Source organism: Mesobacillus persicus (genome assembly GCF_900109925.1).
GTDB lineage: Bacteria > Bacillota > Bacilli > Bacillales > Cytobacillaceae > Mesobacillus_B > Mesobacillus_B persicus.
Map to the genome: position 1 here is coordinate 1 of NZ_FOBW01000022.1, position 54,533 is coordinate 54,533.

General features: G+C 40.0%; 53 protein-coding genes, 2 tRNA genes and 2 rRNA genes. 54 read left to right on the plus strand and 3 right to left on the minus strand.

The window, feature by feature from the left end:
- Nucleotides 1–4 precede the first annotated feature (4 nt).
- The 11 genes from rrf (at nt 5) to rsmI (ending at nt 8,279) form a co-directional block, all read left to right on the plus strand.
- Nucleotides 5–120, plus strand: a 5S ribosomal RNA gene (gene rrf / locus BMX30_RS20820).
- A gap of 532 nt (nt 121–652) precedes the next feature.
- On the plus strand, nt 653–856 hold the full coding sequence (locus tag BMX30_RS20825) for a sigma factor G inhibitor Gin (protein WP_090749958.1): 204 nt from the start codon (nt 653–655) through the stop codon (nt 854–856).
- A gap of 165 nt (nt 857–1,021) precedes the next feature.
- A complete protein-coding gene (locus tag BMX30_RS20830) occupies nt 1,022–2,464 on the plus strand; it encodes an aminotransferase class I/II-fold pyridoxal phosphate-dependent enzyme (RefSeq protein WP_090749961.1) in 1,443 nt (480 codons plus the stop codon).
- Nucleotides 2,465–2,591: 127 nt separating this feature from the next.
- Nucleotides 2,592–3,233, plus strand: coding sequence for a dTMP kinase (gene tmk / locus BMX30_RS20835; RefSeq protein ID WP_090749963.1), 642 nt, complete (start codon nt 2,592–2,594; stop codon nt 3,231–3,233).
- Between the two features lie 249 nt (nt 3,234–3,482).
- Complete coding sequence (locus tag BMX30_RS20840; protein ID WP_090750062.1) at nt 3,483–3,812, plus strand: cyclic-di-AMP receptor; 330 nt, start codon at nt 3,483–3,485, stop codon at nt 3,810–3,812.
- A gap of 251 nt (nt 3,813–4,063) precedes the next feature.
- Complete coding sequence (gene holB / locus BMX30_RS20845) at nt 4,064–5,071, plus strand: DNA polymerase III subunit delta' (RefSeq protein ID WP_090749965.1); 1,008 nt, start codon at nt 4,064–4,066, stop codon at nt 5,069–5,071.
- Nucleotides 5,064–5,894: a PSP1 domain-containing protein gene (locus tag BMX30_RS20850; protein WP_090749967.1), complete on the plus strand. Its 831-nt coding sequence runs from the start codon at nt 5,064–5,066 to the stop codon at nt 5,892–5,894. The genes holB and BMX30_RS20850 overlap by 8 nt, the downstream gene beginning before the upstream one ends.
- Before the next feature lie 13 nt (nt 5,895–5,907).
- Nucleotides 5,908–6,261, plus strand: coding sequence for a DNA replication initiation control protein YabA (yabA, locus tag BMX30_RS20855; protein WP_090749969.1), 354 nt, complete (start codon nt 5,908–5,910; stop codon nt 6,259–6,261).
- Nucleotides 6,262–6,405: 144 nt separating this feature from the next.
- Nucleotides 6,406–7,149: a tRNA1(Val) (adenine(37)-N6)-methyltransferase gene (locus BMX30_RS20860; RefSeq protein WP_090749971.1), complete on the plus strand. Its 744-nt coding sequence runs from the start codon at nt 6,406–6,408 to the stop codon at nt 7,147–7,149.
- Nucleotides 7,136–7,423, plus strand: coding sequence for a GIY-YIG nuclease family protein (locus tag BMX30_RS20865; protein ID WP_090749973.1), 288 nt, complete (start codon nt 7,136–7,138; stop codon nt 7,421–7,423). Before BMX30_RS20860 ends, BMX30_RS20865 begins: the two co-directional genes overlap by 14 nt.
- Nucleotides 7,401–8,279: a 16S rRNA (cytidine(1402)-2'-O)-methyltransferase gene (rsmI, locus tag BMX30_RS20870; RefSeq protein ID WP_090749975.1), complete on the plus strand. Its 879-nt coding sequence runs from the start codon at nt 7,401–7,403 to the stop codon at nt 8,277–8,279. The genes BMX30_RS20865 and rsmI overlap by 23 nt, the downstream gene beginning before the upstream one ends.
- A gap of 222 nt (nt 8,280–8,501) precedes the next feature.
- Here the strand turns inward: rsmI and BMX30_RS20875 are convergent, their stop codons facing one another.
- Nucleotides 8,502–8,789: a transition state genes transcriptional regulator AbrB gene (locus BMX30_RS20875; protein ID WP_090749977.1), complete on the minus strand. Its 288-nt coding sequence runs from the start codon at nt 8,787–8,789 to the stop codon at nt 8,502–8,504.
- 361 nt (nt 8,790–9,150) lie between these two features.
- Here BMX30_RS20875 and metG point away from each other — a divergent pair, with 361 nt between their 5' ends.
- The 26 genes from metG to BMX30_RS21010 all read left to right on the plus strand — a co-directional run bounded on the left by metG (nt 9,151) and on the right by BMX30_RS21010 (nt 35,867).
- Entirely contained in the window at nt 9,151–11,094 is a 1,944-nt protein-coding gene (metG, locus tag BMX30_RS20880; RefSeq protein ID WP_090750064.1) for a methionine--tRNA ligase, read from the plus strand.
- Between the two features lie 255 nt (nt 11,095–11,349).
- Entirely contained in the window at nt 11,350–12,117 is a 768-nt protein-coding gene (locus BMX30_RS20885; protein ID WP_090749979.1) for a TatD family hydrolase, read from the plus strand.
- Between the two features lie 237 nt (nt 12,118–12,354).
- Nucleotides 12,355–13,539: a resuscitation-promoting factor gene (locus BMX30_RS20890; protein WP_090749981.1), complete on the plus strand. Its 1,185-nt coding sequence runs from the start codon at nt 12,355–12,357 to the stop codon at nt 13,537–13,539.
- 427 nt (nt 13,540–13,966) lie between these two features.
- Nucleotides 13,967–14,527, plus strand: a complete 561-nt coding sequence (rnmV, locus tag BMX30_RS20895; RefSeq protein WP_090749983.1) for a ribonuclease M5 — start codon at nt 13,967–13,969, stop codon at nt 14,525–14,527.
- Complete coding sequence (rsmA, locus tag BMX30_RS20900; protein ID WP_090749985.1) at nt 14,520–15,398, plus strand: 16S rRNA (adenine(1518)-N(6)/adenine(1519)-N(6))-dimethyltransferase RsmA; 879 nt, start codon at nt 14,520–14,522, stop codon at nt 15,396–15,398. Before rnmV ends, rsmA begins: the two co-directional genes overlap by 8 nt.
- A gap of 744 nt (nt 15,399–16,142) precedes the next feature.
- On the plus strand, nt 16,143–17,018 hold the full coding sequence (yabG, locus tag BMX30_RS20905) for a sporulation peptidase YabG (RefSeq protein WP_090749987.1): 876 nt from the start codon (nt 16,143–16,145) through the stop codon (nt 17,016–17,018).
- Between the two features lie 201 nt (nt 17,019–17,219).
- A complete protein-coding gene (gene veg, locus BMX30_RS20910) occupies nt 17,220–17,483 on the plus strand; it encodes a biofilm formation stimulator Veg (protein WP_090749989.1) in 264 nt (87 codons plus the stop codon).
- A 131-nt stretch (nt 17,484–17,614) separates the two neighbouring features.
- Nucleotides 17,615–17,803 carry a small, acid-soluble spore protein, alpha/beta type gene (locus BMX30_RS20915; RefSeq protein ID WP_090749991.1) on the plus strand — a complete coding sequence of 63 codons (189 nt, stop codon included), beginning with the start codon at nt 17,615–17,617 and terminating at the stop codon, nt 17,801–17,803.
- Nucleotides 17,804–18,064: 261 nt separating this feature from the next.
- Complete coding sequence (gene ispE / locus BMX30_RS20920; protein ID WP_090749993.1) at nt 18,065–18,934, plus strand: 4-(cytidine 5'-diphospho)-2-C-methyl-D-erythritol kinase; 870 nt, start codon at nt 18,065–18,067, stop codon at nt 18,932–18,934.
- Between the two features lie 125 nt (nt 18,935–19,059).
- Entirely contained in the window at nt 19,060–19,893 is an 834-nt protein-coding gene (gene purR, locus BMX30_RS20925; protein ID WP_090749995.1) for a pur operon repressor, read from the plus strand.
- A 6-nt stretch (nt 19,894–19,899) separates the two neighbouring features.
- Nucleotides 19,900–20,274, plus strand: a complete 375-nt coding sequence (ridA, locus tag BMX30_RS20930) for a 2-iminobutanoate/2-iminopropanoate deaminase (RefSeq protein WP_090749997.1) — start codon at nt 19,900–19,902, stop codon at nt 20,272–20,274.
- Nucleotides 20,275–20,588: 314 nt separating this feature from the next.
- Nucleotides 20,589–20,876 (plus strand): septation regulator SpoVG, encoded by a 288-nt coding sequence (gene spoVG, locus BMX30_RS20935; RefSeq protein ID WP_090750000.1) that lies wholly within the window; start codon nt 20,589–20,591, stop codon nt 20,874–20,876.
- Nucleotides 20,877–21,329: 453 nt separating this feature from the next.
- Nucleotides 21,330–22,703, plus strand: a complete 1,374-nt coding sequence (gene glmU, locus BMX30_RS20940; protein ID WP_090750002.1) for a bifunctional UDP-N-acetylglucosamine diphosphorylase/glucosamine-1-phosphate N-acetyltransferase GlmU — start codon at nt 21,330–21,332, stop codon at nt 22,701–22,703.
- A 15-nt stretch (nt 22,704–22,718) separates the two neighbouring features.
- Nucleotides 22,719–23,675: a ribose-phosphate diphosphokinase gene (locus BMX30_RS20945; RefSeq protein WP_090750003.1), complete on the plus strand. Its 957-nt coding sequence runs from the start codon at nt 22,719–22,721 to the stop codon at nt 23,673–23,675.
- Between the two features lie 330 nt (nt 23,676–24,005).
- The gene (locus BMX30_RS20955; protein WP_090750007.1) at nt 24,006–24,647 is read left to right on the plus strand and encodes a 50S ribosomal protein L25/general stress protein Ctc; all 642 of its coding nucleotides are present in this window, start codon (nt 24,006–24,008) and stop codon (nt 24,645–24,647) included.
- Nucleotides 24,648–24,760: 113 nt separating this feature from the next.
- Complete coding sequence (gene pth, locus BMX30_RS20960; RefSeq protein ID WP_090750009.1) at nt 24,761–25,321, plus strand: aminoacyl-tRNA hydrolase; 561 nt, start codon at nt 24,761–24,763, stop codon at nt 25,319–25,321.
- Nucleotides 25,322–25,418: 97 nt separating this feature from the next.
- The gene (gene fin, locus BMX30_RS20965) at nt 25,419–25,649 is read left to right on the plus strand and encodes an anti-sigma-F factor Fin (protein WP_090750011.1); all 231 of its coding nucleotides are present in this window, start codon (nt 25,419–25,421) and stop codon (nt 25,647–25,649) included.
- A 141-nt stretch (nt 25,650–25,790) separates the two neighbouring features.
- A complete protein-coding gene (gene mfd, locus BMX30_RS20970; protein ID WP_090750013.1) occupies nt 25,791–29,327 on the plus strand; it encodes a transcription-repair coupling factor in 3,537 nt (1,178 codons plus the stop codon).
- Between the two features lie 568 nt (nt 29,328–29,895).
- Complete coding sequence (gene spoVT, locus BMX30_RS20975) at nt 29,896–30,432, plus strand: stage V sporulation protein T (RefSeq protein WP_090750015.1); 537 nt, start codon at nt 29,896–29,898, stop codon at nt 30,430–30,432.
- Between the two features lie 169 nt (nt 30,433–30,601).
- Nucleotides 30,602–32,218 carry a putative polysaccharide biosynthesis protein gene (locus BMX30_RS20980; protein WP_090750017.1) on the plus strand — a complete coding sequence of 539 codons (1,617 nt, stop codon included), beginning with the start codon at nt 30,602–30,604 and terminating at the stop codon, nt 32,216–32,218.
- Nucleotides 32,215–33,672, plus strand: coding sequence for a bifunctional methyltransferase/pyrophosphohydrolase YabN (gene yabN / locus BMX30_RS20985; RefSeq protein ID WP_090750020.1), 1,458 nt, complete (start codon nt 32,215–32,217; stop codon nt 33,670–33,672). The genes BMX30_RS20980 and yabN overlap by 4 nt, the downstream gene beginning before the upstream one ends.
- Before the next feature lie 13 nt (nt 33,673–33,685).
- Nucleotides 33,686–33,952 (plus strand): RNA-binding S4 domain-containing protein, encoded by a 267-nt coding sequence (locus BMX30_RS20990; protein WP_090750022.1) that lies wholly within the window; start codon nt 33,686–33,688, stop codon nt 33,950–33,952.
- A 77-nt stretch (nt 33,953–34,029) separates the two neighbouring features.
- Nucleotides 34,030–34,332 (plus strand): sporulation protein YabP, encoded by a 303-nt coding sequence (gene yabP, locus BMX30_RS20995; RefSeq protein ID WP_090750025.1) that lies wholly within the window; start codon nt 34,030–34,032, stop codon nt 34,330–34,332.
- The gene (gene yabQ / locus BMX30_RS21000) at nt 34,329–34,961 is read left to right on the plus strand and encodes a spore cortex biosynthesis protein YabQ (protein WP_090750027.1); all 633 of its coding nucleotides are present in this window, start codon (nt 34,329–34,331) and stop codon (nt 34,959–34,961) included. The genes yabP and yabQ overlap by 4 nt, the downstream gene beginning before the upstream one ends.
- A gap of 15 nt (nt 34,962–34,976) precedes the next feature.
- Entirely contained in the window at nt 34,977–35,351 is a 375-nt protein-coding gene (locus BMX30_RS21005; RefSeq protein WP_090750029.1) for an FtsB family cell division protein, read from the plus strand.
- 90 nt (nt 35,352–35,441) lie between these two features.
- Entirely contained in the window at nt 35,442–35,867 is a 426-nt protein-coding gene (locus BMX30_RS21010; RefSeq protein ID WP_090750031.1) for a S1 domain-containing RNA-binding protein, read from the plus strand.
- 530 nt (nt 35,868–36,397) lie between these two features.
- Here the strand turns inward: BMX30_RS21010 and BMX30_RS21015 are convergent.
- Both BMX30_RS21015 and BMX30_RS21020 read right to left on the minus strand, forming a co-directional pair.
- A tRNA-Glu gene (locus BMX30_RS21015) sits at nt 36,398–36,469 on the minus strand.
- Nucleotides 36,470–36,629: 160 nt separating this feature from the next.
- A tRNA-Met gene (locus BMX30_RS21020) sits at nt 36,630–36,703 on the minus strand.
- Nucleotides 36,704–36,903: 200 nt separating this feature from the next.
- Here BMX30_RS21020 and spoIIE point away from each other — a divergent pair.
- The 17 genes from spoIIE to BMX30_RS21105 form a co-directional block, all read left to right on the plus strand.
- Nucleotides 36,904–39,375: a stage II sporulation protein E gene (gene spoIIE / locus BMX30_RS21025; protein ID WP_090750033.1), complete on the plus strand. Its 2,472-nt coding sequence runs from the start codon at nt 36,904–36,906 to the stop codon at nt 39,373–39,375.
- Between the two features lie 87 nt (nt 39,376–39,462).
- Nucleotides 39,463–40,203 carry a vWA domain-containing protein gene (locus BMX30_RS21030; RefSeq protein WP_090750035.1) on the plus strand — a complete coding sequence of 247 codons (741 nt, stop codon included), beginning with the start codon at nt 39,463–39,465 and terminating at the stop codon, nt 40,201–40,203.
- On the plus strand, nt 40,172–41,143 hold the full coding sequence (locus tag BMX30_RS21035; RefSeq protein WP_090750037.1) for a protein kinase domain-containing protein: 972 nt from the start codon (nt 40,172–40,174) through the stop codon (nt 41,141–41,143). The genes BMX30_RS21030 and BMX30_RS21035 overlap by 32 nt, the downstream gene beginning before the upstream one ends.
- Before the next feature lie 66 nt (nt 41,144–41,209).
- The gene (gene tilS / locus BMX30_RS21040) at nt 41,210–42,592 is read left to right on the plus strand and encodes a tRNA lysidine(34) synthetase TilS (RefSeq protein ID WP_090750040.1); all 1,383 of its coding nucleotides are present in this window, start codon (nt 41,210–41,212) and stop codon (nt 42,590–42,592) included.
- Between the two features lie 23 nt (nt 42,593–42,615).
- The gene (gene hpt, locus BMX30_RS21045) at nt 42,616–43,161 is read left to right on the plus strand and encodes a hypoxanthine phosphoribosyltransferase (RefSeq protein WP_211482091.1); all 546 of its coding nucleotides are present in this window, start codon (nt 42,616–42,618) and stop codon (nt 43,159–43,161) included.
- A gap of 104 nt (nt 43,162–43,265) precedes the next feature.
- On the plus strand, nt 43,266–45,236 hold the full coding sequence (gene ftsH / locus BMX30_RS21050) for an ATP-dependent zinc metalloprotease FtsH (protein WP_090750042.1): 1,971 nt from the start codon (nt 43,266–43,268) through the stop codon (nt 45,234–45,236).
- 115 nt (nt 45,237–45,351) lie between these two features.
- Nucleotides 45,352–46,131 (plus strand): type III pantothenate kinase, encoded by a 780-nt coding sequence (locus BMX30_RS21055; RefSeq protein ID WP_090750043.1) that lies wholly within the window; start codon nt 45,352–45,354, stop codon nt 46,129–46,131.
- Between the two features lie 29 nt (nt 46,132–46,160).
- On the plus strand, nt 46,161–47,039 hold the full coding sequence (gene hslO / locus BMX30_RS21060) for an Hsp33 family molecular chaperone HslO (RefSeq protein ID WP_090750045.1): 879 nt from the start codon (nt 46,161–46,163) through the stop codon (nt 47,037–47,039).
- Between the two features lie 27 nt (nt 47,040–47,066).
- Nucleotides 47,067–47,939, plus strand: a complete 873-nt coding sequence (locus BMX30_RS21065; protein ID WP_090750046.1) for a peptidyl-prolyl cis-trans isomerase — start codon at nt 47,067–47,069, stop codon at nt 47,937–47,939.
- 158 nt (nt 47,940–48,097) lie between these two features.
- Nucleotides 48,098–49,021, plus strand: a complete 924-nt coding sequence (gene cysK, locus BMX30_RS21070; RefSeq protein WP_090750048.1) for a cysteine synthase A — start codon at nt 48,098–48,100, stop codon at nt 49,019–49,021.
- A 243-nt stretch (nt 49,022–49,264) separates the two neighbouring features.
- Complete coding sequence (gene folP / locus BMX30_RS21075) at nt 49,265–50,107, plus strand: dihydropteroate synthase (RefSeq protein WP_090750050.1); 843 nt, start codon at nt 49,265–49,267, stop codon at nt 50,105–50,107.
- Nucleotides 50,100–50,459 carry a dihydroneopterin aldolase gene (gene folB / locus BMX30_RS21080; RefSeq protein ID WP_090750052.1) on the plus strand — a complete coding sequence of 120 codons (360 nt, stop codon included), beginning with the start codon at nt 50,100–50,102 and terminating at the stop codon, nt 50,457–50,459. The genes folP and folB overlap by 8 nt, the downstream gene beginning before the upstream one ends.
- A 1-nt stretch (nt 50,460) precedes the next feature.
- Nucleotides 50,461–50,973, plus strand: a complete 513-nt coding sequence (folK, locus tag BMX30_RS21085; protein WP_090750055.1) for a 2-amino-4-hydroxy-6-hydroxymethyldihydropteridine diphosphokinase — start codon at nt 50,461–50,463, stop codon at nt 50,971–50,973.
- Nucleotides 50,925–51,146, plus strand: coding sequence for a helix-turn-helix domain-containing protein (locus BMX30_RS21090; RefSeq protein ID WP_090750057.1), 222 nt, complete (start codon nt 50,925–50,927; stop codon nt 51,144–51,146). Before folK ends, BMX30_RS21090 begins: the two co-directional genes overlap by 49 nt.
- 25 nt (nt 51,147–51,171) lie before the next feature.
- Complete coding sequence (dusB, locus tag BMX30_RS21095; RefSeq protein ID WP_090750059.1) at nt 51,172–52,173, plus strand: tRNA dihydrouridine synthase DusB; 1,002 nt, start codon at nt 51,172–51,174, stop codon at nt 52,171–52,173.
- A 194-nt stretch (nt 52,174–52,367) separates the two neighbouring features.
- Nucleotides 52,368–53,852: a lysine--tRNA ligase gene (lysS, locus tag BMX30_RS21100; protein WP_090750060.1), complete on the plus strand. Its 1,485-nt coding sequence runs from the start codon at nt 52,368–52,370 to the stop codon at nt 53,850–53,852.
- A 444-nt stretch (nt 53,853–54,296) separates the two neighbouring features.
- Nucleotides 54,297–54,533 (plus strand): 16S ribosomal RNA (locus BMX30_RS21105); the annotation flags it as partial.

Genomic DNA, 54,533 nt, shown 5'->3' on the forward strand with positions numbered 1-54,533 from the left:
ATAGTCTGGTGGCGATAGCGAGAAGGTCACACCCGTTCCCATGCCGAACACGGAAGTTAAGCTTCTCAGCGCCGATGGTAGTTGGGGGTTTCCCCCTGTGAGAGTAGGACGTTGCCAGGCAAATGAAAGAACAGCTGCATAAAAGCTGTTCTTTTTTGTCTTTTTAGTAAAAATGTTTCAGTTTTATTCCCTTTAGGGGGAATAAACTTAATAAACCTGCTTGTTATATTCCCTCTACAGGGAATATAACAAGCAATTCATAGATGATTTTACTGTTTGGACGAATTTTATTCCCCCTAAATCCCTTTTTATTCCCTCTAAGAGAAGGTATATTCCCCCTAAGAGCAATAAACATACGATTACAGACACTGAAAGTCCAATATATTCCCACTACAGGGAATATAAACGCACTGGAGGAGCATAACACGCTAAGATACTTAGATATGCGATGCTTTAAATGCCATCATAGCGATTTTGCAATCATCATTATAGTCAAAATCCCAATATGAATAATAAATTTAAGGATAGACATACAAGGAAAGGTTGATTGTTACATACAATATAAATCAAGTAATCTTTGTAAATGATTATTCTAAAAATTGTATACAACAGGGAGTGCCGGGGCAGAATAGGTGTATGGAGGTGGAGAAACATGACCAAGATTTTAGCGAAAGAATATTTAGGGGAATCTTGTGTAATCTGCGAACAAAATAAACAATTAGGGATACATCTATACACTTCTTTTATCTGCACGGAGTGTGAAAAAATGATGATTCAAACAGATACGAGTGATCCAAATTATAAATTTTACGTTGATAAATTACGAAAAGTTACAAAACCAGAAATATTTTCTTAATCTGATAGAAAAGTAATGGCGCTCTGCATTTTGATTTTCCTAAAAAGCTCTAATATAGGGCTTATTTTTTTTGTAAGAAACTTGTTTTATAGTAAGAAAGGAGTAAATACTCAACGACTTTGGTAAAATAGATTGGTCAACTAAATTTTTATCCGTGGGGACTATATGGACCAATTACAAACACCGTTATTAGACCAACTTATTTTACATAATATGAAACAACCTATTTCCTTTCATGTACCAGGACATAAATATGGTGAAATATTTCCAGGGAAAGGCCGAGAGTATTTTACCTCGATACTAAAGTTGGATGCGACTGAATTAACTGGGCTAGATGATCTTCATTCACCCGAGGGTGTTATCCTTGAGGCAGAGAAGCTTTTGTCCGATTTATACAAAACAAAAAAAAGCTTTTTCCTTATTAACGGATCAACATCTGGAAACTTAGCAATGATTTTATCAGCTTTAGAGGAAAATGACCTTGTTCTAGTGCAGAGGAATTCACATAAGTCCATAATGAATGGAATTCGATTGGCAAAGGCGCAACCAGTTTTTTTAAGCCCAGAATATAACCAAGAGTCACAAGTGGCCTCAGGGCTCGGCGTGGCAACTGTTAGAGCAGCGATTGAAGCGAATCCCGAGGCAAAGGCGTTGATCCTTACTTACCCCAATTATTATGGAATGATATATAACCTTAAGGAAATTATTCAATTAGCACATGAGTATCATATTCCTGTTTTAGTGGATGAAGCTCATGGAGTTCATTTTATTGTGGGTGAGCCTTTCCCTCCTTCAGCTGTTAGTTTAGGAGCAGATATTGTTGTCCAGTCTGCACATAAAACACTTCCTGCGATGACTATGGGTGCATATTTGCATTATAATAGTGAGTTTATCTCATTAGATAAAGTGACCGATTATCTACAAATTTTGCAATCAAGTAGTCCATCCTATCCGATTATGGCATCATTGGATATTGCTCGGAGCTATCTTGGTACCTTTGAGAAAAAGGACAAGCAATGCCTGCTTAGAAGAATCGAATCTTTTAGAGAACTAATGGGTGGTATTGAAGGGCTAACTGTAGTGGAAAATGGCACTGGAGATCCGTTAAAGATGATGGTCCGCCACCAAAAGGGACTATTTAGCGGTTTTAAATTACAACAACTTTTTGAAGAACAAGGGATTTACGCAGAATTAGCCGACCCATTCAATGTTCTATTTGTCCTACCTTTAATGAAGGAAGACAGTGAATATCCTCTTGAAAAGGTAGTGGACAAATTGTCAGTTGCTATCGCTAGAGAAAAGGGTGGCTCCTATAAACTGGATGGTGCCAGGCACCATCCAGATAATTCCCATATTCCCTTTAGTGGGTTAGAGCTGTCTTATAAGGAAATGGCTAGTCGGGAGGAAGAGTTTGTTCCTCTCACTCATGCTGTTGGTCAGGTTTGTGCCGAGACGATTATTCCTTATCCTCCGGGAATCCCATTGCTGCTACCAGGGGAAAGGGTCCGCTTAGACCATACTGAAAGGTTGGCATACTTAATAGCACAAGGGGCTAAAATTCAAGGAGGAGCAAATCTCAATAATAGGATGATAAAAATATATAAATAAGGTAATCGCTGTCTGGTATAAAAATATGTTTACATGTTGTTAGCTATTTTAAGTAAACAAGCCGTAAAGCAACAATGGTTAAGGAAATGAGTCTAAAATAAATGAAAAAAGCTGTGGGGGAAGATAAATGAATCAAGGTTTGTTTATATCAATAGAAGGACCAGAGGGAGCTGGCAAGACGACGATTATTAATTTGCTAGCTTCGCTGCTAGGAGATGAAGGTTTTCAAGTCGTTGTAACAAGAGAACCTGGTGGGATTGAAATAGCCGAACAAATAAGAGGTGTCATTTTAAACAAAGAAAATACCGCAATGGACGCTAGAACGGAAGCACTTCTATATGCAGCAGCCCGTAGGCAACATCTTGTTGAAAAGGTAAGGCCATCACTAGTAGATGGCAAAATCATTCTATGTGACCGATTCATTGATAGCTCTCTTGCCTACCAGGGATATGCCCGCGGTCTTGGTATTGATGAAGTTCTGTCCATTAATCAGTTTGCGATAGAAGATATGATGCCTAGTTTGACCCTTTATTTTGACCTTGATCCAGAGATAGGGCTTGACCGAATAAGTAAAAATAGTGGTCGAGAGGTAAATCGTTTAGACCTTGAAAATCTTGAATTTCATCAAAGGGTAAGAGAGGGCTATTTGCTGCTAACTGAAAGGTTTCCAGAAAGAATTGTTAAGATTGATTCTTCGAAAGAAATTGAGCAGGTACTCCAAGAAGCAAGAGAAAAAATTGGTCAGCTAATTACTAAACTAAGGCCTTAAAGTTATAATACTTTAAGGTTTTTTTAAATCACAATTGTTAATTGCGGCGAGGTTGCCTCATTGCACACAGGCTGTTGGCTAAGCGTCTTAGGTGGAAATCACAGATTGATAAAAAGAACCATAATATGAGGCATAACATAAATGTTGGGTGACGTTGGAATTTTAATGTTATCCCCTGTCGGGACATTAAATTACTGTTATAATGAGGATAAACAAAAATCGGATATTTTACTTATTGGGGGGAAGAAGATGAAGTTAATTTTAGCGGTCGTTCAAGACCAGGATAGTAATCGACTTTCGAAAGCCTTGGTAGATCATAACTTTCGTGCAACTAAGTTGGCAAGCACGGGTGGCTTTCTGAAATCAGGGAATACGACCTTTATGATTGGTACAGAGGATATTCGGGTCGACAAGTGTCTACAGGTTATTAAAGACAACTGCCAGTCACGAGAGCAGCTTGTCGCACCTGTTTCACCAATGGGAGGAAATGCTGATTCTTATGTTCCATATCCAGTTGAAGTAGAGGTCGGCGGGGCAACAGTCTTCGTCCTACCAGTTGAACAGTTTCACCATTTTTAATATAGGCGTGTTATAAGCCAATATTGATTCTATATACTGTTGATTGTGGATTGCTAGGACAAGGGAGACCTAGGTTGAATTGGTCCACGTGAGGGACCGATTAACCCCACAGGAACAAAGCGACGAGGGGGCTCCCGGACCGCCCCAAGTTGCGCGAAGTGCCTAGAGCGTAAATCAACAACCGTTTTACAGCCTTAAAAAATAAACAGTGTTAATACCCCTATTTAAAATATGTAAGCGAGTGATTCAGATTGACTAAAAGCTGGGAAGAATTGGAAGAACTACAGCCAACCGTTTTAAAAATGCTAAGAAACAGCCTTTTGAAAGAACGGGTGGCCCATGCTTATTTATATGAAGGAATGAGGGGGACGGGAAAGAAGGAAATTGGGTCCTTGATGGCGAAATGTATATTCTGTCTATCTCCTATTGAGGGGTATAAACCATGTGAAACTTGCTTAAATTGTAAGCGAATCAACAATGGAAATCACCCTGATATTCATTTGGTCGAGCCCGATGGCCTCTCGATAAAGAAAGCGCAAATCCATGCATTACAGGGGGAATTCGCCAAAACAGGTGTTGAGTCTAAAAAGAAGCTATATATGATTGTTCATGCTGACCGGATGACAACAAATGCTGCGAACAGTCTGCTTAAATTTCTAGAAGAACCTCATCCTGGGACCATGGCGATATTAATGACAGAACAGGCGCAACAAATTTTACCGACTATTTTATCTAGGTGCCAAATAATTGGTTTTACGCCATTATCTCCTAAAAATTTGGAAAAGCAATTAGTTGAACAAGGAGTAAACCCTGAAGCTGCGCCACTATTTGCTCAGTTGACGAATAATTTTGAAGAAGCGTTAGAATTTAGCCAAAATGATTGGTTTGCACAAGCACAAAAAATAGTGGTAAAATTATATGAAGTGCTGAAAAAGAATTCCCTAGAAGCTATGGTCACTCTTCAGGAGAATTGGTTTGGGCATTTTAAAGAAAAAGAACAAATCGACCGTGGTTTGGATTTATTTCTTCTTATTTTTAAGGATTTATTATATATCCAGCTTGGAAAGAACGATCAAATCGTTAACCTGAGCGAACGTTCCCGCTTGGAGCAATATGCGCTTCAGACAACTGGACGGCGTCTGACTGAGCAAATGGCAGCAATACTAGAAGCAAAAAGAAAGTTGCATGCCAATATGAATCCCCAGCTACTGATGGAAGAGCTGGTGTTAAAATTGCAGGAGGGATCTTCACTTGTATGAAGTAGTTGGTGTCCGCTTTAAAAAGGCGGGAAAAATATATTATTTTGATCCCGGAGAACTCGCAATTCAAAAGGATGACTTCGTTATTGTTGAAACTGTTCGGGGTGTTGAATTTGGTAAAGTGGTTATCCCCAAAAAACAAGTTGGCGAGAATGATGTTGTTCTACCTTTAAAAAAGGTTGTTAGAATTGCAGACCAAAAGGATCGTCTTATTGTAGATGAGAATAGAGCAGCCGCCAAAGAGGCGTATGATGTTTGTGGACAGAAGGTGAATGAACATCAACTAGATATGAAACTAGTCGATGTTGAATATACTTTTGATCGAAACAAGGTTATCTTTTATTTCACTGCAGATGGCAGAGTCGATTTCCGTGAGCTAGTGAAAGACTTAGCAGCCATTTTTCGGACAAGGATTGAACTTCGTCAAATCGGTGTGCGTGATGAGGCCAAAATGCTTGGTGGAATTGGACCATGTGGAAGAATGTTATGCTGTTCAACCTTCTTAGGGGACTTTGACCCTGTTTCAATAAAAATGGCAAAGGATCAAAACCTTTCCCTAAATCCTACGAAGATTTCAGGGCTTTGTGGCCGTTTGATGTGCTGTTTAAAATATGAAAATGACGAGTATGAATCAGCAAAAGAATTACTTCCTGATCTTGGCGCATACATTGACACTCCGGATGGACGCGGAAAAGTGGTAGGTTTGAACATTTTGCAGCACGTGATGCAGGTGGATATCCCTAGCCAGGGACGTGTGTTGGAATATACCCTAGATGAGGTAACGAAGGAAGGCGCCGTTTCAATACAATCATCCACAGATTAATGAGGTGGAAAAGGTGGATAAAAAGGAGATCTTTGATTCAGTCAGTAATATGGAAGCCCAAATTGGAAATCTATATGTACAACTGGGCGAGTTAAAGCAACATTTATCGGAAATACTCGAAGAAAATAACTCTTTAAAGTTAGAAAATGATCATCTTAGACGCCGTCTAGAACAAACGACAGAAAAGAAAGAGAACAAAGCTTTAAAGGGTAAAAAGCCTAACAACAATTCCCTAGATATCGGCGAAGGTTATGATAATCTTGCTCGCCTTTATCAAGAAGGCTTCCATATCTGTAATCTAAACTTTGGAAGTCCACGTAAAGAAGGAGATTGTATGTTTTGTCTTTCTTTTCTTAATAAAAAATAGTTGGCCACCTTCCCCACCCAGGGAAGGTTTTTTTCATAAGTTGGCCATAAAGTTTGATGAAAAAATATATCAAAGTGAAATGGGAACCTTTGATAAGGTACAAAGTAACAGTAAAGTCATTTCCTTAATGATGGAGGTAATTCGATGGTTGAATTAAAAGATGATGAAAGACTAGACTATCTCCTAGCAGAAGATTTACGGATTATCCAAAGTCCATCTGTATTTGCATTTTCATTGGATGCTGTTCTGTTAGCAAGGTTTGTTTATGTTCCAATTCAAAAAGGAAGGTTAATTGATTTATGCTCAGGGAACGGAGTCATTCCACTTTTCCTCAGTACCCGGTCAAAAGGGACAATTACAGGAGTAGAAATCCAAGAACGGCTTTATGATATGGCGGTACGAAGCATTCAATATAATCATCTTGAAGAACGTCTTTCTATGATTCATGGGGATATAAAGGAGATGTCACAAAAAATTGGGTTTGGAAAATTTGATATAGTTACCTGTAATCCCCCTTACTTTCCAACGCCTGCTAAAAAGGAAATCAACGAAAATGAGCATTTAGCTATCGCACGTCATGAAATTCTATGTACCTTAGAAGATGCAGTTAAAGCATCTAGCCAGCTTGTTAAACAAGGGGGCAAAGTAGCATTTGTACATAGACCAGATAGGCTAATTGATATCATTGAACTGATGAGGAAATATCGTTTGGAGCCAAAACGGATCCAACTTGTTTATCCAAAGCTAGGAAAAGAGGCAAATACGCTTCTGATTGAAGCCATCAAGGATGGAAATCCGGGATTAAAGATTGAAAACCCCCTGATTGTCTATACTGAGGAGGATGAATACACACCAGAGTTAAGAGATATTTTATATGGAAAAGAATAATCATTACTTCTATGTGCTGTCCTGCCGGGACGGAAGCTTATATGCAGGCTACACTAATGACTTAGAAAAACGTGTGAAATTACATAATGAAGGAAAAGGTGCAAAATATACGAGGGGAAGAGGACCAGTTAAGTTGGTTTATTCAAAGGCTTTTGAAACAAAAAGCGATGCTCTAAAGGCTGAGTATGCCTTTAAACAAATGCCAAGGGCCAAAAAAAATGACTTTTTAACAAGTGAGCTAGGAGGAAATGATGCAACAACAGAAGAGTTTTGAACAAGAAGATGAAAAAGGAATCTTGTATCTTGTCCCTACTCCGATTGGCAATCTTGAGGATATGAGCTTTCGTGCACTCAGGATCTTAAAAGAGGCGGATTTGATTGCAGCTGAGGATACAAGAAACACAAGAAAGCTATGTAATTACTTTGAAATTGAAACTCCGGTTTCAAGTTACCATGAGCATAATAAGGAATTGAGTGGTAAAAAGATCATTAATCAACTCAAAGAAGGTGCAAAAGTAGCGCTTGTTAGTGATGCAGGCATGCCTACGATCTCTGACCCGGGGTACGAGCTCGTAGGAGAGGCGATTGCCGAAGGCTTAACTGTCGTTCCATTACCTGGAGCCAATGCCGCCCTGACAGCACTGATTGCATCTGGGATCAAACCGCAGCCGTTTTATTTTTATGGTTTCCTACAGCGTGGGAAAAAGGAAAAGCGAAAAGAGCTCGAGTCTTTAGCAAGGCAAGCTGCGACGATGATCTTCTATGAGTCACCGCATCGACTTCGTGAGACGCTGGTGGTCATGAAAGAAGTGTTAGGTGATGATAGACAAATTGTCTTATGTCGAGAGTTGACGAAGAGATTCGAAGAGTTTATTAGAGGGACTGTTGATGAAGCCCTCCAATGGGTAGAAGAGAATGAGGTTAGAGGCGAGTTTTGTTTAATTATAGAAGGTGGGAACTTGGCAGACCTGGAGGAAGAATCGATTTGGTGGGAAGAGTTAAGTATGACTGAACACGTAGATCATTATGTTAGTCAACAAAGTATGAATTCAAAAGACGCGATTAAGCAAGTAGCGAAAGACCGTGGAATTCAGAAGCGGGATGTATATCAAGCCTATCATGTGGAGTAAATGGCCTCAGTAATAAAGGGTTTTCGTAAGGAGTGTTACTAAAATCCTAAAGCCGATTTTAGCGTAAGAACAGCTAGTTCGTTTGTAAGCTCTTTTATTAGTGATTGCTTTATTTAGCTCATAATGAGCTGAGCTTGAATATATAGTTTTTGCTCTTTAAAAGCAACTAAGTTTGAGAAAAGAGCCTAAAAAAAAGGCTTCTCCTATTGGAGAAGCTTTACATTAAGCCTTAACAGGCTCGAATGAATTTTGAATTTCACCTAGAAGTTGTTCTGCACCTTCACGGCTAAGGATTAATTTTCCGCCTGCAAGGGAGATGTTGCCATCAGATACTTCACCAGTAATATGGCATGTCATATTAGGCTTGTATTTTTTCAAGATGATACGATCGTCATCCACATAGATTTCAAGTGCATCCTTTTCAGCAATACCTAATGTTCTTCTTAACTCAATAGGAATAACTACACGACCAAGTTCATCAACTTTACGAACAATACCAGTAGATTTCATTTGTAATAATCTCCTCTCTCATATAAAAAGTTCTCTATAATTCGTCATTATTCGACATTTATTTTTATATTTTATATAATACCAGCCATTCCCATATCCGTCAATTATTTTATTTTTTCTAGGAATGTTAAATTTTTACACATGGTGAAAACCTGATGAAGTAGGGGATTAACAAATGATTGAAGTTATTTTTAGAATTTTAAATAGGTTGCGAAATATTATTTGATTTTTATCATGGGTGAATAGTGTACACATTATTCGACAAAATCCACGCAAGGCTTCGACAACGTGGAAAAGCTTATGGAAGAATTGTATAATATCTAATTAAGAGCAATTGGTTCTTATCCAAGGAGGTAGTTTAATAATGGAAAAAAGGAAAACATTTTACTTAACAACACCAATTTATTATCCAAGCGGTAATTTACATATTGGACATGCTTATACGACTGTTGCGGGGGATGCAATGGCTCGTTACAAAAGAATGCGCGGATACGATGTGATGTTTCTAACCGGTACGGATGAGCATGGACAAAAAATCCAGCGAAAAGCGGAAGAACAGGGGATTACCCCGCAGCAATATGTGGATGACATTGTTGCTGGAATTCAAGAACTGTGGGGCAAGCTAGATATCTCTTATGATGACTTTATCCGTACAACAGAGGACCGCCATAAGGAAGTAGTAGAAAAACTATTTGCACGTCTCGTAGACCAAGGTGACATCTATCTTGACCAATATGAAGGTTGGTACTGTACACCGTGTGAATCGTTCTATACGGATCGCCAGCTTCAAGAAGGAAATTGTCCTGACTGTAACAGAGCGGTCGAAAAGGTCAAGGAAGAGTCATACTTCTTTAAAATGAGTAAGTATGCAGATAGACTCCTTCAGTTTTATGAGGAAAATCCCCAATTTATCCAACCTGAATCAAGAAAAAATGAAATGATTAATAACTTTATTAAACCAGGTCTTGAAGACCTTGCTGTTTCTAGAACAACCTTTGATTGGGGAATAAAGGTACCGGGAGACCCTAAGCATGTTATTTATGTGTGGATTGATGCACTATCAAACTACATTACCGCTCTTGGATATGGGACAGAAGATGATTCTAAGTATCTGAACTACTGGCCTGCGGATGTTCACCTAGTTGGAAAAGAAATTGTTCGCTTCCATACTATTTATTGGCCAATTATGTTAATGGCTTTAGACCTTCCATTACCTAAAAAGGTGTTTGCGCATGGTTGGTTGTTGATGAAGGATGGAAAAATGTCGAAGTCGAAGGGAAATGTTGTCGACCCGGTTACATTAATTGACCGATATGGTCTAGATGCGCTTCGTTATTATTTATTACGTGAAGTTCCATTTGGGGCAGACGGAGTATTTACTCCAGAGGGATTCATAGAACGTGTTAATTTTGACCTTGCAAATGATTTAGGAAATCTTCTTAATCGAACAGTTGCAATGATTAATCGTTATTTCGACGGGGAAGTTCCTGTTTATTCAGGCTCGGACGGTGAATTTGATCAACAATTACTTAAAATGACGAAAGATACCGTTAAAAAGTATGAAGAAGCGATGGAGAAAATGGAATTTTCGGTTGCATTGACCTCGATTTGGCAGCTGATAAGCCGAACCAACAAATATATAGATGAAACACAGCCATGGGTGCTAGCTAAGGATGAGGATAACAAGGCAGCTCTAGGAAGTGTCATGGCTCATCTTGCTGAATCCTTGCGTCAGACGGCAGTGCTACTTCAACCATTCTTAACGAGAACGCCGAAGAGAATCTTTGAACAACTGAATGTGTTAGATGAAGGATTAACCAACTGGGATAGCTTGGAGACCTTTGGTGCAATCCCTGCAGGAATAAAAGTTCAAAAGGGAGAACCCATTTTCCCACGTCTTGAGGTTGCTGACGAGGTTGCTTTTATCAAGGAAAAAATGGCAGGCGATGCTCCTGTTGTTGAAGAAAAACCTGAGATGGAACCAGAAATTTCAATTGATGACTTTATGAAGGTTGAACTCCGTGTCGCAGAGGTCCTTCATGCTGAGCCAGTTAAAAAGGCTGATAAATTACTTAAGCTGCAATTGGACTTAGGTTTCGAAAAGCGTCAAGTTGTCTCTGGGATTGCACAGCACTATAAGCCAGAGGAGCTAATCGGAAAAAGAGTTATCTGTGTGACAAATCTAAAGCCGGTCAAACTCCGCGGGGAACTTTCACAAGGAATGATCCTTGCAGGCTCAAAGGATGGTCAGTTATCGTTAGCCACGATTGCGGAAAGCTTACCATTAGGATCTAGAGTCAAATAAGTTTTTTAGCAAATTAGACAAACCAAAACATAGAAATGTTTCATTTGTAACATTTCTATGTTTTTTTATTTACTTTATTGCTAAACAGTTGACTGAAGAGATAGAAAATCGTTATGATTTTGTCAAATTTTTATGTTAATTCGGTGTACTTATTTAGTTGCCCATATTTGGAAATGATATTATCAGGTAAAATTGGGACATAAATAGCAAAATACTTTAGAATGTTATATTAGGTACAAAAAAGGAGTTTTTTTAATGCTATTTGATACGCATGTGCATTTAAATGCAGAGCAATTCAACGACGATCTGCAAGAGGTCATTGAAAGAGCGCAGGCGGAAGGAATCACTAAGATGGTTGTTGTTGGCTTTGATCGACCAACGATAACGAAAGCAATTGAGCTTTGTGAGACATATGAATTTATATTTGCCAGTGTAGGTTGGCATCCTGTTGATGCCATTGATATGCAACCAGAGGATTTAGAGTGGCTGAGGGAACTCTCTGCTCATCCTAAGGTAGTCGCAATCGGTGAAATGGGACTTGATTACCACTGGGATAAATCACCTAAAGAGATACAAAAAGAGGTCTTTAAACAACAAATTCAGCTAGCAAAAGAGGTCAAGCTCCCAATTATCATCCATAATCGTGAGGCAACTGCTGATATCGTAGAAATCCTGCGAACAGAAGGTGCAGATGAGGTCGGAGGGATTATGCATTGTTATAGTGGCAGCGTAGAAATTGCAAAAGAATGCATTGATATGAACTTCTATATTTCCTTAGGCGGACCAGTAACTTTTAAAAATGCAAAAAAGCCAAAAGAGGTAGCTGAAGCGATTCCACTTGAACGATTGTTAATTGAAACAGATTGCCCATATCTTGCGCCACATCCCTACCGTGGGAAACGAAATGAGCCAGCTTATGTTAAACTAGTTGCGGAGCAAATCGCCGAGCTAAAAGGGATCTCTTATGAGGAAGTGGCAAAGGCAACAACTGAAAATGCTAAAAAATTATTCGGCATAAACTGATAGAAAATGCTGTCGAAATTTCGAAAGACTTGTCCTATTTATTCTTATTCTTCTAAGTTCTACAGCAATTCTTTGTTACATAGGATAACCATGTCGACAAGTCCTACTTTCCTTTTGAAAAAACATCTTGCATAATAAGGTCTATGTTCGGGGGAAGTTTTAGGGTTGACACGTCGGCAGCATAATCTATATAATCACTCGAGAGAAAAGGAGGCGTTTTTCATAGCAGCCAAAGATATGAAAAACCTGTTTTCCAAGTCTTTGAGTAAGAAAAAGCTGGCAGTCATTTCTGCTAGTTTGCTAGTGTTCATCACTGTTCTGGGTCTCTTCTTGTATGAAGGAACAAAAAAGACGGTAGCCTTGACGCTAGACGGCCAAGAAAAAACCATTAAAACGCACGCAGACACAATTGAGGATATATTTGAGGAACTAGACATTTCTCTTGGCAAAGAAGACTATTTATCATTAGCCGCTAATACGGAGGTAGAGAACAATCTCGAAATCGTATGGAAGCCGGCGAAACAGGTACAGTTGATTGAAGACGGAAAAAGCAAAGTCTATTGGACGGCAACAGACACTGTCGAGGAATTTTTAGAAGAACAGACAATCAGTCTAAAGGAACACGACAAGTTAAACCCCACCCTGGATACAGAAATAAAACAAGATATGGATATTGACATTCAAAGGGCTTTTCCTGTAAAAGTAGTCGTTGGTGGGAAAGAACAAGAAGAATGGTCGACTTCGACTACGGTCGCTGACTTTTTATCACAACAAGGAATCACACTCAATGATATGGACCGAGTTGAACCTGCACTCACAGAAACCGTTACTGACAAGACCTTAGTAAAGGTCATTCGAGTTGAAAAAGTCACCGATGTAGTGGAAGAACCAATTAAGTTTGCTGTTGTTACGAAAAATGACAGTAGCTTAGCGAAAGGCAAACAAAAAGTGGTGACTGCTGGCCAGGAAGGTCTGGTCTCTAAAAAGTATGAAGTCATCATTGAAGATGGAAAAGAAATATCAAGAGAACTAATCAGTGAAACAAAGGTGAAAGATAAAGAAGATAAAGTAGTAGCAATGGGTACCAAGGAAATTGCTGTTCAGGTTTCAAGGAAAGCAGCTCCTACTGGTGGCAAGGAGTTCTATGTTAGATCGACTGCCTATACAGCTAATTGCAATGGGTGTTCGGGCATCACTGCTACAGGTGTCAATTTAAAGGCAAACCCGAATGCGAAGGTTATTGCTGTCGACCCAAGCGTTATTCCGTTAGGGACAAAAGTTTATGTTGAAGGATATGGATATGCGACTGCCTCAGATACAGGCTCGGCAATCAAAGGAAATAAGATTGACGTCTTTTTCCCTTCAAAATCACAAGCCTATCGCTGGGGAAATCGACAAGTGAAAATTAAAGTATTGAATTAATCAGAATGCAGGGGACTTTATCCTCTGCATTTTTCATTTTTGTGATTTAAGGTATAATATGTAATGCAGTCATTAGGCGTGTTTAAATACATTTAATATTCTTATTATATATATAGACGTAAATGTTGCAGAAATGTTTCAGATATTTTTTATTTTTTACTTTTTTAAAGAGATGTTGATTTCCACTACAGGCACTTCGCTTTCCGCGGGCAGTCCGGGAGCCTCCTCATCGCTTCGCTCCTGCGGGGTCTCCCTTGGCCTTGCACTCCCGCAGGACATTGAATTTTACATCGTTGAATATGCCCACGCACGAGAAAATGTGCAGTTCATTTTCGAGGAGTCTTCGTGCCTTCCGCTCCAATCAACAGTAGTAAATCAACATTTACCTTAACACACCTATTTTTTACGGAGGAATGACAAAAAATATATGAAAATCAAAGAAGTCATTGTGGTTGAAGGGAAAGATGATACAACAGCCATAAAGAATGCAGTAAATGCGGACACGATTGAAACGAATGGATCGGCGATTAATATGAGCACAATTGAAATGATTCGCAAGGCTCAACAGACACGGGGGGTTATCGTTTTTACGGACCCTGATTACCCAGGGGAAAAGATACGTAAGACAATTGTTGAACATATTCCAGGTTGTAAGCATGCCTTTATTCCAAAGGAGAAAGCACTTCCCAAATCGGGACGCGGTCTAGGAGTTGAACATGCTACTGCGGATGTGATTCGAGATGCGCTAAAGGGCGCTCAATTAATGGATGAAAATGCGAAGGAAGAGATTACCCGGGAGGATTTGCTTGCTGCTGGTTTGATTGCAGGAGAAGGTGCAAAAGAAAGACGGGACAAGCTCGGAAAGCTATTGAATATTGGTTTTACAAATGGGAAACAGCTACATAAACGATTGATGGTGTTTCAAGTAAGCATAAAAGAGTTTGCTGAAGCAATGGCTATGATTAGACAGGAGGAAGATGATGCATAAAGATATAGCAACGCCGGTACGGACCCGGCAAATTCTTGATAAGTATGGCTTTTCTTTTAAAAAGAGTCTCGGTCAAAACTTTTTAATCGATACGAATATTTTAAATCGAATTGTTGACCACGCAAATATAACAGAAGCCTCAGCTGCCATTGAAGTTGGCCCGGGAATTGGTGCCCTAACAGAACAGCTTGCGAAGAGAAGCAAACAAGTAATGGCTTTTGAAATTGATCAGCGCCTGTTGCCGATTTTAGAGGATACTCTCTCACCTTATGATAATGTTAAAGTCATCCACCAGGATATTTTAAAAGCGGATGTTCAAAAGTATATAGATGAAGAACTTGCGGGTATCGAGGACATTATGGTTGTAGCCAACCTTCCTTATTATGTGACAACTCCGATTCTTATGAAACTGTTAGAGGAAAGATTGCCAATCCGAGGGATTGTGGGAATGCTCCAGAAGGAAGTGGCCGATCGGATTTCTGCCCGACCAGGGACAAAAGAGTATGGATCTCTTTCAATCGCTATTCAGTATTATACGAAAGCTGAGACTGTCATGATTGTGCCAAAAACGGTCTTTATACCTCAGCCGAATGTTGATTCAGCTGTGATTCGACTAACAATCCTTGATGAGCCTCCTGTAAAAGTAATCGATGAAGACTTCTTTTTTCAAGTTACTCGAGCCAGTTTTGCTCAGAGAAGAAAAACGATACTCAATAACCTGACAAGCCAACTCCCGGATGGGAAACAAAAAAAGGCGGAGATCCAATCTGCACTTAGTGAGGCTGGCATTGAAGAATCTAGAAGAGGCGAAACGCTCTCAATAGAGGAATTTGGTCGGTTGAGTGATGCTTTGTATCCAAATTTTCATTAAATAAAATTAAGGGCGCAAAAGTAATTTCTCATTGAGATTACTTTTGCGTTTTTTTATGAGATACATATATGCTTACTCTGGTTTTGAAGACGAATACTCGATCAAGGAATTAGAAAAATCACTTTCATACAAGGAATGGAGTTGCAAATTGCATGATAGGGTTAGAGGACCCGTCTTGATAAGTGAAGATGATTTCACTTAGCTCATCACCTTGATATTACCTACATCTAGAGGGCGGATGTCTGAAACTTAATCATAACTAACCAGCTATAGAACAATAAGGGGAGATATTACCGCTAAATGCAGATTAGAACTCATTTTGGGGTAAATAGGGGGAGTTTTTCCCTCTATACAAAGCAAAATCATCTATTTACACGTTTTTCAATGCCGTTAAGGGGAATTTCTCCCTCTATTTTCACTATTTTCAGTGGCATTCACCAAATAAGGGGAATTCCTCCCCTTATTTATCAGATCAAAGCGCTGGCCTAATTTGCTCGCTAACCCGACAAGAGCAACTCTCGCAGTCCCAGATTGCCTTTCTCATAAATGGTGGCTTTTTTCTGAGTTTAGATAGGAAAAGATATTTTATTCAGCTTTAAAAGTAATAAAGTCTACGAAAAGAAAAAATGAAATGGGAAATTTAGCCCTACTCAACATACAACTTTCTCACATATCCACCCGGGATTGCATAGCCTAAAAAAGAATAACAATACTCTCAGGTAGAGCCGTTTTGGAGTGAAGACAGTGAGTATACAACTCATGGATATAGTGGGTAGAGTTTCTTATAATTGCGACATTATGTTTCGTGTTACAGATATTAAAGAGGAAAATGGCGTCAAAATGGTTGTGTTGTATGGAGAGGATTTCCGACTCGTTGCAGATGCTCCTTATGAAGATTTAATTAAGGTGAATCCTAGTGAACGCAAAAGGATGAGTAAGGAAAGCCAATCTAGGGAAGAGCAGTCCTATATTTTATTTCGGCAGGACGTAGAGCTACTTAAGCAAAAACAGGAGTATGAAGCGACTGATTCTTATAGCAATACCAGTAGTTATTTTCAAATGCCAGGCAGGGTCCTTCATATTGACGGCGATTCAAATTATTTAAAGAAATGCTTAACATTATATGAACGAGTAGGAGTTCCAGTGTATGGAATCCACTGTAATGAAAAAGAGATGCCGAATAAAATAAGTAGTCTGCTCGATTATTACAGGCCAGATATCCTTGTTATTACTGGGCATGATGCTTACTCTAAATCTAAGGGTAACAAGGGAGATATTAATGCTTATCGTCATTCTAAGCATTTTGTCCAAACGGTTCGTGAAGCGAGAAAGAAGATTCCTCATCTCGACCAGCTTGTCATCTTCGCAGGTGCCTGTCAGTCACATTTTGAATCACTGATTCAAGCGGGTGCAAATTTTGCAAGCTCCCCATCCCGGGTAAACATCCATGCATTAGATCCTGTTTATATTGTAGCTAAAATTAGTTTTACCCCTTTTGTTGAACGAATCAATGTGTGGGATGTATTGAGGAACACATTAACAGGAGAAAAAGGACTGGGTGGAATTGAGACGAAAGGCGTACTGCGAACGGGGATGCCCTTTCACAAGCCGAATGATTAAGCCGCCTAACCAGCGGCTACTTTTTTGTATTAAATATTACATAAATTGTTAGTTAGAAGGATATGCTATCTATGTAGAAAAATAGAAGAAAATGAAGAAGGAAATATATTGACTTTTATTTTTCACAACTGTTATAATTTATGTTTTTATTTGACGAAAAACGTGTCAGTATGTTATACTTGACATAGTGAGGTGGACCGAATGCCAAAAACATTATTGGACATTAAGAATGCTCTTGATTCAAATTTAGGAAAAAGACTTTTGCTTAAGGCGAATGGCGGACGCAGAAAGACGATTGAACGGTCAGGTATTTTAGCAGAAACCTATCCCTCTGTCTTTGTGATTGAACTTGATCAAGATGAGAACTCTTTTGAACGTGTTTCATATAGTTATGCGGATGTTTTAACGGAAACGGTACAGATTACTTTCTATGAAGACGCAGCAGGAAATGTTGCTTTAAGTTAATACTGAAGGAGGCAGTGGACAATTTGTTTACTGCTTTTTTATTTGGCCAAAAGGATAAATAAGGATTACATGGACTCGATCCATTTAAACGATACTAATAATGCTGCAGTGGCGAAAGGAGATGATTTCTCGTGGGCAGAAGAAGAGGAGTTATGTCTGAAGGGTTTAAGGAAGAGCTCGCCAAAGAACTTGGTTTCTACGATGTCGTCCAAAAGGAAGGCTGGGGAGGAATTAAGGCTAGGGATGCTGGGAATATGGTCAAGCGGGCCGTAGAACTGGCAGAGCAGCAGCTCATGAACCAAAACCGAAACAAACAGTAACTTTTCCACAGGCTAAGCTTTTGCTAATGCCGTGCCTTCAAGATTAAAATCTAAGATGTCACTGCAGTAACCGGGGCTTATAGCTCCGGTTCTTTTCGTTTCTACGGTTAATGTTATTGAATGATTTATAAGATAAATTTGTGTCTAAAAGATAAAACTTCTTGTTTTCTTTCATCGAAAATTCTTCCATGGGGGTTTTTTATGGTAAAATAGGACAAAAAATGGACAGCGCCCGAATTATTTTTAAAGTAGGTGGAAGGATTGAAGCTTTTAATAAAAGCACCGGCTAAAATCAATTTATCGCTCGATGTTTTACATAAGCGTCCGGATGGTTATCATGAAGTTGAAATGGTGATGACCACAATTGATTTAGCTGATCGGATTGAGCTGAGTTTACTCAATCGTGATAGCATCAAAATTCATTCGCAAAACCGGTTCGTCCCAGATGACCAACGAAACCTTGCCTATCAGGCGGCCCTTTTACTTAAGGAACGGTTCAATGTAAAACAAGGGGTTTCGATAGCGATTGAAAAGACCATCCCTGTTGCCGCAGGACTAGCAGGAGGTAGCAGTGATGCCGCTGCAACATTGAGGGGCTTAAACAAGCTATGGGGGCTTGGTCTTTCATTAGATGAACTTGCGACACTTGGGGCTGAAATCGGTTCCGATGTTTCCTTCTGCGTCTATGGGGGAACGGCTTTAGCGACTGGAAGAGGCGAAATTATTAAGCAACTCCCGGCACCACCAACCTGTTGGGTGGTATTAGCAAAACCCTTTATTGGAGTGTCAACGGCTGAGGTTTACCGTCGATTAAAAATAGATGGATTAAAGCATCCAAATACCTCAGAGATGATACATGCAATCCAGGATAAGGATTTTACGAAGGTTTGCAACAATGTGGGGAATGTTTTAGAAGAAGTCACTTTAGGGCTTCATCCCGAAGTTGCCCAAATTAAGGACCAAATGAAACGATTCGGAGCAGATGCCGTTTTAATGAGCGGAAGTGGTCCAACGGTATTTAGTCTAGTGGAGCATGATTCTCGTATGCACCGGATTTATAATGGTCTCAGGGGTTTTTGTGATCAAGTTTTTGCGGTAAGGATGCTAGGAGAACGACATCATCTTGATTAATAATGAAATTTGTTAGGATTTCATCAAAAATCTTTACGAAAACAGCATTCAATAAAGATTCGCTTGAAAAAACCCGTACAATAGTGATATATTAAGGTATAATATTCGGGTTTTGGAGGTTCGCAATGAAATTTAAGCGAAGTGAACGTTTAATTGATATGACGAATTATTTACTCGAACATCCCCACGAATTGGTTCCGCTTACCTACTTTGCTGAAAAGTATGGATCTGCTAAATCTTCGATAAGTGAAGATTTAGGGATTATTAAAGAAACATTCGAAACAAGGGGAATTGGAGTATTGCAAACGGTTCCTGGAGCAGCTGGCGGTGTTAAGTTCCACGTTCATGTAGGTGAAAAAGAGGCAACTGCTTTAATAGAGGATCTGTGTACTATTTTTGCTAGCCCTGAGCGATTGCTCCCAGGAGGATACTTGTATTTGAATGATATACTAGGTAACCCAGCAATCCTCAGGAAAGTGGGACGAGTGATGGCTTCGGTCTACGCAAAGCAAGACATTGATGCGGTAATGACGGTTGCAACCAAGGGGATTCCTATTGCTTATGCAGTAGCAGGGTTTCTAAATGTCCCAGTCGTTATTGTTAGAAGGGATCCAAAAGTAACTGAGGGTTCAACAGTAAGCATAAACTATGTATCGGGTTCAACGAAGAGGATCCAAACAATGGTTCTATCGAAACGGAGCCTTCAAGATCGTTCAAATGTGTTGATTGTCGACGATTTTATGAAGGCAGGGGGCACCATTAACGGGATGATTGATTTACTTAAAGAATTCAATGCCACCGTTGCAGGTATTGCTGTCTTAGTGGAATCAGAGGAAACAGAAGAAAGACTAGTGGATGATTACACCTCGCTGGTCCGTCTTTCTAATGTCGACGTTAAGGATAAAAAAATTACTGTTAGCTATGGAAATTACTTTACTAAAAATAAACCAACGGGGTGAGAGTAAATGAAAACTGTACAGACAAGTAATGCACCAGCAGCAATTGGTCCATATTCACAAGGTATTATTGTGAACAATATGTTTTATAGTTCTGGTCAAATCCCTTTAACAGCAGAAGGAACGATGGTATCTGGCGATGTTAAGGAACAAACTCATCAAGTGTTTAAAAATCTCAACGCTGTGCTTGAAGAAGCGGGAGCCTCTTTAGATACTGTGGTCAAGGCTACTGTTTTTATTAAAAATATGGATGAATTTTCGGTTATTAATGAAGTGTACGGAGAGTATTTCAGTAGCCATAAACCAGCACGTTCAACTGTGGAGGTTGCAAGACTTCCTAAGGATGCACTTGTTGAAATCGAAGTGATTGCGCTCGTGAAATAAACGAGCGTATTTTTTTTTTGCTGAAGAATTATTAATCTTCAAAACGATGTTGAGGCGGGTAATACCATATTAGGGCAATTACTGTTGAGTTTTATAATTTAAATTATTTGGGGTTAAATTTTTGTTATTTTGTACATAATCAGTAAAGTCAATAGGACTTTATACCTCAATTCCGAGAATGACAGGTAACATTTTCCTATGCTTTAATAAATTTATGCAATTTTTCCAATTTATTTATTTCTAAAGAAGGAAAATAGGAATAGTTGTTGAATAAGTTAACTAGAATTTTATCTTTATTGAAGGTGGTGAACATAGTGGAAGTAACTGATGTAAGATTGCGCCGTGTAAATACAGATGGTCGAATGAGGGCTATTGCTTCTATCACACTTGATAATGAATTTGTTGTTCATGATATTCGTGTAATTGATGGAAACAATGGACTTTTCGTTGCGATGCCTAGTAAACGCACACCAGACGGAGAGTTTCGTGATATCGCCCATCCAATCAATTCTGGAACTCGTGGGAAAATTCAGGAAGCCGTTTTGGCTGAATACCATCGTTTAGGCGAACTTGAAGTTGAGTTCGAAGAAGCAGGAGCATAATAGATATACCATTCTTTTTTCATCAGGGGCCTACTCACAAGTAAGGCTCTTTTTTATTTCTGGTTCTTTTCTCAAAATGTTTCCAACTTTGTTGATTTGTGTTTATCTAAGTTAGATGATTACGGCAAAATAGTTTTTTATTACATACTTAATAACTACCTCGTGTCGAAATCGAATTAAGGATTTAAACAAAAATCTTCGCGAACCGCCTTAACTTTTAACCGTTGTGTAAAACACCCGCGCTATGAGCCTCTTTTAGTTTATAGATGGACACTATCGTCCCTGTACTATACCCTTTTTAAAACCCTATAAACCTATTTATTTCACTTTTTTAAATTTTATTCTATATAAACTTTGTAAAGGTTAAATGATGCCAGCCATCTCTTATGTTGAAATCAATTGAATTTTAGGATATATTTTTAATGGATAAAAAGGTAAATTGGAGGCCTGTTGATGTCTAATCGTTATGCCGTAATTTTAGCTGCCGGGCAGGGTACGAGAATGAAGTCGAAGCTATACAAAGTTTTACACCCTGTTTGTGGTAAACCTATGGTTCAACACGTAATTGATCATGTGAGAAGCCTTAATATAGACGAAATTGTCACCGTTGTCGGACATGGAGCAGAAAAAGTGAAGTCTGAAATTGGGGAAGTAAGCCAGTATGTTCTTCAGGAAGAGCAACTCGGGACGGCCCATGCAGTTATGCAATCAAAAGATATGCTTGCTGGAAAAGAAGGGACAACGATTGTTGTTTGTGGAGACACCCCGTTAATTAAAGGTGAAACGATGGAGGCACTGTTTCAACACCATGAAAAAACTGGTGCAAAGGCAACCATCTTAACAGCACAAGCAGAAGATCCGACAGGTTATGGTCGGGTCATGAGAAATGAGCAAGGTCTTGTTGAAAAAATCGTTGAACACAAGGATGCAACGGAAGAGGAAAGAAGAATCACTGAAATAAACACTGGTACGTATTGTTTTGATAATAAGAGCCTTTTCGAGGCATTGGAGAACGTTGGTAACAACAATGTCCAAGGGGAGTATTACCTCCCGGATGTAATTGAAATACTAAAAGAGCAAGGTGAAACGGTTTCGGCCTTTGTCACACAGAGTTTTGATGAAACTTTAGGAGTCAATGACCGAGTAGCACTTTCAGAAGCAGAGCGAATTATGAGAAGGCGTATTAATGAAGGGCATATGCGAAACGGTGTAACCTTGATTGACCCTGCTAATACTTATATCGCTTCAGATGTTCAAATTGGTTCTGACACGGTCATATACCCTGGAACCGTTGTTTCTGGGCGAACAACAATCGGAACGGATTGTGTAATAGGCCCTAATAGTGAAATTAGTCATTGTGAGATTGGAAGTAAAACAACTATTCGTCAATCTTCCGCTTTTGATAGCAAAATTGGTTCCGAAGTGAATATCGGCCCATATGCTCATATTCGTCCGCAGTCACAGATTGACGATGAAGCCAAGATTGGGAACTTCGTTGAAATTAAAAAGGCTGTAATTGGTAAAGGAAGCAAAGCCTCTCATTTAAGTTATATTGGTGATGCCGAGGTTGGTCAAGATGTTAACATTGGCTGTGGTTCAATTACGGTTAATTATGACGGCAAGAATAAACATTTAACTAAAATTGAAGATGGTGCTTTCATCGGATGTAACTCTAACTTAGTTGCTCCTGTTACGGTAGGGAAAGGTGCATATGTAGCTGCAGGGTCGACGATTACAGAGGATGTTCCTGGAGAAGGTCTGGGCATAGCACGTGCTCGCCAAGTGAATAAGGAAGATTATGTTGGGAAATTAAATTTAAAGAAATAACCTGGAGGTTCCTTAATGACGAATCAATATTTAGACCCAAACCTAAAAGTATTTACGCTAAACTCAAACAAAGCACTTGCTGAAGAAATTGCTAAAGTCATCGGTGTCGAATTAGGGAAATGCTCTGTATCAAGATTCAGCGATGGAGAAATTCAAATTAATATTGAAGAAAGTATCCGTGGATGTGATGTCTATGTTATCCAATCCACAAGTAGCCCGGTGAATGAAAATATTATGGAATTATTGATTATGATTGATGCGTTAAAACGCGCTTCTGCAAAAACAATCAATTTAGTGGTTCCATACTATGGATACGCACGTCAGGATCGTAAAGCGAGAGCTCGTGAGCCAATCACCTCTAAACTTGTTGCCAATCTACTTGAAACGGCAGGTGCTACACGTGTTATCACACTCGACTTGCATGCTCCACAGATCCAAGGTTTCTTTGATATTCCAACAGACCAGCTAATGGGTGTTCCAATCTTGGCCGATTATTTTAAAAATCGTGAGTTCAGTGGAGATATAGTTATCGTATCACCTGACCATGGTGGTGTAACTAGAGCAAGGAAAATGGCGGAACGCTTAAAGGCTCCTATCGCAATTATCGACAAACGCCGTCCAAAACCAAATGTAGCAGAGGTTATGAACATTGTCGGGAATATCGAAGGAAAAACGGCTATCTTAATCGACGACATCATTGATACAGCTGGAACGATTACTCTTGCAGCAAATGCACTTGTTGAAAACGGAGCGGTTGAAGTACTAGCATGCTGTACGCACCCAGTTCTTTCGGGTCCAGCAATTGAGCGAATTCAAAACTCTCAAATCAAGGAGTTAGTTGTAACAAATACGATTGCCCTTCCGGAAGAAAAGCGGATTGATAAAATTGTTGAATTATCTGTCGCACCATTAATTGGTGAAGCAATTATTCGTGTCCACGAAGAGCAATCAGTTAGTACGTTATTTGATTAATACACTCCTGGTAGAAGGCTTGCCTAAGGCTAGCCTTTTTTCCATTTCAATCGTCCCTACTAAATTAGACGTTTAGATTATTGCTTTTTGGGGCATTTTTTAAATGATAGGCTGTGTAAAATCACATTGTTTATTTTACATACTGTTGATTGGAGCGGAAGGCACGAAGACTCCTGCGGGAGTGCAAGGCCAAGGGAGACCCCGCAGGAGCAAAGCGACGAGGAGGCTCCCGGACTGCCCGCGGAAAGCGAAGTGCCTGGAGTGGAAATCAACAGCGTTTGGCACGGCTTAATGATAAGTCTAAATATGTAGTTGGAAGGGGACATAAGAATGAGTGCTGTATTAAAAGCAAGTGAACGTAGTGATTCTTCACAAAAATCAAGCTTAAATCGACTTCGGGCTGAGGGGAATATCCCAGCTGTAATTTATGGAAGTAAAAGGGAAAGTAAATCTGTGTATGTTGATAGTATTGAATTTATTAAAACGATTCGAGAAGTTGGCAGAAACGGAATTATCTCGCTTGATGTAGACGGGAATAAAACGGATGTTATGTTAAGTGACTATCAGCAGGATTCCATTAAAGGGGATATCTTGCATGCGGACTTCTTTGCCGTAGATATGAAGGCAGAAAGGGAAGCAACTGTAAGGTTAGCATTAGTTGGAGAGGCAGCAGGTGTAAAGGATGGAGGCGTTCTACAGCAGCCTGTCCATGAACTATCTGTAACAGCGACTCCAACCAATATTCCTCAAGTGATAGAGCTAGATGTTTCGAATCTTCAAGTAAATGAAAACTTGACTGTTGCAGATTTGAAGAATACGAGTGGAAGCTATTCGATTAATGATGAGGATTCCTTAGTGCTTGTATCCATTCTTCCTCCGAAGCAAGAAGAGGAAATCAACTCAGGAGAAGAGCAGGAGCAAGGAACTCCAGAGAATGAAGAAGGCAGGGAAACAGAGTCATCTGAAAGCTAGCAGAATAGACGTAACCTTAAGGGTTGCGTCTTTTATGCTTTCCAATCAAAAGTGTAAAGTGGCAGACTGTTAATAGAGAAAGAATCAACCGGAAGGGAAATGGGTGGGAAGCTATGAAATTAATCGTCGGATTAGGTAATCCAGGAAAACCATATGAAAATACTAGGCATAATATAGGTTTTGAAGTAATTGATGAACTCTCAAAACGCTTTAATATTCCATTAAGTCAAGCGAAGTTTAAAGGAATGTTTGGTGCAGGGTTAATTAAAGGAGAAAAGGTCATCCTTTTAAAACCGCTGACCTACATGAATTTATCAGGTGAATCGATTGGAGCTGTAATGGACTATTACGATATCGCCGTTGATGACTTAGTAGTGATCTATGATGATTTGGATCTTCCGACAGGTAAAATAAGATTAAGACAAAAGGGAAGCGCTGGAGGACATAATGGCATTCGTTCGACGATTGCTCACGTTGGTACACAAGAGTTTAAACGGATTCGTGTGGGAATTAGTCGACCACAAAACGGGATGGCGATCACCGACTATGTTCTGGGGAGATTTACAAAGGAAGAGCAGCTTGATATGGAAAAGGCGGTTAAAAAGGCTTGTGATGCTTGTGAAGCTTGGGTCGATATTCCATTCCTCCAAGTAATGAATCAATTTAATCAATGATCATAAGTTTATACTAGGAACATAAAATAGGCTAAGTGAATAAGTTCCTCCTAATCCGTAAATAATAGGAATGATAGGATATTAGGGAGGGAATCACATGGCTATGAATTATTATTGCCGTCATTGTGGAACAAAAATAGGTACATTGGATCGATTGTCAGTTCAAAGTGAAAGCCTAGGTTTCCATAAGCTGACAGAAGAGGAACGCCATGATATGATAACTTATGAAAGTAATGGTGACATTCAAATAAAGTCAATCTGTGAGGATTGTCAGGAATCATATGAGCGCAACCCTAGCTATCATGAAAATGATTATCTGATTCACTGACACGCTTTGGACGTTGGTTCAAAGCATTTTTCTATTTTTTTTATAGCAACAATACTTTATAGAAATTCAAGCAAGCTAGATATATTCTAGCTCCAGTGCCAAAGAAGGCCTGGGGCATTTCTTAGTGAGGGAGAGGTTGGGATGCAAGGGCTGAAAGCTCTTTTTAGTCGGCAGGATGATGTCCATTCTGTTGTTTCTGGGATGGAGGAAGGCTTAAAAGAACAACTTGTGGCTGGCCTATCTGGCTCAGCAAGACCTGTTTTTTTAGCCTCTATATACGAAAATACAAATCGAACAGTTCTTGTTGTTACGCATAACCTACTACAGGCACAAAAGCTGTATGATGATTTACTAGGATTAATGGGGGAGAATGAGGTCTATCTATACCCGGCAAATGAGTTGATTGCCGCGGAGCTAAGTATATCCTCTCCTGAATTGAAAGCGCAACGCATTGAGGCGTTAAATCACATGGCCTCAGGTAAAAAGGGGATTGTCATAGCGCCAATGGCTGGTTTTAGAAAGATTCTACCTCCTAAAGAGCTATGGTCGAATTTCCAACTACATTTTACAGTAGGCGAAGAAATTGAAGTGGAAACGGTGCTAAAACAGTTTATTGATATGGGATATGTGCGTTCAGAGTTAGTTTCGGCGCCTGGAGAATTCAGTGTTAGGGGCGGCATCATTGATATTTATCCCCTTACGGCTGTTGACCCCTATCGAATTGAACTTTTTGATACCGAGGTGGATTCGATACGTTCCTTTTCTTTAGAAGACCAACGTTCTAAAGATAAGTTAGAGACGGTCAAGATTGGTCCAGCCACCGAAATTTTACTTGAAACAAACCAACTTGAGAAGTTGATAACGGGTCTTGAATCGGGTTTAGCAAAAAGTTTGAAAAAGCTAAAGGATGAAAAAGCCAAGAACCAACTGATTCAAAACATCGGATATGAGCTTGAACAGCTTAAGAACGGTCAGAAACCGGACCAATTATTTAAATATTTATCCATCGCATATGGACAACATCACAGTTTGCTAGATTACCTGAGTGCTGAGGGACTTATTTTCATAGATGAGATTAGTCGAGTTCAAGAAATGAATGAGTCGCTAAATAAAGAAGAGGCAGAGTGGTATACAAGTCTTCTTGGTGAAGGACAAATCGTCCATGACCTAAAAATATCTCACCATTTACCAGATCTGTTGCAACAGACAGCGAAGCCAATTATTTATACAAGTCTCTTTTTAAGACATGTTCCGAATACCAACCCTCAAAATATCATCAATGTTTCATGCAAGCCAATGCAAAATTTCCATGGGCAAATGAATGTTTTAAAAGCGGAAATCGAGCGCTGGAAAAAGGGGAATTATGCTGTCGTTCTATTGGGGCCCGATGAAGAACGGACACATAAATTGGAACGCGTTTTAGAGGATTATGAAATTGAAGCTATTCGTGTCGCGAATACCGATTCGATTATATTTGATAAGGTCCAAATTATTCAAGGTAGCCTGAATAGCGGGTTTGAAATGCCCATTCAAAAAATTGCAGTTATTACGGAAGAAGAGCTTTTTAATAAAAAAACGAAGCGGCCAAAGCGCCGCCAAAAACTATCAAATGCAGAACGAATTAAAAGTTATTCAGAATTAAAGGTAGGCGACTATGTTGTCCATGTAAATCATGGAATTGGAAAGTATTTAGGGATTGAGACTCTAATTATTAATGGTGTACATAAGGATTATCTACATATTCGCTACCAAGGGTCAGATAAACTATATGTACCGGTTGAACAGATTGATCTTGTTCAGAAATATGTCGGGTCTGAGGGAAAAGAACCTAAGGTATACAAACTTGGAGGGAATGATTGGAAGCGGGTTAAGAATAAGGTCCAATCCTCCGTTCAGGATATTGCTGATGATTTGATTAAGCTTTATGCCGAAAGAGAGGCCAGCAGGGGTTATGCCTTTTCACCAGATGGTGATATGCAAAGGGAGTTTGAAACGTCTTTCCCTTATGAGGAAACTGAAGATCAGATCCGGTCAATTCACGAAATTAAGCTAGATATGGAAAATGAACGACCGATGGACCGTCTTCTTTGTGGAGATGTTGGTTATGGGAAGACAGAAGTAGCCATAAGGGCAGCCTTTAAAGCGATTGCGGATGGAAAGCAGGTTGCGTTGCTCGTTCCGACTACTATTTTGGCTCAGCAACATTTTGAAACGATACGGGAAAGATTTCAGGAGTATCCGATTAATATTGGACTTTTAAGTCGGTTCCGGACTCGAAAACAACAAACCGAAACAATTAAGGGGCTAAAAGCTGGCACAATTGACATTGTCATCGGAACTCATCGAATCTTATCAAAGGATATAACTTATCGAGATTTAGGGTTACTGATTATTGATGAGGAACAACGTTTTGGTGTCACTCATAAAGAAAAAATCAAACAATTAAAAACGAATGTGGATGTTCTTACTCTGACAGCGACCCCAATCCCTCGAACACTTCATATGTCGATGTTAGGTGTTCGTGATCTATCGGTCATTGAAACACCACCGGAAAATCGTTTCCCGATTCAGACCTATGTTATGGAGTATAACGGTGGACTCGTTCGTGAAGCGATTGAAAGGGAACTTGCAAGAGATGGGCAGGTCTATTTCCTGTATAATCGTGTCGAGGATATTGAGAGGAAGGCTGAAGAAATTTCAATGCTTGTCCCTGATGCTAGAGTTACCTATGCCCATGGGAAAATGTCCGAGAATGAGCTAGAGTCTGTTATGCTCGGTTTTCTTGAGGGTGAGTATGATGTCCTAGTTAGCACGACGATTATTGAAACAGGTGTGGATATCCCGAATGTAAACACATTACTCGTCCATGACGCTGATAAAATGGGATTGTCCCAACTTTATCAGTTAAGAGGACGTGTTGGCCGCTCTAACCGTGTTGCTTATGCTTACTTTACTTATCGAAAGGATAAAGTACTAACGGAGGTAGCTGAAAAGCGCCTACAGGCCATTAAGGAATTTACCGAGCTTGGTTCGGGCTTTAAAATTGCAATGCGAGACTTATCTATCCGTGGCGCGGGGAATTTATTAGGCGCTGAGCAACATGGTTTCATCGATTCAGTTGGATTCGATTTATACTCACAAATGTTGAAAGAAGCGATTGAAGAAAGAAGACCAGATCATGAACAAAAGATCCGACCTTCTGTTGAAATTGATTTAGAAGTAGATGCGTATATTCCAGATACCTATATAAAAGATGGGCATCAAAAGATTGAAATGTATAAGCGATTCCGTGGACTCGAAACGATAAACGATATGGAAGAACTTCAGGAAGAAATGATCGATCGATTTGGCGATTATCCAGAAGAGGTAGCAAACCTATTTAAGGTCACTGAGTTGAAAATATTTGCGGGAATGGCTGGCGTTCAAACCATTAAACAAGCCAAACAGGAAATTACAGTTCATGTATCTGAAGATGGTACTAGTCGTATTGATGGACAAAAGGTTTTTAAAATAAGCAATCAATACCGAAAGAATGTAGGACTCGGAATGGATGGAAGTAAGCTAAAAATCGTTATCCATACAAAGGGGCTACAAAAAGATGACTGGCTCAATATTACGTTTGAAATGATCAAGGGGCTTCACGATTCTGTGAAAGAAGAAGAGAACTCTGTATCTTAACCATATGGATGTAACACAAATGTAAAATTGGAAAGTGTTTCAAAATTCACAGACAAGGGTAATGGATAAGTATCAATAAATTGGAATGTTTATCCTACCTCAACTGGTGGTAATTACCCTATTGTATAGGTCTGCTTCTTTGAAATTGGCTCTGTTAAAGGACATTGTTGAATTTGCTTACCGTTGATTGAAGCGGAAGGTGCTTGACTCCTCGAAAATGAACTGCACATTATCTCGTGCGTGGGCGTATTCGAGGAAGTTATTCAGAGTCCTGCGGGAGCAGCGGGACAGGTGAGACCCCGCAGGAGCGCAGCGACGAGGAGGCTCACCGCCCGCCCCGCTGTTCGCTGAGCACCTGGAGCGGAAATCAACATTCTTGTTTAACAGAGCCTTGAATTTAGCAGCTCTTAATAAAAGAATCCTTACCATCTGAGAGAAAATATTCTTGGATATGAATAGAACTTTCCATATGAAAGATACTAAGTTCAATCATGGTAATGGTGGATAAATAAAGGGTTCAACCATCATTGTCAAATTCAATCATCAGATGAAAGTGAGGCAACGTTGGATGAAAGCAACTGGTATTGTTCGTCGTATCGATGATTTAGGTAGAGTGGTAATTCCGAAGGAGATTCGGAGAACACTGAGAATTCGTGAGGGTGACCCGTTAGAGATTTTTGTTGACCGTGATGGGGAAGTTATTTTAAAGAAATATTCTCCAATTAGCGAATTAAGTGACTTTGCTAAGGAATATGCAGAGGCCTTATATGACAGTCTTGGGAATCCTGTACTTATATGTGATCGTGACACCTTCATTGCTATAGCTGGAGGTTCAAAAAAGGAATACTTAAATAAAAATATAAGTGAGCTTGTTGAAAAAACAATGGAAGAACGCACATCTGTACTTATGAATCAACAAGGCACTGTGGCTTTAGTTGATGGAATCGATGATACTGTTTCAGGCTATACAATTGCCCCAATTATTGCAAACGGAGACCCTATTGGGGGCGTAATCATCTATTCTAAAGAAGGAACTTTAGGTGAAGTTGAACAGAAAGCAGTTGAAACAGCCGCTGGATTCTTAGCGAGACAGATGGAGCAGTAGAAGGCTCTGATAATATAATTAACTAAAGGGGGCTGACCCCAAAAGCCATCTAGCTTTTGGGGTCAGCCCCCTTATTGTTTAATGAGCAATATTACAGACTCCCTAGTTCAATTCATGGAGATACTTTATGCTATAATATTTTGATAATGCTATTGGAAGGAGTTGGGCGATGAAGCCCGTTACAGGATCGCAGGATCTCTTCAAAGGAGCAATGATTTTAACCGTCGCTGCTTTAGTGACGAAATTATTAAGCGCTGTATATCGAGTCCCATTTCAAAATATTGTTGGGGATATTGGTTTTTATATATATCAACAGGTGTACCCCTTTTATGGAATCATACTAATTTTATCTACTCATGGTTTCCCTGTTGTTATCTCAAAGCTATACAAAGAACGAATAGCGATAGGGAAACGTCAAGAGGCAACAAGACTTTTAGCCATCTCATTATTCTTTCTTAACCTAATCGGCCTAGGTCTATTTTTAAGTTTTTTTCTAGGGGCACAATGGCTGGCATCAATCATGGGAGATGAGCAACTTGCCAACCTTTTTAGAATCATGGCATTTCCATTTCTTATCTTTCCGTTCACCTCCGTTTTCAGAGGTTACTTTCAAGGGCAAGGAAATATGGTTCCAACAGCTATTTCACAAGTAGGGGAGCAACTTATTCGAGTTGTGACCATCCTTTTGCTTTCATTTATCTTTATTCAAGCAGGTTATTCCTTGTATACAGCTGGCAGCGGAGCAGTCTTTGGATCAGTAACAGGAGGCTTGGTAGGTTTAGTTATTCTGGGGTTCTTCTTTTTTCATTCCCAGGATCGTACTCTAATGAATGTATACAGATTTAAGGATTTAACGAAAGAGGCAATACCGATTATAAAGACATTGATGTTTCAAGGTTTCGCTATCAGTGTAAGTGGCATGGTTTTGATCCTTCTTCAGCTGGCTGATTCCCTCAATCTCTACAATATTCTAACGACGGGTGTATTAACCGATGATGAGGCAAAAGTAGCAAAGGGAGTTTTTGATAGAGGCCAACCATTGATTCAGTTGGGGACCGTTGTTGCTACCTCGATGGCATTGTCGCTAGTGCCAGCCATCACTGGAGAAAAGCGAAAGCAACAGATTATTCATAACGTGAGGATTGCCTTGCAATTAAGCCTTCTTGTTGGTGCAGGTGCTGCAATCGGGTTATTTAGTATCATTGAGCCAACTAATAGGATGTTATTTCAAGACGAACAAGGTTCATTTGTTCTTGGGTTGCTAAGCCTTGTTATTCTCCCAGGTTCAATCATGATTACCGTTATAGGAATTCTTCAAGGAGTGAATCAGTCTCTCTATCCTGCGGTCATTGTTTTATTCGGCTTTGGACTTAAATTTATCCTTAATTATTGTTTAGTTCCTTTCAGTGCGACAAATGGTGCAGCGATTGCGACACTATTAGCGGTTTTCGTGATGTTGGTGTTTCTAGTTGTGAGACTTAGAAAGATAATGAAGCAACAGATATTGGCTACAGGATATATTGTAAAAGTGTTAATGGCTGCTGGTATAATGGGGGTTTTTCTCCACTTCTATTTGTTTCTGACGGATTTTCTCTATTTGTACTCAGTCCATTCGCGGATGATTGCCACTTTCCAGGCTCTTAGTGCGGTTGCATTCGGAGCTGTTGCTTATATAGTGATTGTCATTAAGAGTAAATTATTGCAGGAAAAAGAACTTCTGATGCTCCCATTTGGAAGCAAGCTATTGTTTTTATTGCCAAAAAAGACAGGAGACGATAATAAATGAAAAAAGTTCTAGTACTAGGTTTAGGGGCGGGTGACATCGAGCAAGTCCCTTTTGGAGTGTATAAGAAATTAATGGAGCAAGAAAATCTTTATTTGCGTACTAGGGAACATCCGGTAATCTCTGAACTTGAAGAACAAGGGATAAGTTTTACTTCGTTTGATGCTATTTATGAGCAAAACAGTGAGTTTGCAGCAGTTTATGATGAAATTTGTGAGCAACTATTATCAAAGGCGGAAACAGCTTCCGTAGTATATGCAGTGCCAGGTCATCCATTAGTAGCGGAAAGAACCGTTCAATTATTATTGGAAAGGGGAAAAGACCGTGGAATTGAAATAGAGATCGGTGGAGGACAAAGCTTTTTAGATGCAATTTTTCAAGCGTTAAAAATTGATCCGATAGAAGGGTTCCAATTGCTTGACGGTACTTCCCTGTCCACGGACATGATACGGTTAGATACCCATACCATTATTGGTCAAGTTTATGATCGGTTTGTTGCTTCAGAGGTGAAATTGAGCTTAATGGAAAAGCTACCAGATGAATATATGGTGGCCATTGTAACAGCCGCCGGCAGTCAAGCGGAGGAAATAAAGTGGATTCCCCTATTTGAGCTTGATCGAGAAACAGAGGTACATAATCTAACTTCTATCTATGTTCCGCCAGTAAAGGAGGACCATGTCCTTTACCGTGAGTTCGGCACCCTCCGCAAGATTATCGCAGACCTTAGAGGACCGAATGGCTGCCCATGGGATAAAAAGCAAACGCATCAATCCTTAAAAAAGTATCTAATTGAAGAAGCTTATGAACTAATTGAAGCTATTAATAATGAGGATATTGATCATATGATTGAAGAGCTCGGAGATGTACTGCTACAAGTCATGCTTCATGCTCAAATTGGGGATGATGACGGCTATTTTACGATAGAGGATGTCATTGAGGGAATTTCAGAAAAAATGGTCCGGAGGCATCCACATGTGTTTGGAAATGTGGAGGCTGAAAATGTCGAAGAGGTTCTTAAAAATTGGGAAGAAATTAAGCAAGAGGAAAAGGGAGTCACCCAGAAGTCACTTCTTGATGGTGTAGGAAAAGGGTTACCCAATCTATTAAGAGCAACTGAGTTACAAAAAGAAGCTGCAAAAGTCGGATTTGACTGGCCTGATATTGAGCCTGTCTTAGCGAAAGTACAAGAGGAGATATCAGAACTACAGGAAGCAAAACAACAAGGAAAGCTGAAAGATATGGAGCTTGAATTTGGGGACGTATTATTTGCGTTAGTGAATGTAGCAAGACATTATAAAATAGACCCTGAAGAGGCTTTATTTAAAACGAATCAGAAGTTCTACCGCCGTTTTACTCATATAGAAGAAAAGGTAGCGGCAGGCAATCGACCGTTTAATGAGTATAGCCTAGAAGAACTCGATGCATTTTGGGTCGAAGCAAAAGAAAAAGGGAAATAGGAGTTGAAATGAAATGAGATTAGATAAATTTTTAAAAGTTTCTAGATTAATAAAACGTCGTACAATGGCAAAGGAAGTATCGGATCAAGGAAGGATTTTAGTCAATGGTATAGCAGCAAAGGCCAGTACGAATGTAAAGGTGGGGGATGAACTTACCGTTCGGTTTGGTCAGAGAGTAGTCACCGTGAAAATTGATCGTATTCAAGAAACAACTCGGAAAGAAGAAGCGGCCGAGATGTATACGGTTGTTAAAGAAGAAAGACTTTCTGAGACAGAATAAATAGGCTTGTTCTAATCAGTCCCTTACATTCATACATATGTACAAACCGTGTATATCACGATTGTGGGGGATTAAATATGAGCCAATACTTTGAAACAAATCAGCAAAAAACCAATACTCCTGAACATGATGTTATCATGAGGGGAAGACGTACACTAGAGATTTCTGGTGTCAAGCAGGTTGAGAGCTTTGATAATGAGGAATTTTTACTAGAAACAGTCATGGGTTTTCTAGCCATTCGGGGACAAAATTTACAAATGAAGAACCTGGATGTTGATAGTGGGGTTGTTTCCATTAAAGGACGAGTATTTGATCTAGTGTATCTCGACGACCAACACGGGGAGAAAGCTAAAGGATTCTTTAGCAAGCTGTTCAGATGACGCTGACTACACAATTTCTTACCATGCTATCAATGATAGGTATGGGAAGTTTTTTTGGGGCCTCTCTAGATACGTATAATCGCTTCTTGCAGAGGCGTAAAAGGAAAAGCTGGATCGTTTTTTTAAATGATATCCTTTTTTGGATTCTTCAAGCCCTGTTCATATTCTATGTTTTATTTAGCGTTAATGAAGGTGAGTTGCGATTCTATATCTTTATCGCCCTGCTTTGTGGATTCGCCGCCTATCAGAGTTTGTTGAAACGAGCTTATTTAAGATGTCTTGAATGGTTGATTGCTCTGTCGATTTCGACCTATAAAATTTCTGTTAATATCTTTCAAGCGATGGTCTATCGACCGCTTCGCTTTCTGCTTTTATCAATTATTTCTTTAATTGTGTTAACCGGCAAAGGCATGTTCACTTTATTAAAGACATGTTTATCCATACTGTACTGGATTCTTAAGGTGGCATGGAAACCAATTCAACTAATCTTGTCACTTTTGTGGAAACTTTTGCCGAAAAAGATTAAAAAAACCGTCGAGAAATTATATAATAAAATGGCAGGATTTATCCATCGGTTCAAGAATTACACTATATCAATGATAAAAAAGCTTAAATCCATTAGAAAATAAGGAGGACCGCGAGGAATGAATGCCATTAGAAAACGGAATATCACCAAACTAGAAAACGATTATATGCAGCAGAGCGAAAAAGCAGGTCTTGCAGATAAAAGAAAGAGAAAACGGCTATTCAGACGCCTCGCAGTCTTATCCGTCTTTGTCATCGTTCTTTCCTTTTCTATGATTTCAACCTTTATTTCCAAAACTTCTGCCTTAGAGCAGAAGCTGGAAGAGCGAAAAGCGCTTAAAACAGAGCTTACTAATCTTGAGAAGCAACAGGTGATTCTCAATGAAGAAATTGTGAAATTAAATGACGAAGAATATATTGCAAAGTTAGCACGGAGAGATTATTTCTTATCGCAAGAAGGCGAGATTATTTTTAACTTACCTGAGGGAAACTGAACTGTGGTTTAATTGACACTCTTTTTTTATGTTCGGTATAATATAATGTAAATTTGATTTTCTATATCTTTAAGGAGGAAAAATCTTTTTATGTCAATCGAAGTAGGCAGCAAGTTGCAAGGGAAAGTAACAGGCATTACGAATTTCGGAGCATTTGTGGAGCTGCCGGAGGGTTCTACAGGACTTGTCCACATTAGTGAAGTTGCTGACAGTTATGTAAAAGATATCAACGATCACCTAAAGGTTGGCGATCAAGTCGAAGTAAAGGTCATTAATGTTGAGAAAGACGGCAAGATTGGTTTATCCATTAAGAAAGCAGTCGACAAACCTGAAAGACCAGCAAGACCAGATTCCAAACGCCCGCGTAATAGTAAGCCGAATGATAACCGCAATAGTCGTCCTGAAAATTTTGAATCAAAAATGGCGAAGTTTTTAAAGGATAGTGAGGATCGTCTCTCTTCATTAAAGCGCAATACTGAGTCAAAGCGTGGTGGCAGAGGGGCTAAAAGAGGTTAACTTGCTGCTGAATGTATTCATATAGAAAAAGCTGATGACAGGTCATTATTGATCTGTCTTTTTTTATTTAGGGCTAAGTCGCTTTAAGAAAGTAGTTATCAATCAAATTCCAACGCAACAGCATACAAACTGGGGTATTTATTCCCCGTACAGGGAATAAACGGTCTTAAACAGGGAATAAAATGATCAAAACAGGGAATAAAATTACCTTTTTCAGAAAAATCGATAAGGGGTGAGGGTATTATAACGTAGTTTTTCCACCAAAACGGCTGATTAGAGCTGAAACTGTGATGAAAATACCCCCCAAAAAAGTCTTTTACTAGTATAGGTAATTAGGTTTTGAACCGAAAACGCACTTTTTTGTGTTCTGTAAGTAATAGTAGAGACCTAGGAGTATATAAGTTGAGCGACATACCACAATGGGTATGTCGCTTTCGTTTTCAATGGATGGTTCATGTTACATGGAAAGCATTTAGGATTAGCTATCCGGAAACACAAAAAAGCACTGGTATGTCCAGTGCTTTTTAGAATGACCCCTACGGGATTCGAACCCGTGTTACCGCCGTGAAAGGGCGGTGTCTTAACCGCTTGACCAAGGGGCCGTGATTTTATTGTCCAGCTGCGGCGCCTAGCGACTAGTGGACTTCACGCTTCTCCCTACGATAAGTCAAGCACGAATGCGCTAAAGCTCTTCGTGTTTCCTTTATCTCAGTCGAAGCTCCAGTCCATACGTCGCTGAACAGGCGCCTTCGCTTTTCTATATAGCGGCGGAGGGAGTCGAACCCACGACCTTTCGGGTATGAACCGAATGCTCTAGCCAGCTGAGCTACACCGCCAAAGTGTAATGCCTTTAAGGCACAAGATATATAATACCGAGAGAAGTTAAAACTGTCAATAAAAAATTGAAAGAATCTTGTCGGTTTTTTTCACATAAACAGTCGAACGAAAAAAGGATGCTTGTCCCTGATTTTGACAAATTTTTGACCTTTTATTCCCTATAATGAACAACATCAATAAAATGCGGGGAGTGTATGGAATGCAAAATGTAGAAAGGACTGTGGTGAAGCCTACAAGTGAGGTTAATCTTGCGAAACCAAGATTTGAGTTATCTAAGATCTTGACTAAGATGCAGACATCGATTGAAAGCTTTTTCCTCAAAAAGGGGTATATCTTTCTTTTTATTGGATTCCTTCTGGGCAGGGCACTAATTTTAGCGAAGTTGACGCCTTTTAGTCTTCCCTTTTTTGCGGCCGTCTTTTTTATCCGAAGAGATCGTGCACCGATTGCTCTCCTTGGTCTGGTTGCTGGAGCGGCAACGTTATCCCTGGGTGAAGCAGCATTTACTTTTAGTACGATTGTCTTATTTTTAGTACTATTTCGGTTTGTGTCGAATTGGATGAAAAATGAGTTTAAAGGTCTCCCTATCTTAGTATTTACCACTATTTTAACAATAGAATTACTACAGACAGTGATTACCAATAACGGTTTTACGGTATATGGAAGCGCAATGGCTGGTATCGAGGCTGGGTTAGGACTGATTCTAGCGTTTATATTTTTACAGAGTATCCCTTTAATGACCGCAAGTAAGCGGAGGCAGTCTTTAAAGACAGAGGAGATTGTCTGTTTAATAATCATGCTTGCTTCTATTATGACAGGAACCATTGGTTGGACTTTATACGATATATCCGTTGAACATACGTTGGCCCGATACCTTGTTTTAATATTTTCATATGTAGCTGGAGCGACAGTGGGGTCAACGGTAGGAGTTGTAACTGGGCTCATCTTTAGTCTTGCGAATCTTTCAAGTTTCTTTCATATGAGCCTTCTCGCCTTTGCGGGCCTTTTAGGAGGATTGTTAAAAGAGGGTAGGAAAATTGGCGTTTCCATTGGTTTATTAATTGCAACGCTCCTAATTGGAATGTACGGCGAAACGGGAGTGCCAGTCAGCAAAATGTTACTTGAATCAGGAGTAGCTATCTTGTTATTTCTATTAACGCCAAGTGTGCTTACTTCTAAAATAGCAAAATATATACCTGGAACGGCTGAATATACCGCTGAGCAGCAGCAATATATGAGAAAAATGAGAGATGTGACCGCACGTAGGGTGGCACAATTTTCAAATGTCTTTCAGGCGCTGTCTAAAAGCTTTTCCACAATTGAAGAAAATCCAGATGGGGAAGAACCAGACCGTGACCTTGATTATTTCTTGAGCAATGTCACAGAAAAAACTTGTCAAACCTGCTTTAAGAAAGATCACTGCTGGGCAAGAAACTTTAATACAACCTATGAATACATGAGTGAAATTATGCATGAATTAGATCAAACAGGCTCCATTTCGCCAAAACTTTCAAGAGATTGGGATAAGCACTGTACTCGCTCCAAAAAAGTGAATGATATTATGCAGCAACAACTTACTTTTTATCAGGCGAATCGTAAATTAAAAAAACAAGTGCAGGAAAGTAGGAAATTGGTAGCAAACCAGCTACTAGGTGTATCAGAAGTGATGGGCGATTTTGCAAAAGAGATTCAACGTGAACGGGAAAATCATCATAAGCAAGAAGAACAGATTTTAAGTGCGCTTCAGGAATTTGGGATTCAAATTGAACATGTTGAAATCTACAGTCTTGAACAGGGAAGTGTCGATATTGATATGACCATACCTTATTGTGGAGGCCACGGGGAATGCGAAAAGCTTATTGCCCCTATGCTTTCCGACATTCTTGGGGAAACCATTCTTGTTGATTTAGAGGAATGCTCAACCATTCCGAATGGGTTCTGCCATGTAACCTTCAGGTCGGCCAAAGCCTTTGCGGTTACAACGGGCGTTGCTCACGCAGCCAAGGATGGCGATTTAATCTCAGGAGACAGTTATTCTACTATTGAACTTGGAGGAGGGAAATTTGCTATTGCCATCAGTGATGGGATGGGTAATGGTGAACGAGCGCATACAGAAAGTCAAGAAACGCTCAAACTCCTGCAGCAAATTCTCCAATCTGGTATCGAGGAAAAGGTTGCAATTAAGTCGGTCAACTCGATTTTATCTTTAAGAACAACAGATGAGATTTTTTCGACGCTTGATTTGGCGATGATTGACTTACAGAATGCATCCGCACGATTCTTAAAGATAGGCTCGACACCAAGTTTTATAAAAAGAGGAAGTAAAATTATAAAAGTGCAGGCTAGCAATCTACCGATGGGAATTTTACAAGAATTCGAGGTAGATGTAGTAAGTGATCAGCTTAAGGCTGGTGATTTGCTCGTGATGATGAGCGATGGGGTCTTTGAGGGACCAAAGCATGTTGAAAACTATGATTTATGGATGAAGCGGAAGATTGGTGAGCTCGAAACCAACGACCCCCAAGCAGTAGCCGATTTGATTATGGAAGAAGTGATTCGCTCTCGCTCCGGGATGATTGATGACGATATGACCGTGGTGGTTGCTAAAATTGACCATAATATCCCTAAATGGGCCTCTATTCCAGTGCAGAATATGAAAAAAGAAGCTTAATTTTATAATATATGTAAAACTAGTATATTTTATCCGTTCCTCGTCGAAAATGGTAACAAATTAACTGGATACGGAGGGATAAATTCGATGAGAACGGGCACTTTAAAGCAAATCTTATTGATTACTGATGGATGTTCAAATCAAGGTGAAGATCCAATTGCAATGGCTACACTAGCAAGGGAACAAGGGGTAACCATAAATGTCATTGGTGTAATGGAACAAGATGTTATCGATGATCAAGGGTTGAAGGAAATCGAAGGGATTGCTCTTTCTGGTGGAGGTGTGAGCCAGGTAGTGTATTCACAGCAGCTTTCCCAGACTGTTCAAATGGTAACGAGGAAGGCTATGACTCAAACCTTGCAAGGAGTTGTAAATAAAGAGCTGCAGCAAATCCTCGGTGGAACTAAGAAAATGGAAGATTTGCCTCCTGAAAAACGGGGAGAAATAATGGAAGTTGTTGACGAATTAGGGGAAACTGTCGAACTAGATGTGTTGATTCTAGTGGATACTAGTGCGAGTATGACTCATAAACTTCCTACGGTTAAAGAGGCCTTGCTCGACCTTAGTTTAAGTTTAAATGCCCGTTCTGGTTCGAATCGTTTTTCTGTGTTCGCCTTCCCTGGAAAAAAAGTAGAGGTAGAGAAACTGCTCGATTGGACGCCAAATTTAGAATCTCTTACAACGATTTTTTCAAAGCTTTCGACTGGAGGGATTACCCCAACTGGACCTGCAATCAAGGAAGCGATTAGCTATTTCCAGCAGAAAAAACGGTCACTAAGGAGTATGCTATCCCGTGATGATGAACAATTCTTTGAAGAGTCTATCTAAACTAAGTCCAGGGACAGTGATACATGGGAAGTGGCATCGGAATCAGTATACAATCATTAAAGAGCTTGGCAATGGTGCCAATGGAGTTGTCTACCTTGTTCGCGACAGCAGTCGACAAGTTGCTCTTAAAATTAGTGACAATCCTTCCTCAATTATCTCAGAGGTCAATGTTTTAAAATCCTTTACCAAGGTCCAGGGATCTGCCCTTGGGCCTTCTTTGTTTGATGTGGATGACTGGGAAACGGTGGGCAAGCAGTTCAGCTTCTATGTGATGGAATTCATTAAAGGGCCGAACCTTTTGACCTTTATACAACAAAAGGGGCCAGAGTGGCTAGGCGTTTTATTGCTTCAGCTTCTAGCTGACTTAGATGTATTACATGAAAAAGGCTGGGTGTTTGGAGACTTAAAGCCGGAAAACTTATTAGTAAATGGACCTCCTATTCGAGTGCGGTGTATTGATGTTGGTGGAACAACTATAAAAGGGAGAGCAATCAAGGAATTTACGGAGTTTTACGATCGTGGCTATTGGGGTATGGGGAGTCGTAAAGCTGATGAGCGCTATGATTTATTTGCTGTCGCCATGGTTATTATTAACACGGCCTATCCTGGGCGGTTTAACAAGACAACAGGCGGAATATCTCAGTTAATGGGAATGGTGAAGCAGAAGCCTGAATTGAACTTATATCAATCAATAATAAAAAATGCCTTATCGGGGAATTATCAGACTGCCGGTGAGATGAGAAGAGACGTTTTGGCCGCCTTGCAGCCACGTAAACAAAAAAGCGATGCAGGAAATCAAGTAAAATCAAGAAGTCAGCTCCATAGGAATGGGGCGAAGAGAAATGTAACTAAGAAGAAAGGCGGTTTGTTTGAGACCGCTCTTATTATCCTAACCCTATCGTTTCTATATTTTTTTTATATTTATGTTCAGATTCTATAATTCGCTTGAAACCTTTCATGCGTTTTTCCGTATAATAGGGATAGCATCTACAAAGGGAAGAATATAATGGAAAAAAAGGTCGAACGATTTCTAGCAAGCCATGGATTTAGTTTACATGGTAAATCATTAGCAGTTGGTGTATCGGGGGGGCCAGACTCTCTTGCCTTATTGCATTATTTATGGACAGTAAGTCAAAAAAGTAAGCTGAGAATTGTTGCTATACATGTTGATCACATGTTCAGAGGGAAGGAGTCATATGAGGAAGCCTTATTCGTTCGCGACTTTTGTCAGAAAAGGAACATTCCGTTCGAAATGCAACAAGCGAATGTACCCGAGTATATTGAACAAACGGGGAAGAGTTCTCAGTTGGCTGCTCGTGAACTAAGATACAGTTTTTTTGAGCAAATGATGAAAAAACATCGATTAAGTTACTTGGCATTAGGTCATCATGGAGATGACCAAGTTGAAACGATTTTAATGCGGTTAACTAGAGGGAGTTCTGGTAGGGCAAGGGCAGGCATTCCATTTATCAGGGCCTTTGAGGCTGGGTTTATTATTCGCCCGTTTTTGAACCTGTCGAAACAAGACCTTGAAAGCTATTGTGAACGCCATCAGCTTGAGCCACGAAGAGATTCGAGTAACGAAAAGGAAACCTATAGTCGAAATCGTTTCAGGAAGATTGTTCTTCCATTTTTAAAAAAGGAAAACCCACTAGTTCATGAGCATTTTCAACGTTTTAGTGAAGAAATGGAAACAGATGATGCTTATTTGACTGAATTAACTTCATTGAAAATGAATAAAGTAATGGAGAAAACCAAGGAAGAAGTCATCATTACGATTGGTGCCTTTCTAGAAATGCCAATGCCTTTACAAAGGAGAGGGATTAAACTAATATTAAACTATCTTTATGAAGAACAACCTTCTTCACTTTCAGCTGTACATATCGATAGTATTTTTTCAATGATCCGTAATCCGCATCCCTCCGGCTCACTTGATTTTCCAAGTGGATTAAAAGTGATTCGTTCCTATGGGAAATGTTCTTTTCAACTTCGTCCCATTGATTCTCAGCCATATGAGTACAAGCTATATGGTCCTGGAAGTATACAATTGCCAGAAGGCGGAGTCATTATAGCGGATTATTACTCTAATCAAGTAGATGAACAGCAAGGCATCGTTTCGTTTCTTGTCAATATTGAAGAAACGGGCTTACCGTTGATTATTCGAACAAGAAGAGCTGGTGACCGGATGACATTGAAAGGAATGGTGGGTTCAAAGAAGCTTAAAGAAATTTTCATCAACGAAAAAATCCCAATCAGCGAGAGGGATAAATGGCCAATTATTACTGACAATGTTGGAAACATTCTTTGGTTGCCAGGCTTAAAAAAATCCAGCCATGCAACAGAAGGCGTCGAAGTCGGTAAGTTAATGTATCTACACTATAAGCAATGATTTCTTCAGGGGGCACAAGAATCATGAAACAAGATATTGAAAAAGTATTAATTTCAGAAGAAGAATTACAAGAAAAGACAAGAGAACTTGCCGCTAAATTAACAGAGGACTATAAAGATCTTTATCCTCTTACCATTGGTGTGTTAAAAGGGGCAATGCCTTTTATGGGCGACCTGCTTAAGCGTATGGACACTTATCTAGAAATGGATTTCATGGATGTTTCTAGTTATGGGAATTCTACTGTTTCATCTGGTGAAGTAAAGATTCTCAAAGACCTTGATACTTCTGTAGAGGGTCGTGATGTCTTAATTATTGAAGACATTATTGATAGTGGACTGACGCTTAGCTATTTAGTAGAGCTATTCCGCTACAGGAAAGCTAAATCAATTAAGATTGTTACCCTACTAGATAAGCCTTCTGGTCGCAAGGTTGATCTTCAGGCAGATTATGTAGGTTTTATCGTTCCAGACGAGTTTGTCGTCGGTTATGGCTTAGATTATGCGGAAAGATACCGAAACCTTCCTTACATAGGGGTTTTAAAGCCAGAGATTTATACAAAAAGCGAGTAAAATGTTTTGAAAGACACGTTGGTGACAAGGTGAATTCCTTGTATAGCGATAATTTTGTGTGATAAGATTTACTATAGTCTGTTGAGCGTGGGAGGAGGTAAGGGATGAATCGGATTTTCCGTAATACCATCTTTTATTTATTAATATTTTTAGTCATCATTGGTGTTGTTAGCTTCTTTAATGGAAGTAACCAGCCTACAGTGCCAGTTGCTTATGATCAATTCATTGAAGACCTTGAAAATGGCAAAGTAGAGTCACTTACCATACAGCCAGAACGTGGCGTCTATGAAGTAAGAGGGCAAATGGTAGGAGCCGAAGATGAATCTTTTATTACTTATGTTTGGAACAGTGAGGCTCAGCTAGCGGAGATAAGGTCGTTTGCTGAAACCGCTAATGTGGAGGTATTGCCAGCTAAGGAAACGAGCGGCTGGGTTACATTCTTAACATCGATTATTCCGTTCGTAATCATCTTTATCTTATTCTTCTTCTTGTTAAACCAAGCACAGGGTGGCGGAAGCCGAGTGATGAACTTCGGTAAAAGTAAAGCCAAACTGTACAATGACGAGAAGAAAAAGGTGCGTTTTAAGGATGTTGCGGGTGCAGATGAAGAGAAACAAGAACTTGTAGAGGTAGTTGAATTCTTGAAGGATCCTCGTAAATTTGCTGAATTAGGAGCGAGAATTCCTAAGGGGATTTTGTTAGTTGGACCTCCTGGTACAGGTAAAACCTTGCTTGCTCGTGCTGTTGCGGGTGAGGCAGGCACACCATTCTTCTCAATCAGTGGTTCTGATTTTGTGGAAATGTTTGTTGGTGTGGGTGCATCTCGTGTGCGTGATTTGTTCGAAAATGCGAAGAAAAATGCACCATGTATTATCTTCATTGATGAAATTGATGCAGTTGGTCGTCAGCGTGGAGCTGGTCTCGGTGGTGGACATGATGAGCGTGAGCAAACGTTGAACCAATTGCTTGTTGAAATGGATGGATTTGGCGCTAATGAAGGAATTATCATTGTTGCTGCAACAAACCGTCCGGATATTCTTGACCCAGCGTTGTTAAGACCTGGTCGTTTTGACCGTCAAATTACAGTTGACCGCCCAGATGTTAATGGTCGTGAGGCTGTTCTACACGTACATGCACGCAATAAGCCGTTATCTGATTCTGTAAATATGCGCGCGATTGCGCAACGCACACCAGGATTCTCTGGTGCCGATCTTGAAAACCTTCTTAATGAAGCAGCTCTTGTAGCAGCTCGTCGAGACAAGAAGAAAATCGAGATGGAAGATATTGATGAGGCAACCGACCGTGTCATAGCTGGACCAGCGAAAAAGAACCGGGTGATTTCGAAAAAGGAACGAAACATCGTAGCCTTTCATGAGAGTGGACATACGGTTATTGGTCTGACTTTGGACGATGCGGATATTGTTCATAAAGTGACCATTGTACCAAGGGGTCAGGCTGGTGGATATGCGGTCATGATGCCTAGGGAAGATCGTTACTTCATGACAAAGCCAGAGCTGCTTGACAAAATTACGGGCCTTCTTGGCGGCCGTGTTGCTGAAGAGATTGTCTTTGGTGAAGTTAGTACTGGTGCCCACAACGACTTCCAGCGAGCAACTGGAATTGCCAGAAAAATGGTAACCGAGTATGGAATGAGCGATAAACTAGGACCACTTCAATTTGGTCAGGCACAAGGTGGCCAAGTGTTCCTTGGGCGTGACATTGGCAACGAACAGAATTACTCTGATGCCATTGCCTATGAAATTGATCTCGAGATTCAACGAATTATTAAGGAGTGTTATGCGAAGGCGAAACAAATCCTTACAGATAACCGGGATAAACTTGATATCATTGCTCAGACATTATTGGAAGTGGAAACTCTAGATGCAGAACAAATTAAACACCTGGCCGATCATGGGACTCTTCCTGATCGTAGTTCTTCCACAACGGTAAAAACTGGTGATGAAGATCTGAAGGTTAACATCAACAAGAAAAAAGATGAACCAGAAGAAAAGCCTCAATCAAATGAGGAAAATAACGATCAAGAGAACGAAAACGAAGATAAACCTAAAGAATAAACATGTGAGGCGCTCCTTTAAAGAGCGTCTTTTTTCTTTTAGGATTATAAAAATCTATGGTATGATGTTGGCAGGTTTGGGATTCGAAAAAATTTTCTTTTAAGTGGTGATAGATATGATATTTGTAATTGACGTAGGGAATACGAATATTGTTTTGGGTGTTTATGATCAGGATGAATTGAAACATCATTGGAGAATTGAAACGAACCGTCATAAAAGTGAAGATGAGTATGGAATGGCGGTTAAGGCATTGTTTGAACATGTTAACTTATCATTCCGTGCTATCGATGGCATCATTATCTCCTCTGTTGTTCCACCAATTATGTTTGCTTTAGAAAGAATGTGTCAAAAATATTTTCATATCAAACCTTTTGTTGTTGGTCCTGGCATAAAAACGGGCTTAAACATCAAATATGAAAACCCTCGTGAAGTAGGAGCTGATCGTATTGTAAATGCGGTTGCGGGTATACAGGAATATGGAAGTCCGTTAATCATTGTTGATTTTGGAACAGCGACTACATATTGTTACATCAATGAACACAAACAATATATGGGTGGCGCGATAGCTCCGGGAATTGGAATATCGACGGAAGCCCTTTATTCAAAGGCAGCTAAATTGCCTAGGATTGAAATTACTCGACCTGATGACATTATCGGCAAGAATACCGTAGCTGCCATGCAGTCAGGAATTTTATATGGATATGTTGGTCAAGTGGAGGGAATAGTTAAACGGATGAAAGCCATCGGCGGACCTGATCCTACCGTCATTGCAACGGGGGGACTAGCAGGGTTAATTGCTGATGAATCTAGCGTCATTGATATTGTCGACCCATATTTAACCCTTAAGGGTCTTCAGCTAATCTATAAGCGTAATCAGGAAACTACTAAAAGCTAACATGTATGTCAGCGAGAAAGGAGCAGCAAATGAGTGATTATTTAGTTAAAGCCCTTGCGTTTAATGGACAAGTCAGGGCATATGCTGTTAAGAGTACGGAAACAGTGGGGGAAGCTCAGCGGAGGCATTATACTTGGCCGATTGCTTCGGCAGCTCTGGGTCGTACACTTTCAGCGGGTGTAATGATGGGGGCTATGTTAAAGGGTGAAGAGAACTTAACCATAAAGGTAGAAGGTGGCGGACCGATTGGTTTAATCCTTGTTGATAGCAACGCAAAAGGACAAGTCCGTGGTTATGTTTCTAATCCACACGTTCATTTTGATTTGAATGAGCACGGGAAGCTTGATGTTAGAAAGGCTGTTGGGACAGAGGGGATACTTTCTGTTGTCAAAGATATTGGTCTACGCGATTATTTTACCGGGCAAGTTCCGATTGTGTCTGGTGAACTAGGAGAAGATTTTACATATTATTTTGCGACCTCTGAGCAAGTGCCTTCCTCTGTAGGAGTAGGAGTTCTTGTTAACCCGGATAATACGATAAAAGCTGCCGGTGGATTTATTATTCAGTTAATGCCTGGTGCGGAGGACGAAACAATTACGCAGATTGAGACTAGGCTAAAAGAAATCCCGCCAGTGTCGAAACTAATTGATAAAGGTCTATCTCCAGAGGAGTTATTAAAAGAAGTGTTAGGAGAAGAAAATGTGAGTTTTCTTGAGACGCTCCCAATTGCATTTACTTGTAAATGCTCTAAAGACCGGTTTGCTAATGCCATTATTAGCCTTGGAGAAGAGGAAATTAATGATATGATTGAAAAAGATGGGCAGGCCGAGGCACAGTGCCACTTCTGTAATGAGAAATATGTGTATACAGAAGAGGAGTTACACGAACTTAAAAAAGAAGTGAAATAAACACATGAAGATACGGGGGAAACCGGGGTGGAGAAAAAACAGCTTAGGCTAGCCGTATTGATTTTGGCTATCGTAAATGTCCTGACAATTGTTTTTTTTCTGTTGAAGCCTGATGCGAGTAGGGAGACGGTCGCAACAGTAGGAAATGATAAGATCACTAGGCAGGAATGGTTGAATGAGCTAGAGACGAGGTATGGAGAAGACACGCTTCGTGATTTGGTTGATAAGAAAGTCATAGAGACACTGGCTAGTGACTATGATATTAAAGTTTCTGATTCGGACCTTGAACAAGAACTAACTATGTATAAGGCTTTGTATGGAACACAGGGTCAATTTAGCGGGGAAGAATGGGAGGAGCAGGTTAAACTAAGCCTACTTCTAGAAGAGTTGCTAACTAAAGATGCAATGTTTCCTGAAGAGGATTTAAAGGAATATTATCACCAAAATAGAGATTTTTATGATATCCAGGCCTCCTATCACCTTTCTCAAATTATTGTTAAATCATTCGCAGAAGCCGACCAGACGGTGAAAGAACTCGAGGAAGGTTCGAGTTTTGCCGCCCTTGCCATGGAGCGTTCGCGAGACGAGTTCTCAGCCAATTATGGCGGGGATATTGGTTTCGTTTCTGAAAATGATGAAACCGTAGAACAGACAATCCTAACAGCAGTGCAGGATATGAAACCAGGAACATGGTCCGAACCGATCCAGCTTGATTCAGGATATGCCGTCATCTTTTTGCATGAAAAGCTGGAGGGGCAAGAATACTCATTTGAAGACGTTAAAGAACAAATTCGCCGGCAGATGGCGATTGAGCAAATGGAGATTCCTGTTTCTGCGCAAGCGTTCTGGGAAGAAGCAGAGGTAAGTTGGTTTTACGGTAATGAAGAAGAAAAGGAATGAATGAGAGACGGCATGAACCAATGGTTTATGTCGGTTTTTTTCTTCAAAAAAGTAAATCTTCACATAATTAACACAGTAAAAAGATTGACAATTGTTTAGAAGATTGGTAAATTTTAATTAAACCAATAAAAATACTCGGAATAAAGAGAGGGATTATGATGGCACAATTTGCAAACTCTGTAACTGAATTGATTGGACAAACGCCAATTGTTAAGCTAAATGGACTTTCGGATGAAAATAGTGCAGATGTATACCTGAAATTAGAATACATGAATCCTGGCAGCAGCGTAAAAGATCGAATCGCCCTTGCGATGATTGAAGCAGCCGAAGAAAGTGGCAAGCTAAAGGCAGGAGATACTTTAATTGAGCCGACAAGTGGAAATACTGGTATCGGGCTTGCAATGGTAGCCGCTGCTAAAGGTTATAAAGCTATCTTGGTAATGCCAGAAACAATGAGTATGGAGCGCCGCAACCTTCTAAGAGCTTACGGGGCTGAACTAGTCCTAACACCTGGACCAGAAGGCATGAATGGGGCGATAAAGAAGGCTGGAGAGCTAGCTGAGGAACATGGATACTTTATGCCTCAACAGTTCAAAAACTTTGCTAACCCAACTGTTCATGAAAGAACAACAGGACCTGAAATTGTGGCTCAAATGGGCGAACAATTGGATGCCTTTATTTCAGGTATTGGAACTGGTGGAACGATTACTGGTGCAGGGAAAGTCCTACGCGAAAACTACAAGGGCATTAAAATCGTTGCCGTAGAACCAACAGATTCTCCGGTTTTATCAGGTGGCAAACCAGGCCCTCATAAAATTCAGGGAATTGGCGCAGGTTTTGTTCCAGATGTACTAGATACACAGGTTTACGATGATGTAATTCAAGTACAAAACGAACAGGCATTCGAGTATGCGCGCCGTGCAGCAAAAGAAGCTGGCATACTTGGTGGAATTTCTTCAGGAGCTGCTATTTACGCAGCATTGCAAGTAGCTAAGGAGCTGGGCAAAGGTAAAAAGGTGTTAGCGATTATCCCAAGTAACGGAGAACGTTACCTAAGCACACCATTGTATCAGTTTGACTAAAGTGGATGATAGAAAGAAGGGGAGGCAGGCCATGGGTCTAGCCTCTTTTTTGAGTAATGTGGTGTTGTAGTGAATGTGCCTCCCTTCCTCGGTAAAAGGTGGTCGTGGGTTACCTTGAGCTTATAACAACAACCTTTAATGCCCTTATGAAAAAATGCAACTTAGCTCATCATCATGTATGATGTTATTTGGGAAATGATAGAATGAATGATGAACTTTTAGCTACTGAATCAGGAGGACAAAATGGACCAAAGTACTGGAGTGATTAAGGCGGGACCTTACCGACTCAATTATCAAAAGAAAACACTCATTATGGGTATTTTAAATGTAACCCCAGACTCTTTTTCAGACGGTGGGAAGTACAATCAGGTTGAGGCGGCGTTGAAGCGTGTAAGTCAGATGGTTGAAGATGGTGCAGATATTATTGATATCGGTGGCGAATCAACTAGGCCGGGATATACTCGGATCTCGCAGGAAGAAGAAATTGAGCGGATTGCACCAATTATTGAGGCAATCAGTAAAAACATTGATGTTGCCATCTCAGTAGACACTTATAAGGCAGGGGTTGCAAAGCAGGCGTTAGAGGCTGGTGCCCATATCATTAATGATATATGGGGGGCGAAAGCTGATCCTGATATGGCGAAGGTTGCAGCTGAATTTGATGTCCCAATTATTTTGCAGCATAATCGACAACAACAGGACTATGCCTATTTTATTCGTGATGTATTTAATGATCTATATAAAAGTGTTGGTCTTGCGCGGATGGCAGGAGTCAAACCTGAAAACATCATTTTGGACCCTGGTATCGGGTTTGCGAAAAGCCATGAACAAAACATAGAAATCATGCAAAATCTCGATACAATGGTATCATTGGGCTATCCAGTACTCCTTGGAACATCAAGGAAATCAATAATAGGGAATGTACTTGGGCTTCCTGTGAACGAGCGATTAGAAGGGACAGGGGCGACGATTTGCTATGGAATACAAAAAGGGTGTCAGTTGATTCGTGTCCATGATGTCAAGGAAATGGCAAGAATGGCAAAGATGATGGACGCCTTGAACGGAAAGGAAACTGATAATGGATAAAATTCATCTAAAACAAATGCAATTCTACGGCTATCATGGTGTATATCCAGAAGAAAACAAACTTGGGCAACGTTATGCGGTCGACCTTACAGTTGAAGTTGACCTGTCTAAGGCAGGTATAAGCGATCGACTAGAGGACTCAATTAATTATGCAGAGCTCTATAATATATGTAAGGAGATTGTAGAGGGGAAGCCTTACAATCTTGTAGAAGCAGTTGCAGAAAAGATTGCTGCAACTATATTAGAAAAGTATAATGCCATAGGCATATGCCATGTGATGGTTATTAAGCCTGACCCGCCTATCCCAGGACATTACCAGTCTGTTGCGGTAGAAATCACAAGGGGTCGTTAGGATGGATAATATCGCTTATATCGGGGTTGGCTCTAATATCGGGAACCGACTAGACTACATATCCGAAGCTGTAAAAAGGCTTGACCATCATAAGGAGATAAAGGTGGTAAATACTTCTTCTATTTATGAGACAGATCCCGTCGGGTATACAAATCAAGCGTCATTTCTAAACATGGTCATCAAGATAAGAACAACTCTTGCTCCTCTTGCGCTATTGGAGAGTTTACTTTTTATAGAGGAAGAACTTGGGAGGAAAAGGGAGATTAAGTGGGGGCCACGAACATTAGACCTTGACATTTTGCTCTATAATCAAGAAAATATAAAATCAGAGAAGTTAATGATTCCTCATCCTAGGATGTTGGAGCGGGCTTTTGTGATTGTTCCGTTATTAGAAGTAGATTTGCAATTAAACTTGCCAGGTATTGTCGATCGTGACAGTTTACGAGATAAAGAAGGAGTTCGAATATGGAAGCGGAAAAATGGGGAAGACGTATTCGCGCTTTTCGAAAGCTAAAAGGTTTTACGCAAGAGAGTTTTGCAAAAGAACTAGGAGTCTCTGTCTCGGTTCTAGGGGAAATAGAGAGAGGGAATCGTATGCCGGATGAATCCTTTAAGCAACAAGTTGCTTATATGCTCAAAATTAGTGTCGAGGAATTAGCGCCACCAGAGGAGAGTAAGCAACGATAAAATATCATAATGCTGGGGGTAGAAGATGCTAAAAATTGGTGACGTTCAAATTGATAACCCCGTCGTACTCGCACCGATGGCTGGGGTATGTAACTCAGCATTCCGCCTAACTGTTAAGGAATTCGGTGCTGGCCTTGTATGTGCAGAAATGGTTAGCGATAAAGGGATTGTCTTTCAAAATGAAAGAAGCTTAGACATGCTTTATATAGATGAAAGAGAGTACCCTTTAAGTTTGCAAATTTTTGGCGGGAAAAAGGATACTCTTGTTGAGGCAGCGCGTTTTGTTGATAAACATTCAAATGCGGCGATTATCGATATCAATATGGGTTGCCCTGTGCCGAAGATTACTAAATGCGATGCAGGAGCAAAATGGTTGCTTGACCCAGACAAAATTTACGAGATGGTTGCAGCAGTAGTAGATGCTGTTGATAAACCAGTAACAGTTAAAATGCGTATGGGTTGGGATGAAGACCACATCTTTGCAGTAAAAAATGCCCAAGCGGTTGAGCGTGCGGGCGGCAGTGCGGTCGCCCTCCATGGACGTACTCGTGTTCAATTATATGAAGGCACTGCGAATTGGGATATTATTCGTGAGGTAAAACAATCAATTAATATTCCGCTGATTGGCAACGGTGACGTTGAAACTCCGCAAGATGCGAAGCGCATGCTCGATGAGACTGGTGTTGACGGTGTAATGATTGGCCGTGCCGCGCTTGGGAACCCATGGATGATTTACAGAACGGTGAAATACCTTGAAACAGGTGAACTTATCGGTGAACCTTCTGTACGTGAAAAGATTGATGTCTGTTTGCTTCACCTAGATAGGTTGATTGCTCTAAAAAATGAAGATGTCGCTTGTCGTGAAATGCGTAAGCATGCAGCATGGTACCTTAAAGGTGTCCGCGGAAATGCAAAAGTACGAAATGCTGTGAATGAATGTAGTACCCGCGACCAGTTCGTAACATTGCTGACAAACTATGTAAATGAAGTGGAAGAGAAAATGGCCTTAGAGTCACAGGCAGTTTAGTTTGACTTTTCGAACACCTTTTTCTATAATACCACTATTACTAATTAAGACTGCCAGCGGTTATACTGGCAGTTTTTTTGCTATTATAACGAATTACCATGTCTGAGATGGTTAATTTGTGTAAAATAATATAGGGAACTCTATTAGTGGGAAATTACATATCAATAACAATTTAATAATTGGAGTGAACATACATGAGTCATGAAGAGTTAAATGACCAGTTTTTAGTTAGACGAGAAAAAATGAATGCTTTAAGAGAAAAGGGACTTGATCCATTCGGGAAACGTTTTGAGCGCAGTCACAGTACTGGAGACGTCATCCAAGAGTTTACAAATCTAGAAAAAGAAGAACTTGAGAGTAAGAACATTACGGTCACTATTGCTGGGCGAATTATGACCAAGCGTGGCAAAGGGAAAGCTGGCTTTGCGCATGTTAAAGATCTAACAGGACAAATCCAAATATATGTTCGTCAGGATGCTGTCGGTGAAGAACAATACGGGATTTTTAATGATGCTGATTTAGGAGACCTAGTAGGTGTAGAAGGAACTCTTTTTAAAACAAAAGTGGGAGAACTATCTATTAAGGTTCAAGACTTTGTCTTCTTATCAAAGGCTCTTCGTCCACTACCTGATAAATTCCATGGCTTAAAGGATGTTGAACAACGTTATCGTCAACGCTATCTAGACTTAATTGTTAGTGATGAGAGCAGGGAGACATTTATCAATCGTAGCCGTATCATCCAATCAATGAGACGCTATCTAGATGACAATGGTTATTTAGAGGTGGAGACACCAATGATGCACTCGATTGCAGGCGGAGCATCAGCACGTCCTTTTATCACACACCATAATGCACTCGATATGACTCTTTATATGAGGATTGCCATTGAATTGCATTTAAAACGCCTAATTGTTGGTGGACTCGAAAAGGTTTATGAAATTGGCCGCGTGTTCAGGAATGAAGGTGTATCCACGAGACATAATCCTGAGTTTACGATGATTGAGCTTTATGAAGCTTACGCGGATTACCGAGATATCATGTCACTTACAGAGAACCTAATTGCCCATATTGCGCAAGATGTACTTGGTACAACAAGCATTCAGTACGGGGATTACCAAATAGATTTGAAACCAGAGTGGAAAAGGCTTCATATGGTCGATGCGATTAAAGAATACACGGGCGTTGATTTCTGGAAAGAGATGACGACTGAAGAAGCTCGTCAGTTTGCAAAAGAACACAACGTAGAGATTACAGATCATATGCAGTATGGTCATATCGTCAACGAATTCTTTGAACAAAAAGTTGAAGAAAAGCTAATTCAGCCAACGTTCATTTTTGGTCATCCAGTTGAGATTTCCCCACTTGCTAAAAAGAATGATGAGGACCCACGTTTTACAGACCGGTTCGAATTATTTATCGTAGCGCGCGAGCATGCAAATGCATTTACAGAGTTAAATGATCCGATTGACCAACGCGAACGATTTGAAGCACAGTTAAAAGAGAAAGAACAAGGCAATGATGAAGCGCATGAAATGGATGATGATTTCATTGAAGCGCTTGAATACGGTATGCCTCCTACAGGTGGACTTGGAATTGGTATTGACCGAATCGTTATGCTTTTAACAAATTCACCATCTATCCGCGATGTCCTGTTATTCCCGTTAATGCGTCATCGTTAATTAAAAAAGCAAAGCAGTGTGTCCAACACATGCTTTGCTTTTTTTTTATATTCAGATTGAAGAGAATCTTCATCCTCTATTAAATGTGTGAAAATGAACATATAAGTTTAACGGGTCCCTGATAAAAGAATAACTCCCTAGTAGTTTGAAAAGTCTTACTTTATTATTAGATGAAAAAAGTTTAAAAAAACTATTGCTATGCCTCGGTAAGGATGGTATATTAATATTCGTTGCTGCGAGACGGCAAAAGTTAACAAGTTGAAGCAATGAAAAACTTGTTGACATCATTAACTGGTTTTGTTAATATATAAGAGTTGCTAAAACAGCAACAACGAATTGTTCTTTGAAAACTAAACAAACAAGCGTCAACAAACAATATTTATCATATCTTCTATTAGAAGAATATGAGCCAACGTTTTATTTTATGAGCTAATCACTCTACTTTTATTGGAGAGTTTGATCCTGGCTCAGGACGAACGCTGGCGGCGTGCCTAATACATGCAAGTCGAGCGGACTGATGGGAGCTTGCTCCCTGATGTTAGCGGCGGACGGGTGAGTAACACGTGGGCAACCTGCCTGTAAGACTGGGATAACTCCGGGAAACCGGGGCTAATACCGGATAATTCATTCCCTCTCATGAGGGAATGCTGAAAGACGGTTTCGGCTGTCACTTACAGATGG

What these genes read in the sequence shown, in the direction of transcription:
- BMX30_RS20825 (WP_090749958.1), top strand. Translation starts at nt 653, where the DNA reads ATGACCAAGATTTTAGCGAAAGAATATTTAGGGGAATCTTGTGTAATC.
- BMX30_RS20830 (WP_090749961.1), top strand. Translation starts at nt 1,022, where the DNA reads ATGGACCAATTACAAACACCGTTATTAGACCAACTTATTTTACATAAT.
- tmk (WP_090749963.1), top strand. Translation starts at nt 2,592, where the DNA reads ATGAATCAAGGTTTGTTTATATCAATAGAAGGACCAGAGGGAGCTGGC.
- BMX30_RS20840 (WP_090750062.1), top strand. Translation starts at nt 3,483, where the DNA reads ATGAAGTTAATTTTAGCGGTCGTTCAAGACCAGGATAGTAATCGACTT.
- BMX30_RS20860 (WP_090749971.1), top strand. Translation starts at nt 6,406, where the DNA reads ATGGTTGAATTAAAAGATGATGAAAGACTAGACTATCTCCTAGCAGAA.
- BMX30_RS20865 (WP_090749973.1), top strand. Translation starts at nt 7,136, where the DNA reads ATGGAAAAGAATAATCATTACTTCTATGTGCTGTCCTGCCGGGACGGA.
- rsmI (WP_090749975.1), top strand. Translation starts at nt 7,401, where the DNA reads ATGCAACAACAGAAGAGTTTTGAACAAGAAGATGAAAAAGGAATCTTG.
- BMX30_RS20875 (WP_090749977.1), bottom strand. Translation starts at nt 8,789, where the DNA reads ATGAAATCTACTGGTATTGTTCGTAAAGTTGATGAACTTGGTCGTGTA.
- BMX30_RS20885 (WP_090749979.1), top strand. Translation starts at nt 11,350, where the DNA reads ATGCTATTTGATACGCATGTGCATTTAAATGCAGAGCAATTCAACGAC.
- BMX30_RS20890 (WP_090749981.1), top strand. Translation starts at nt 12,355, where the DNA reads ATGAAAAACCTGTTTTCCAAGTCTTTGAGTAAGAAAAAGCTGGCAGTC.
- rnmV (WP_090749983.1), top strand. Translation starts at nt 13,967, where the DNA reads ATGAAAATCAAAGAAGTCATTGTGGTTGAAGGGAAAGATGATACAACA.
- rsmA (WP_090749985.1), top strand. Translation starts at nt 14,520, where the DNA reads ATGCATAAAGATATAGCAACGCCGGTACGGACCCGGCAAATTCTTGAT.
- veg (WP_090749989.1), top strand. Translation starts at nt 17,220, where the DNA reads ATGCCAAAAACATTATTGGACATTAAGAATGCTCTTGATTCAAATTTA.
- purR (WP_090749995.1), top strand. Translation starts at nt 19,060, where the DNA reads ATGAAATTTAAGCGAAGTGAACGTTTAATTGATATGACGAATTATTTA.
- ridA (WP_090749997.1), top strand. Translation starts at nt 19,900, where the DNA reads ATGAAAACTGTACAGACAAGTAATGCACCAGCAGCAATTGGTCCATAT.
- glmU (WP_090750002.1), top strand. Translation starts at nt 21,330, where the DNA reads ATGTCTAATCGTTATGCCGTAATTTTAGCTGCCGGGCAGGGTACGAGA.
- BMX30_RS20945 (WP_090750003.1), top strand. Translation starts at nt 22,719, where the DNA reads ATGACGAATCAATATTTAGACCCAAACCTAAAAGTATTTACGCTAAAC.
- BMX30_RS20955 (WP_090750007.1), top strand. Translation starts at nt 24,006, where the DNA reads ATGAGTGCTGTATTAAAAGCAAGTGAACGTAGTGATTCTTCACAAAAA.
- pth (WP_090750009.1), top strand. Translation starts at nt 24,761, where the DNA reads ATGAAATTAATCGTCGGATTAGGTAATCCAGGAAAACCATATGAAAAT.
- fin (WP_090750011.1), top strand. Translation starts at nt 25,419, where the DNA reads ATGGCTATGAATTATTATTGCCGTCATTGTGGAACAAAAATAGGTACA.
- mfd (WP_090750013.1), top strand. Translation starts at nt 25,791, where the DNA reads ATGCAAGGGCTGAAAGCTCTTTTTAGTCGGCAGGATGATGTCCATTCT.
- spoVT (WP_090750015.1), top strand. Translation starts at nt 29,896, where the DNA reads ATGAAAGCAACTGGTATTGTTCGTCGTATCGATGATTTAGGTAGAGTG.
- BMX30_RS20980 (WP_090750017.1), top strand. Translation starts at nt 30,602, where the DNA reads ATGAAGCCCGTTACAGGATCGCAGGATCTCTTCAAAGGAGCAATGATT.
- yabN (WP_090750020.1), top strand. Translation starts at nt 32,215, where the DNA reads ATGAAAAAAGTTCTAGTACTAGGTTTAGGGGCGGGTGACATCGAGCAA.
- BMX30_RS20990 (WP_090750022.1), top strand. Translation starts at nt 33,686, where the DNA reads ATGAGATTAGATAAATTTTTAAAAGTTTCTAGATTAATAAAACGTCGT.
- yabP (WP_090750025.1), top strand. Translation starts at nt 34,030, where the DNA reads ATGAGCCAATACTTTGAAACAAATCAGCAAAAAACCAATACTCCTGAA.
- yabQ (WP_090750027.1), top strand. Translation starts at nt 34,329, where the DNA reads ATGACGCTGACTACACAATTTCTTACCATGCTATCAATGATAGGTATG.
- BMX30_RS21005 (WP_090750029.1), top strand. Translation starts at nt 34,977, where the DNA reads ATGAATGCCATTAGAAAACGGAATATCACCAAACTAGAAAACGATTAT.
- BMX30_RS21010 (WP_090750031.1), top strand. Translation starts at nt 35,442, where the DNA reads ATGTCAATCGAAGTAGGCAGCAAGTTGCAAGGGAAAGTAACAGGCATT.
- spoIIE (WP_090750033.1), top strand. Translation starts at nt 36,904, where the DNA reads ATGCAAAATGTAGAAAGGACTGTGGTGAAGCCTACAAGTGAGGTTAAT.
- BMX30_RS21030 (WP_090750035.1), top strand. Translation starts at nt 39,463, where the DNA reads ATGAGAACGGGCACTTTAAAGCAAATCTTATTGATTACTGATGGATGT.
- BMX30_RS21035 (WP_090750037.1), top strand. Translation starts at nt 40,172, where the DNA reads ATGATGAACAATTCTTTGAAGAGTCTATCTAAACTAAGTCCAGGGACA.
- tilS (WP_090750040.1), top strand. Translation starts at nt 41,210, where the DNA reads ATGGAAAAAAAGGTCGAACGATTTCTAGCAAGCCATGGATTTAGTTTA.
- hpt (WP_211482091.1), top strand. Translation starts at nt 42,616, where the DNA reads ATGAAACAAGATATTGAAAAAGTATTAATTTCAGAAGAAGAATTACAA.
- ftsH (WP_090750042.1), top strand. Translation starts at nt 43,266, where the DNA reads ATGAATCGGATTTTCCGTAATACCATCTTTTATTTATTAATATTTTTA.
- BMX30_RS21055 (WP_090750043.1), top strand. Translation starts at nt 45,352, where the DNA reads ATGATATTTGTAATTGACGTAGGGAATACGAATATTGTTTTGGGTGTT.
- hslO (WP_090750045.1), top strand. Translation starts at nt 46,161, where the DNA reads ATGAGTGATTATTTAGTTAAAGCCCTTGCGTTTAATGGACAAGTCAGG.
- cysK (WP_090750048.1), top strand. Translation starts at nt 48,098, where the DNA reads ATGGCACAATTTGCAAACTCTGTAACTGAATTGATTGGACAAACGCCA.
- folP (WP_090750050.1), top strand. Translation starts at nt 49,265, where the DNA reads ATGGACCAAAGTACTGGAGTGATTAAGGCGGGACCTTACCGACTCAAT.
- folB (WP_090750052.1), top strand. Translation starts at nt 50,100, where the DNA reads ATGGATAAAATTCATCTAAAACAAATGCAATTCTACGGCTATCATGGT.
- folK (WP_090750055.1), top strand. Translation starts at nt 50,461, where the DNA reads ATGGATAATATCGCTTATATCGGGGTTGGCTCTAATATCGGGAACCGA.
- BMX30_RS21090 (WP_090750057.1), top strand. Translation starts at nt 50,925, where the DNA reads ATGGAAGCGGAAAAATGGGGAAGACGTATTCGCGCTTTTCGAAAGCTA.
- dusB (WP_090750059.1), top strand. Translation starts at nt 51,172, where the DNA reads ATGCTAAAAATTGGTGACGTTCAAATTGATAACCCCGTCGTACTCGCA.
- lysS (WP_090750060.1), top strand. Translation starts at nt 52,368, where the DNA reads ATGAGTCATGAAGAGTTAAATGACCAGTTTTTAGTTAGACGAGAAAAA.